A 56,630-nucleotide genomic window follows, 5' to 3' on the forward strand; every position below is an offset into this window, starting at 1 on the left:
TCGGCAACCCATACCCTGATTTCAAGGGTCTGCGCGATGACATCACGAGCGGAAGCATCGACACCGCTTTCCGTTCCGGTTGGCAGGCCGACTACCCATCTTTGGGTAACTTCCTGGAACCGAATTTTGCCACCGGTGGTAGCTCAAACGACGGTAAATACTCGAGTGAAGAATTCGATGCCAAGTTGGCTGAAGCACAGCAGGCAGAAAGCGCCGAAGAAGCTACCAAGCTCTACTCGGAAGCACAGAAGATCCTCTTTAAGGACCTGCCAGCAATCCCAATGTGGTACTCCAACGCTGCGGCCGGATATTCCGAAGCTGTCGAGAACGTAGAATTCGCATGGAACCGAGTTCCAGTGTTCTACGCCATCACCAAGTCTTAAGAAAAAGCTAATGAGTGTTACAAAACACTCAGATAGGTTACACTAAGGCGACGTCAATCCGGTCAGTCCGAATGCGACTGACCGGATTTCGCCCGTTATAAGTTAAGGAAAAACCTATGTTGCATTACATAGGGCGCCGAGTCTTGCAAATGGTTCCAGTCTTTTTCGGAGCCACGTTCTTGATTTTTGCCCTCGTGTTCTTGATGCCAGGTGATCCCGTCGAAGCCCTCGGCGGCGACCGTGGTCTCAGTGATATTGCCCGGCAGCGTATCCAGGAAGAATACAACCTGGATAAGCCCTTCCTCGTGCAGTACCTGCTCTACCTCAAAGGCATTTTCACCCTTGATTTTGGCATGACTTTTTCTGGCCAGTCAGTCTCATCGCTTATGGCCAATGCCTTTCCGGTGACGATCAAACTGACAGTAATGGCTGTCGTGTTCGAAACCATTTTTGGTGTGCTGTTCGGTTTCATTGCCGGAATTCGCCGCGGCGGAATCTTCGACTCCACCGTTTTGGTGCTGTCTCTGCTGGTAATTGCGATTCCATCCTTCGTGATCGGTTTCGTGATGCAATTTTTCGTCGGTGTGAAATGGGGCTTGTTACCCGTCACGGTCGGTCGTAACGAAACCTTCCTCGAGCTGCTCATGCCCGCCATCGTGCTGGGTGCAGTATCGCTGGCCTATGTCATCCGCTTGACCCGGCAATCCGTATCGGAAAATCTCCGGGCAGATTACGTGCGCACCGCTCGCGCCAAAGGCATGTCGGGCGGCTCAGTAATGACCCGCCACGTGCTGCGGAATTCCATGATTCCCGTGGTTACCTTTATCGGCGCCGACCTCGGAATTCTGATGGGCGGTGCAATCATTACCGAAGGAATCTTCGGCATTAACGGTATTGGTGGCACTTTGTACCAGGCGATTATCCGTGGTGAACCCGCCACCGTCGTATCCATCACCACCGTGCTGGTCATCGTCTACATCATCGCCAACTTGCTGGTCGACTTGATGTACGCCGTGCTCGATCCAAGGATTCGCTATGACAAATAAGAACTACTTCCAACGCCCGCGCCTGGAACGCTACGTCGCAGACACCGATGAACAAGGCCTGGGCGCAGTCGACGCCGTGAACGACGACCGCCCGCCACGTTCCCAATGGGGCGAAGCCTGGGCTAGCCTGCGCAAACGCCCCCTATTTTGGGTCTCGGCAGTTTTGATTCTGTGCACCATCGCCTTGGCACTGTTCCCGCAGGTCTTTACCTCGACTGATCCACGCTTTTGTGAATTATCAAATTCCCTGGGTAAACCAACTTCCGGTCACCCATTTGGCTTTGACCGTCAAGGCTGCGATATTTATGCCCGCACCGTTTATGGCGCACGCGCTTCGGTGGCCGTAGGAATTCTTGCAACCGCCATGGTCATGATTATCGGTACCATCATTGGCGCAACCGCCGGCTTCTTCGGCGGCTGGGTGGACTCGGTCCTTTCTCGCTTTACCGACGTTTTCTTCGCCGTGCCACTGCTGTTGGCCGCCATCGTCGTCATGCAGATGTTCCGCGAATCACGCTCGCTATGGTCTGTGGTCCTGGTGCTGTCATTATTCGGTTGGACGAATATCGCACGTATTGCCCGTGGAAGTGTGATGAGCGTGAAAAATGAAGACTTCGTTACCGCCTCCCGCTCACTTGGTGCCTCACGCTGGACCATGCTGACCAAACACATCCTGCCAAATGCCGCGGCTCCAATCATCGTCTACGGCACCGTCGCACTCGGTGTGTTCATCGTCGCCGAAGCTACCTTGTCCTTCCTGGGTATCGGGTTACCACCAGAAGTCGTGAGCTGGGGTGGCGATATTTCTTCGGCACAAAGCTCGTTGCGTACCCGACCTGAAATTCTGTTCTACCCGGCCGGAGCACTGGTAATTACCGTGCTGAGCTTCATCCTCATGGGCGATGTCGTCCGCGACGCCCTAGACCCGAAAGCGAGGAAACGATGAGTTCTTCCGAGAAACACTCCAGTGGTGCCAAAACCGACGCAGCAAAAACCAGCGAAGCTACCTCAACTGCAGACTCACCACAGCCTTTGCTGCGCATGGACGACGTGAAGATTTCTTTCCAGTCATCGACAGGTGTCGTCGAAGCAGTCCGCGGAGTCAGCTTCGATATTTATCCGGGTGAATCCGTCGCGATCGTTGGTGAATCCGGATCAGGTAAATCCACCACCGCGATGTCGATTCTTGGTTTGCTGCCCGAAAACGGATCCGTTACTGGCGGGTCGATCATCTTCGATGGCCAGACCATCAACGAGATGAGCGAAAAGCAGATCCAGAAAATCCGCGGTTCAAAGATCGGGCTGGTCCCGCAGGATCCAATGTCCAACCTGAACCCAGTATGGAAGATCGGCACGCAAGTCGCGGAATCTCTCAAGGCGAATAACGTCGTCGGCAAATCCGAGGTGAAAAAGCGCGTCAACGAATTGCTGGCGGAAGCCGGTTTGCCTGATCCAGAATCGCGGGCGAACCAATACCCTCACGAGTTTTCTGGTGGTATGCGGCAACGTGCACTGATCGGTATTGGCTTGGCAGCGAACCCACGTTTGCTCATTGCCGACGAGCCGACCTCCGCGTTGGACGTGACCGTGCAGAAAAAGATCCTGGACCACCTGAAAACTCTGACTGATCAGCACGGCACTGCCCTGCTATTTGTTACCCACGACCTGGGGTTGGCGGCAGAGCGCGCCGAGCACCTGATCGTGATGCACCGCGGACGCATTGTAGAAGCCGGTCCTTCGCGGGAAATCCTGGAAGACCCGCACCATCCGTACACCCAGCGATTGGTTAACGCCGCACCGCTGATGGCCTCGCAGCGCACCCACACCACCGCACAGGTAGGCGTCGGCAAACAGGCTGATGAAACCGCCGCGCAGGATCACAAGCCAGCGCACGACAAAGCTGCCCCGCAGGAGATTATCCGAGTAAAAGACCTGACGAAGGAATTCCCGGTTCGCGGCAAACGCGGTGAAATGTTTAAGGCCGTTGATAACGTCTCCTTCACGCTGAACAAGGGCGAGACTTTGGCAGTCGTCGGAGAATCTGGCTCCGGTAAATCCACCGTGGCGAATATGGTGCTGAACCTGCTGGAACCAACCTCGGGCGAAATTCTGTACCAGGGCGAAAACGTGCAAAAGATGACGGCGAAAGAAATTTTCCGCTTACGCCGCAAATTGCAAGTTGTGTTCCAAAACCCGTATGGCTCGCTGGATCCGATGTATTCGGTATACAAGTCCATCGAGGAACCGCTGGTACTGCACAAGGTTGGCAACCGGAAGTCGCGTGAAAAACGAGTCGCCGAATTGCTAGATATGGTGGCCATGCCGGCGTCCGCTATGCGCCGCTACCCCAACGAGCTGTCTGGTGGTCAGCGCCAGCGCATCGCTATTGCGCGCACTCTGGCGTTGGAACCAGAAGTTATTGTGCTCGACGAAGCCGTGTCTGCTTTGGACGTCCTGGTGCAAAACCAGGTCATCGAACTGCTCAATGAGCTACAGCAGAACCTGCGTTTGTCGTACCTGTTCATTACGCACGATCTGGCAGTGGTCCGCCAGACCGCCGATAACGTTGTGGTGATGAAAAATGGGCAGATTGTGGAGCGCGGCCCGACAGAATCGCTGTTCGACGATCCGCAGCAGGACTACACCAAGGAACTCATCAACTCGGTTCCAGGTTTGTCCATCAAACTCGGTTCTGGACTGCACAAGGGCCAGGCATAACCGCGTCGTAGCTAACAGCAAAGTACGACTAAAATGGGCTTATGGCCCGCACACGTACTTCGTACCCAGCAAGCACCCGATTTCTGCAGGTGCTGCGCGTCCAGGATGTCACCGACGGCATGCGTCGGGTCACCCTGGGCGGTCCACAACTAGCAGCGCATACTGCGGACAACGGCTACGTCGTCCCAGAGTTTCGCTCAGATAATTTCGATGACTCCATCAAACTAATCCTGCCCAATTCTCCTGGAAAACAACCCGTGGGCCCATCGCAGCGCGATGGAAAATTGGATTGGCCTGCAAAATCTTCGTCGTCGCCACGCCGAACTTATACCGTGCGCCGTTTCGACAGCCAACACGGCGAGCTGGACGTAGATTTTGTTTTACACGGCTCCGGCCCCGCAACCTCGTGGGCGTCGCAAGCCCAACCCGGCGATATTCTACAAATCGCAGGCCCGAAGTCGACGTCTTCCGAACCGCAAGGCGCTGACTGGATCCTTGCCGCTGGTGATGCTACCGCGTTGCCCGCGCTGAGCCGTTGGCTAGAAGAATGGCCTGCCGGGCAGCGCGGCAAGTTTTTTATTTTGGTCGACGAGCATTCCCACCGCCAACAACTCCCCTGCCCAGATGGCGTGGAAATCACCTGGTTATTCCACAGCGATGCGCACACGCTTTTCGACGCCATCTCCACCACCGACTGGTGGGACGGCGAAGTTTTCGCCTGGGTAGCTGGCGAGTCTGCCAGTTTGAAACCGATTCGCCGGTGGCTGCAGGAGGCCAAGAGGCTACGTAAACACCAGATGCATTTTTCTGGTTATTGGAAATCCCGCACGAAGCACTACTCGACGCCACCACGCCGAGCGACAGAAACGCTGGCCAGCCCCAGCGCGCATAGCACAACGACGAACGCTGCCGAACCAGCACAATTGACGCCGCACAAGGACGGGCACGCTGGGAACGGTACGTCAACCCGCAACGCTCAGGCAGAATTTGCTGCCCTGAGTGACCTCACCGCGGCTTTCGCCATTCGCACGGCAGTAACCGTGGGACTGGGCACCACCTTGGCCACCGCCCCGCGTGATGTGCACGAGCTTGCTGCAGCCACGAACACCCAAACGGCTGGGCTGGAAAAGCTTTTGGTGTACCTGGAAACCCTGGGCTTGGTTTCCCGTGCCGCGTCTGCGCAGTGGCAGTTGACTGCTTCTGGCCGGATTCTGGCTGAAGACGCCACCGTCGAGCAGCTATCTGATAACAATCAGCGCAACCAAGCAACTTTGGCGGGGCTCGTGCACCTGCGTACCGCGCTTGTCGACGGCTACCACCCGGGAGTTGCGGCTGCGGCCGGGACATCCACGGGATTAGGCACCGCAACAGCACCAACAGACGCAATAGAGGCAACAGAAGCAACAAACACAACTAACTCAGTTATTCCGGTGACTGCGGATCTGGCACAACGCGACGATGCGGCGGCAACCGAGTATCTGCAGGATCTCTACCGCAAGCAACAACAAGCCGGGGCAGATTCGCTACGGCTTGCTTGCCAGTGCCGCCTGCCGGATTCCACTGGTGAAACCGGTTTTTCCGCACCGTCTGCTGCCTCACGTTCTGCCTCAGGTTCTGACACCGCGCAGTCTAGTGTCGCGCAGTCTAGTGCTGAGCGGTCTAGTGCCGAGAGCGCACTGGTCACCTTCGCACTGTACGGCGAGCAGCTGCGCAGCCGGGAAGAGCTGTATTATCTCTTCGGCCGCGCAGGGTTGCCAGCGCCGACCGTCGGCAAGCACGGCTCCGATCTGCCAGATGCAGGCAGCTTAGTCTTCGAGTTTCGGACCTAGAAGAAGTGGCTCACGCCCCGACCGCAATGCCGAGCAACTCGCGGTTGGCTCTCGAGCACTCCAGAATGCTGCCGGGTGCTAGCTCTAGCTAAGCTAGTGCTCGGCGGCTTGCCAGTTGGTGCCGGAACCGGTGGAAACCTCCAGCGGGACGGTCAGCGTGATGGCTTGATCCATTTCGCGTTCCACCAGCTCGCGGACCTGCTCTAGCTCGCCTTGCGCGATTTCCACGACCAACTCGTCGTGCACCTGCAGCAGCACCCGGGACCGCAGCTTCGCTTCCCGCAGTGCGTCGTCGACGCGGATCATCGCCACCTTAATGATGTCTGCGGCTGTGCCCTGAATCGGCGCATTCAACGCGGCCCGTTCGGCGTTCTCCCGGGCAACGCGGTTATCTGAGTTCAGCTCCGGCAAATAACGGCGCCGACCAAACACCGTTGCGGTAAAGCCATCATGCCGGGCCTTTTCGACGACCTCATCCAGGTACTGCTTCACCCCACCGAAGCGGGCGAAGTAGTTTTCCATGATCTTTTTTGCCTCCCCCGGTGGAATATTCAGCTGCTGCGATAGGCCATAGGCAGACAAGCCGTACACCAGGCCGTAGGACATTGCCTTAACCCGGCGGCGCAGTTCCGGGGTGACTTCTTCCACCGGGACGTCGAACACGCGCGAACCGACGTAATTGTGCAGGTCTTCGCCTTCTTGGTAGGCCTGGATTAGCCCCGGATCTCCGGATAAGTGCGCCATCACGCGCATTTCGATCTGCGAGTAGTCCGCACTCAGCAGCGTTTCAAAACCTTCACTGACCTGGAATGCGGAGCGGATTTTCCGTCCGGCCTCGGTACGCACCGGGATATTCTGCAAGTTCGGGTCTGACGAGCTCAACCGGCCAGTCGAGGCCACCGTTTGGTGGAAGCTGGTGTGAATGCGCCCATCGCCTTGCACGGTTTTGGACAAGCCTTCCAGGGTAGTCTTCATTTTCTGGTATTCGCGGTGTGCCAGCAGCCGGTCCAAAAATGGGTGCGGGTGCTTCGCCGCCAAAGCCTCGATCTCACCGGCGGCGGTGGAATAACCAGTTTTGGTTTTCTTCGTCTTCGGCAAATCTAGGGTCTCAAACAGCACGGTTTGCAACTGTTTGGGCGAATTCAAGTTCAGGTTTTCATCACCGGCCAGCTCGCGGGCGGCGTCTTGTTCTTCGCGCACCATCTCGGCGAAGGTCTCGGCTTGCTCGTCCAACACCTCACGGTCGACAGCAATACCGGTGGCTTCCATAGTTCCTAGGATCTGCACCAGCGGCAGCTCCAGGTCGCGGTACAGCTCGAAACTCTCGATCTTCAGCAGCTCGGTGGTCAAAAGCTCCGCCAGCTCGAGGATCGCCCCGGCTTTTTCCAACAGCTGCTGGGTTTCCCCCTCCCCGCCCGGCAGGGTTTTCTGCAGGTGGCGCTGGTAAACATCGGCCAGATCATAACCGCGCTGGCCTGGGCGCAGCAGATATGCGGCGATCGCGGTGTCGTGGCCGATGCCGCGCAGCTGGTAGCCGCGGCCTGCCAGCATGTGGAAGGCAGCTTTGGCCTCGTGCAAATATTTGCTGGCGCTGTCGTCGGCAAGCCACTCTGCCAGGGCTTTGTCTTCGTCGGCGGAAAGATCTTCCAGCACCACCGTGATGCCTTGCCGGTTCGTATCGACGAACGCGATCGCTGTGGCATCACCCTGCCCCGGCGCGCCGTTGCCGTCGACGAAGATGGCGACGCCTTCGGTGTGCTCGGCGAGCCAGTCGGTAAGTGTGGCTTCGTCGTGTGTGATGGCGGGCAATTCTGGGGTGTCGTCAATCTCAGTTTCAGCGCCAAATACGCCGAGTACGCGGTCGCGCAGGTTGGGGCCGAATTCGAGGTCGTCGAAATGGGCGGCCACTTGGTTGGCGTCGACGTCGCCAAAAGAAAGATCATCCGGGCTGTGCGAAAGTTGCATATCGGTGATCATTTGTGTGAGTTCACGGTTGAGGCGCACTTGTTCGATGCGTTCGCGGAAGCTGTTGCCGGCTTTGCCTTTGATGTCGTCGGCGTGTGCGATCAGCTCGTCGAGGCTGCCGTATTGTTTGATCCATTTTTGCGCGGTCTTTTCGCCCACGCCGGGGATATTAGGCAGGTTATCGGATGGGTCGCCGCGCAGGGCTGCGAAGTCCGGGTATTGCTGCGGGCTCAAGCCGTATTTTTCTTCCACGGCATCTGGGGTGAAGCGGTGCAGCTTGGATACTCCGCGCATGGGGTACAACACGGTGGTGGTGTCGTTGACCAACTGGAGGTAGTCGCGGTCGCCGGTGACGATCAGGGTTTCGTATTCGCCGGACTGTGCCCCGGCTGCGGTGGCCAGGGTGGCGAGGATGTCGTCGGCCTCGTAGTTTTCGACTGAGAGCGTGGTGATGCCGAGTGCTTCGATGACTTCGCGGATGAGTTCGACTTGGCCTTTGAATTCTTCTGGCGTGGCTGCGCGCTGGGCTTTGTAATCCGGGAATTTTTCGGTGCGGAAGGTTTTGCGCCCGACGTCGAAGGCCACTGCGATGTGGTCGGGTTTTTCATCGCCGACGATGCCGGTGAGCATGGTGAGGAATCCGTAGACCGCGTTGGTGTGCTGGCCGCCGCCGGTGGAGAAATTTTCTGCCGGGAGTGCGTAAAAAGCACGGAAGGCCATGGAGTGTCCGTCGATGAGCAAGAGGCGTTTCATGCCCTACACTTTAGCCGCCACCGGCAGCACACTACAGCCACAGCGCTAGAGCTACCATGCTCGAGCCCAAGCGCTACACCCACCGTGGCCTGCTGCCCCGTTACGCTTGACGACGTTCGAGTTCCTGCCATTCCACGTTGAGATCGGATTCTGCCACACCGCGCACCTGTTCGGCGAGGAAGCAGTACAGGTTATCGGTGCCGTCTTCAATGCCGTCAGCTACGTCTTCTCCGGCGGACGTGATCGCCAGGATGGCCCGGCGCGAATATTCCCCCGCGTGTACTAGCTGTGCTCCCCATCCGCCTTCGCCACGGTGGCCGTTGTCGTCTACAGAGAGGCTTTCTAGCCAGGCTTGGGCTAATGCGCAGGCGTTAGCGCCTTCGACGACTGCGCGCACGGTAGCTGGGGTGCCGTCGTTCCCGGGTGGTGTGCCCCAGAGCCAGTCCAGGTTCACACGGTAGGGATAAAGCATTGGGGGTTACCTTTCGCCGTATTCTTCCCTGGCATTCTAGCTCTGCGAGAATGGAAGAATGAGCGCTTCAGAATCAAATAAGTCTTTTACCGAACGCGGAATTCCGACCCACCAGCAACTCGTTGTGCCTGTGCTCAAAGCGATGCATGTTTTGGGTGGATCTGCCAGGGCCAACGAAATTACCGAGCACGTATTGGAGCTAGTCCCGGGTTCAGAAAACCTTCAGCAAATTACTTATCCGACTCGCCCAAATCTCTCTGTGCTGATTGACCGCATTGGGTGGGCTCGTACTACGGCTAAACGAATTGGTGTGCTCGAACAACCAGGGCAAGGAATGTATTTGCTCACCGATAAAGGCGAAGAGCTTCTTGAGCTTACGGAAGTGGATGCTTTCGACAAAGTTCAAGACCTTGATCGAGAGATTTCCCGAGCACAACGGCAGCGGAAGAAATTAGAAAAAGAAGCGAAAACTACAGACTCTGAAGTGGAAGACGATATTTCTGACGCAGAGATTCGCGAAGACTCCGACGACGAAGAAATGGATAGAGATTGGAAGAGTCAACTACTGGAACGACTCCACCAATTATCGCCGGACGGCTTCGAAAAGTTTGTTATCTATTTGCTTCGGCGACAAGGCCTGCACCTGCAACAAACCGGCGGTTCTGGTGACGAAGGCGTCGATGCCATCGGTACAGCACCAATCAGTTCAGTGCTTTCTTCTCGTGTGGCAGTACAAGTCAAGCGCTATGCCCCAGATAAGCCTATTGGCCGTGATACGGTGGCGCTTTTCCAACGCGATGCTCATACCAAGGGAGCAGAGCGCGCCATTATCGTCACTCTGAGCCGGTTCACAGAACCCGCCCGTAAAGCTGCTACGGCATCGGTACCCACAGTAGATCTCATTAGCGGTGACCGTCTCGCGGAACTGATTCGCGCGGACGGTGAATCAGGCGTCAAGCTACGCCCAACTGTGGATCTTCGGTGGTTCGACAAGTTTGACTAAGGTGTAACGCAAAACCATTTTCATTCCACTAGGACACGCATGCGTACTAAGCTCGCTCTACTGACTGCTATCGTGGCCGCTACTGCATCTCTTACTGCTGGTGCTGCCGCAGCTCATACGGCACCTCCGGGAAATACCGTATTGGCCGGTGACAGCGTGGTCGCCAACCCCGCACCTTTCGATGTTGTGCGCAATAACATGCCGCTTTCGTCAGGTAGCGCCACTGATACGTCTAGTAGTAGTTCTGCTATGTCAGGCAGTAGCTCCGATGCGCCGGGTAGTAGCAAAGACATCATGGCCACCGGTGTCGGTTGCGTTACCGACGGCGCCATCGCCGACGAGATCCGTCAGGTGTCCGGCGTCGCTCGAGTGGATCAGTATCAGTGTTCTGGTGCTTCGTTAGCTAGTGGTGAGCCTCGTATCGACGATACTCTCCGCACAGCTGCAGAACAGGGCGATCTCACCCGGAGTACGAGAAACGTCGTTATTGTTGCGGGGGCTAACGATACTTACCGTTACGGACTCGATACACAGGCGGTTGATCACGCGGTCCGTAGTGGCTTGCAGAACGCCATCGACGTTATCCACGAGCACGCACCGAATGCCAAGATTGTGGTGGTTGGATATCCCCGTGTCACAAGCGATGGCACAACATGTGCGAACAGTGGGTTGCATTCTTCTGACCCGCTGCCTATCCCTACTCCCCTCATTGCCGCTACGGAAGAGCGTTTGCAGAACAACCTGCGTGAAGTAGCCGAGCACAATGGGGCCACCTTTGTCGACGCCTGGCCTGCCTCTGAAGGCCACGATATGTGTTCGCCGCAGCGTTGGTGGCGCAACCTTTTTGACGTTGCACCACCAGCACCGGGAAACATCCCGCTGCACCTCAACGCTCTCGGAATACACGGATACGGGCGATTGATCTTAACTGCCGAAGCACTCGTTATTTAAAATTTTCCGGTCGGGGAATCACCCCCGTCCATTCTTGACGTCCTTCCTCATCCTGCGCTTCATACGAAATATGCAACTGGTAAGGATTGTTCGAACCGAAAATCGCACCGTAGATAAAGCTGATCTGCTCACCAGGGCCAACCTTTAAACGTCGATCACCTCCGTTGATTCTAGATAAATCTCCAATCTCGATATGAACGTTTTGAAGTATTTTTCCCGATATATTGGTTAGAATGTAACTTTTACCTTTATCTAGTTTGATTTCCCAGGGAGCTCCATTCTTGGGTTCGAGCTTACTCAATGCTTTGGCAATTTCGCTCTGATATTTCGCAGCCGCTTTGGCTGCTAGTGTGGCTTCTTTAGCTTGTTGGGCAGATTTCTCCTCTGATTTGCGAGATTGCATTGCATTCCACGAGGCCAACACGAAGGAAGCTAATGCAATACCGGCTGACAAGACTGATACCCAGTTTTCAATGCTCATATATCAAATACTAGTTGTGGAAGGAGCTAACAGGTTTCCCAATCCAGTGTTCTCATACCCCGGAACGTTTCGAACATTCATAAACATTCTCTCTGTACTCAATAATTCTTTGTGATTGTACAGCTCCCAAGTTCGTCGCTGCCTTTAATTGCTGATTCTCCGATCTGGGGGATAGTCGTGGCACTCGCGGCACTATCTGGCTACAACTTAGCGACGGCCGCTTCCTCCAAAAAGAAAGACAGTGCAGCATAGAATCATTAACGCGGGCACTGGCCAGGAACCATAGGCTGGGCAAAGTGCACCACGCACCTCGACCCGCAACCTCGTAAGGCATAATCGGTGCATGGCTACGTTTGAAGAAGTTCTGGACCAGCTACGTGAGAATCAACCGCAGGGCAAGTACGGTATTGCCTTCGAAAAACTCATGGTGAACTTCTTCCGCACCACACCATCGCTGGCCGAGCAGTTCGATGAGGTCTGCCGCTGGTCTGATTGGCGCTATAACAATGGCCAGACCGACACGGGCATCGATATGGTGGCCCACCGCGTGGCCGATGACAGCTGGGTCGCCATCCAGGCAAAGTTTTATAAGCCGACCACCAGTATCCAAAAAGGCCACATCGACTCCTTCTTTGAGGCCTCTGGAAAATCCTTCGAAACGGAAAAGGGCCGGGAACATTTCTCGCACCGCTATATCATCTCGACGACGGATAAGTGGTCCTCGAATGCCGAGGCCGCGCTGGCGAACCAAATCATTGAAACCAGCCGTATCGGTATCGGAGATATTGCTTCTGCCCCGGTGAACTGGGATGTGGCATTCCCTGGCTCAGAAATCCAAGTGAAACTGGAGCGTAAGCAAGCTTTCCAGCCACGTAAGCACCAATCTGAGGCTATCGAAAAGGCCTTAGCTGGTTTTGCTACCCATGATCGCGGCAAGCTGATCATGGCCTGCGGTACGGGCAAGACGTTTACGTCGCTGCGCCTGGCGGAACAGTTCGCCCAGCAGCGTGGCGGCCGTGCCCGGGTTTTGTTCCTGGTTCCGTCCATCGCGCTGCTCTCGCAAACCCTGCGTGAGTGGACTGCGCAGGCCACCGTCGATATGCGCAGCTTCGCGGTGTGCTCGGACACCAAGGTGGGCAAGGGCGCGGAGGATATTGCGCCTTATGATCTCGAGGTGCCGGTCTCGACCGACGGCACACGCCTGGCGCAGATCTTTAATACCGGCAAACACGGTGCGGGGCTGCACGTGGTGTTTTCCACCTACCAGTCGCTGCCCACCGTCCACGACGCGCAGCAGCACGGCCTCGACGATTTCGACCTGGTCATTTGCGACGAGGCTCACCGCACCACTGGTGTGACCTTGGCTGGTGAGGATGCCTCCAACTTCGTGCGCATCCACGAAGGCGACTACATCAAAGCCGACAAACGCCTGTACATGACGGCAACACCGAAGCTTTTCGACGACGACGTGAAAGACAAAGCCGCAGACCACTCGGCCGAATTGGCCTCGATGGATGATGAAGGCGTCTACGGCCCGGAGTTTCACCGGTTAGGCTTCGGCGAGGCCGTCGAGCGCGGGTTGCTTACCGACTACAAGGTGTTGGTGATGACGGTCGACGAGGACGTCGCCGCAGAAGCCCTTGCCAACGCCCCAGGACAATTAGTGAACCTCACGACGGCTTCGGCGATCATCGGCGCGTGGAATGCGCTTGCAAAACGCTCCGGCAAGTTGCAGGGCACCAAGGACGGCTTCGAGGTTAATGCCAAGCCGATGCAGCGCACAGTGGTTTTCGCGAAAGACATCAAACATTCCAAACAGATCGCAGATTCTTTCCCCGCTCTAGTTACCGCGCACCAGGAATCGCTGCACGAGCACGCCGCGTTGGAAGACATCAGCCTGCACAACACGGATGTGGCTGTGGCAGCCCAGCATGTCGACGGCACCATGAACGCGATGCAGCGCTCTTCGCGGATCAACTGGCTGGAAGCTGATATTGCCCCGACGGAATCCCGGGTTCTGACCAACGCGCGTTGCCTGTCGGAAGGCGTGGATGTGCCGGGGCTGGATTCGGTGATCTTCTTCCAACCGCGAAACTCCATGGTGGACGTGGTGCAATCTGTAGGCCGCGTGATGCGTAAAGCAGAGGGCAAAGACTATGGCTATATTATCTTGCCCGTCGCGGTGCCTCCTGGGGTGAGCCCATCGCAGGCGCTCAACGACAACACGCGTTTCAAGGTGGTCTGGCAGATCCTCAACGCCCTGCGTGCCCACGATGATCGCTTCAATGCCAAGATCAACTCCATCGCGTTGAACGAAGGCAACCCAGACGAGCTTCCGGTTGTCGTGGACCCAGTAGTTAACCCGATAAAGCCGAGCGACGATCCTGCTCCCTCCCCGACCGATAATCCCACTGACGAAGACACAGCGAAGCAGATCGCGCTGTTTTCCTTGGAGCAATGGCAAGAAGCCATCTACACCAAGTTGGTGGATAAGGTTGGTTCCCGCACGTATTGGGAAGACTGGGCCGATGACGTCGCCAAGATTGCCGAGAACCAGGTCACCCGCATTACTAAACTTGTCGACGGCGCGGATAAGCACTTGCGCGCTGAATTCGATGACTTCGTCGATGGCCTGCGTAATAACCTGAACGACGGGATTGGTGAAGCCGATGCCATCTCCATGCTTTCGCAGCACTTGATCACTGCCCCGGTGTTCAACGCGTTGTTCGATAACCACGACTTCATTGAGAACAACCCGGTGGCCCAGGTAATGCAGCGTATGACGGATGCCCTGCAGGATTCCTACCTGGAAAGCGAAACCGAGCCGCTGGAGAAGTTCTACGAGTCCGTGCGCGTGCGTGCTTCTGAGGTGACCTCGGCCTCTGGTAAGCAGCAGGTGATTAAGGAGCTGTACGAGCGTTTCTTCCGCAAGGCCTTCAAGAAGCAAGCAGAAGCTCTGGGCATTGTCTACACCCCTGTGGAAATCGTGGATTTCATCCTGCGTGCAGCCGATGAGGTCTCCCAAAAGCACTTTGGCAAGGGGCTCAGTGATGAAGGCGTGAGCATCCTCGATCCTTTTGCTGGCACTTCGACGTTCATGGTCCGTTTGTTGCAATCGGGCCTTATCAAGCCAGAAGATTTGGCACGTAAATATGCCAAAGAGCTATTCGCCACCGAGATCATGCTGCTGGCCTACTATGTCTCTGCGGTGAATATCGAGACCACCTACAACGCCTTGTGTGAGGAAGCCGCGCAGCGCAACGGTGAAGACGCACCAGCCTACGTGCCATTCACCAACATTGCACTAGCGGATACCTTCCAAATCCACGAAGACGGAGATATCCCAGACCTCAACATCTTCCGGGAAAACAACGCCACCATCGAGCGGCAGAAGAATGCCTCCATCAACGTGGTCATCGGCAATCCGCCATACTCCGCCGGCCAAAAGTCCGCGAATGACCTCAACGCCAACCAGAAGTATCCCAGCCTGGATAAGCGCATCGCGGATACCTACGCGGCCAAGTCCACGGCTACCAATAAAAACTCTCTGTACGACTCTTACCTGCGCGCTTTCCGCTGGGCCACGGATCGCATCGGCGACCAGGGCGTCGTTGCATTCGTATCCAATGGCGGTTGGATCGACGGCAATACGGGTGACGGCGTGCGCTTGTCGATGGCCGAGGATTTCACCGACCTTTATATTTTTAACTTGCGCGGCAACCAACGTACCGCTGGCGAGCAATCACGCAAAGAAGGCGGAAAAGTCTTCGGTTCTGGTTCCCGCAGTACTGTAGCTGTCACGGTCGGTGTCAAAGATCCTGCTAAGCCTGGTTTCCAGCTTCACTACCGAGACATCGGTGACTATCTGACAGCTGAAGAAAAGCTTGAAATCGTCGACTCCTCTGCGATTGAAACCATTGACTGGCAATCCATCACACCTAACAAAGAAGGTGACTGGCTGAATCAGCGCTCTGAAGAGTTCGAAACGTGGCCGGTTATTGGCGAAAAGAAGGGCAAATCGACAAAATTTTTCACGACATTTTCTGCGGGATTAAAAACCGGTCGTGATTCCTGGGCATATGCGCAGACTGAAAAACAATTGACTGAGCAACTGGGACTGCTAACAGATACGTATACAAAAGCAATCGAGGAGCTTCAAAGCTGGCTAGTAAATAGAGGTGTAACCAAGCCTAAAGAAGAAGATGTGACAGATTTCTTGAAAGAAAATCCGAAATTCGCAGACACAACAAAAATTTCTTGGAATCGCACTCTTAAGAATTTCGCAGCAAAGAATACCAAAGTTGTTGCTTCCCCAAGCCGAATCTATCCGGCGCTATACCGGCCTTTCACCAAGCAAAAGGGTTATTTTGAGCAAAAGCTCAATGACATGACCTACCAACTTCCTTCGTTATTCCCCATGCCCGAACACCAGAACATTGGCTTGTCGATCGCAGGTCCTTATCCCAATGTTGCCGGTAGCTTAGTGGCCACGAACCATCTACCGGACCTAAATGTATTTACGGCTAGCCAATTCTTCCCCCGCTTCACCTGGTCCCCAGTCAATGCTGAGGACGGTGGTCTGTTCGGTGAGGGGAACGTTGTCAAGCAGGGCGAAGCCAGTGTTTACGGCCAGGTCGGTGAAGTCGTTGACGGGTATGTGCGGGTCGACAATATCACCGACGACATCAAGGCGTTGTACCGGGATGCGTTGGGCGGCGACGTCTCGGGTGATGAGATCTTCCACTTTGTCTACGGCAAGCTGCATGATCCGGGTTATCGCACGAAGTATGCGGCGGATTTGAAGAAGATGCTGCCGCATATTGAAACACCGACTTCACGTGCGGAATTCGATAAGTTTGCTGTTGCTGGCAAGGAACTCATGGCGCTGCACGTGAATTATGAGTCCGTGGAACCGTGGCCGCTGGATATTCAGGTCAAGGGTGATGAGTCCAACCGCGAGACCTGGCGCGTGCAGAAAATGAAGTGGGCCAAGCGCAAGGCCCCGGAAACGGGCAAAAACGTCAATGACGTTACGAAGTTGATCTACAACAAGCAGGTGACCATCTCCGGTATTCCGGCAGAAGCAGACGAATACATGCTGGGCTCGCGCTCTGCGGTGGCATGGTTGATTGACCGGTACCAGGTGAAGAAGGACAAGGCCTCCGGCATTGTGAATGATCCGAATGATTGGGCCGATGAGGTGGGCAACCCGCGCTACATCGTGGATCTGATTGGCAAGGTCACGCGCGTGGCGATGGAGACCGTGCGGATCGTCGATGGGTTGGAAAACTAGTCTCCTCCGAGATCCTTCTCACCCACCAATCAGCATCTGCTGCCCGAAACTCTTAGTCCAACAAGGAATCGAAAAGAGGACCTGAACCCCGGAAAGTGGACACGTCGGGGGTCAGGCCCCGGTTAAAACTCGCGGAATAACGAGGAAACGTCAACACCACCCCAATAACTGAAATAGCGCATACAGCCCATTCACTCAGTTTACCTTTAGTTTAATCAGCCTCCAACAAATCCAATAGAGTATATTTTTTCGAGTTCCCTGCCCGGTCAAGGTGAAGAGATTTGAAGGCAACGGACGCAGCTAAATTCTTTGGATCCATCTCATGCTGGATGCTCGCGATAAGCAGTTGATCGATCCCATTTATTAAAAGTGGGATAACTTTATCCGTGATCGATTCAATGCCGTTACCTACAGCGCGTCCGCTGTGCACAATCAAGTTTCGCTTTCGATATAGACGCTGAAATTCTCTTTGAAGAATCTCGGACGTGCGGTCAAAGATTCTATTCGGATTATTAAAGGCTTCTTGCATCTTTTCGATAGCTAGCCGATCGACGTGGTCAAGAAGGTCGAAATCTTTTCGCTCCAGGATTACCCCCTCCATTAGCTTTGATCGTATTATGCTAGCCCCTTCATTTTTGATCTGTGCCGCTATCGAGCATTTTTCTTTGTACCGATCTGCATAATTCTTAGCTAACCACGTCATCTCGGTACGAAAATAGCTTGCCGCGACTACGCGCGCCATCCTTTCGGCGCCAATTCGGTCGTCCTCGCCCGAATCCACCAAGAGAGATTCAATGGCAACCCATCCATTGACTAGCGCCACATGAGGGTTGTTCGTCTGAAGAGGCTCTATAATTGCCAGAATATTTCTGGGTTTAGTTCCGATTTCCAAGTCATGGAGAGCATCCGCTCTTTGGAATGCACGGAGTTTCAAGGGTTGGATTCCACGCCGGGTAGGAAAGGAGTTTCTTTTTTCTTTAGACCACATGATAGGAAGGATGGAGAACCGGTTTTCTGATCCAGATTCAAACTTAAAAGACAGCTGCGAAAGTAATTGTTGTGCTTGACTGGCCGCCTCATTTACGTCTCGCGCTTGCACAGTAAGTATAAAACCACCTTGATGGCGCGCAGTTTTTGCTTGAGGAGCATGCTTGTGTTTCCACTGTTTCAGTTGTTTTGCACTAAGCCACTCACATGGTGGCGTAGGTGAATGAAGGAAGTCAGGAGCACGGTCGACTGGAATTGCAAAGCTAAAATTCTTAGCATCAGATTTTATCTTTTTGTCCAGTTCACGCAGGAGGGTAGAAAATTCGTATCGTCCGTCTTCAGTTTTGTAATCGTGTATAACACTATAGATACTAGGGGCGGGCACACCACAATAAAGCAAGTGCGAAATGATACGCTTTGCAGTTCCCTCTATATCGAGACCTCCAGCTTTACTTGGACAATCGAATATATCTGCCCAGTTTTGTAGATAAGTCTCCTTCAAATCTTGTGCGTGCTTTTCAACTAGTTGTACATCGTGACTATTCTTATTGCTAGCAGAATCTATATTCTGCATGATCTTATTAAGGTTCTTTTGAATAGGGGGCACTCCCATATCGCTTCCAAGAGCTTTACTCATATGGCCGCGCAGCTCCTTTAATGCTACTTCGCTGGTCCCCGGGATTCGCGATTCATTTAAAGCCTCTTCGACTAGTTCGAGTGTTCCAGCGCGCCAATCTCGCCGATGCCAAGGGGTGGTGCGCGAGGTCAATTCAAGCATGCGAGGCACTATGCCCTCTAGTTTTTCTGGTTTGACGATGATCATCGGTGTGCTATCCTTAAACTTGCAAATGGGAATCACGTAAGAGCTATGTCATTACCTTTGTGTATTGATCTACTCTTGCCTGTACTCCCATTCTAGCTTCAGAGACGCTCCCCTTCCCATGGGTTGAGCGTTTCTTTTTAGGTTAATGGCTTAGGCCTGGCTTGGGATATGCGACAAAAAGTGTGTCTGGGGTTGTTACCCCCGTGTCGGGGTTAGGTTCCTATCCATCCTTTCTGTACGCCTAGGTTGTGGTTGTAGTCGGTTGGGATAGCGTTGTCGTAGAGGGCTGGTCGTCCTGTTTGCTGGTCGGCTTCGTTCTCGTTGTCGGGCGTGGTGTTGACTTTGGCGAGTGCATCGCGCCCCCAGTTTTGTTGTTTGGCTATTTCGATAGGCGGTCTGGGGTTTTCGGTGTGCAGGTAGAGCCACCATTCGAGCATTCGTCGTTGTCGCTCGCCCGATCTGCCGTGGTGAAGTCTGGTCAGCAATTTCAGTTGCGCGTTGACTCCGCCTTCTAGGCTGTTGGTAGTCGATGCCCACTGGTAGTCGTTGGTTGTTGGTATTTGTGGCGGCTGGAGAAAGCTAAATAGCCATTGTTGCTTGAGGTTACCCTCGTTTAGTGGACACCTTATTAGTGCGGATCTTGTGTCCGTAAGAGAGGATGTTCATTGTGAGTCAACAGCGAAAGAAATACACACCTGAGTATCGACGTGAAGCCGCGAACCTAGTAATCGAGTCGCAGCCCCCAATCGCTCATGTAGCTCAAGGAGATTGACGTCGGACCAGGCCTTTAGGACGGTAGGTAAAAAAATGAGCGCGAACGCCAAGGAGCCTCCAATGGGCTAAGCCAGCCCGATCTTCGTACTGAGAATGCTCGTCTGCGCCGTGAGCTGGCACAAGCCAAGATGGATAATGAGTTTTGTCAAACCCGACAGCCTTCTTCGCTTTAAGGCAACGCGAGAAGAAAAGTTCGAACTAATGCAGCCAGAGCAAGGCGAATTGCAGTATCACACGCATGGCGCGCTTGTTGAAGGTATCTCGGTCCGGATACTACAAATGGGCCTGCACCCAGCAGCAACGGCTTTCCGGCAACGATGATCGCGCAGCATTCTACGCCGATGTTGACCATAAGATTCACCAGATTTGGAAAAACTCCGATCAGGTCTGCGGTGCCCCGCGGATCACCGCAGACCTTACCGAGCGCTACCGTATTTCGCTTAACCGTAAGACTGCGGCCAAGCGGATGCGCATGATGGGCATTGAAGGGATCTCCCCCGCGGGCCTTTGTCCCAGTGACAACGATTCAATCTAAGGTAAGTCCAGGCTTCCTGACCTGGTCAAGCGCATGCTTGATACAGGTGAGCTTAACCGGGTCTGGATGTCGAATATTACCTACCTGCGCACCAACGAGGGCTGGTTATATTTGTGCGCGGTCCGCGATGGCCATTCCCGCAGGGTACTGGGCTGGGCTATGGATAGCGCGCAAGATACTTCCCTGGTCGAACGGGCCCTGCGGATGACGCATACGCTTCCGCGGCGACGTTGCTGAAGGGCTGGTATTTCACGCTGACCACAGAACGCAATTTACCAGCGAGAAGCTGTGGGAAGTATACCGCGACCTTGGCGTTGCCCAGTTGGTGGGGCGTAGCGGTGTGTGCTTCGATAACGCGATGGCCGAGTCATTCTGGTCAACACTTAAAACCGAGTTCTACGACCGCAAGCGCTGGTCAGCCCGTGACGCTGCACGTGCGGGTGTCGCTCGCTGGATTGAAGTTGTCTACAACCGCCGACGCCGGCACTGAAGCGCTCGGGATGCTCAGCCCCGTCGACTTCGAGAACTATATTGGTCTAACCACCAGCAGAAAAGAAATAGCTGCCTAACTATTAGGTAGCTCTATTATGTGTCCACGATTTGCGGGCAACCCCACTGGCCGAGCAGTTCGATGAGGTGTGCTGCTAGTCTGATTAGCGCTATAACAACGGCCAGACTGACACTGGCATCGATATGGTGGCCCACCGCGTAGCTGATGATAACTGGGTGGCTATCCAGGTGAAGTTCTATAAGCCGACCATCAGCATTCAAAACGGCCTTATTGATTCATTCTTTGAGGCTTCCAGCAGGTCTTTTGTGACGGAGAAGGGTCGGGAGCATTTCTCGCACCGCTATATCATCTCGACGACAGATCGGTGATCATCTAATGCCGAAGCCACGCTAGCGAACCAGATCATTGAAACGATCCGCATTGGTATTGCGGATATTAGGTCTCCAACGATCGAAGAGAATGGGCCTACAGTACTATTCCGAATAGCCTTATGGGAGTGTTAGCAGTTCCCCCAGAGTAAATACGATTCAATGACATTATTCTCTAGTATTCGACGCGCCTGATCGCGGTTGTTTAAGGTAACAATGACCCGCGAGTTGCACTCATTTAAAAACATAAGCCACAAATCTGAATGCCATGCTGCGGTGGCCATAACGACACCTTCAGAATCATTGTGCGTCTCCTCGATTAGAGAGCCAGCTACGTAATGCCATCCGTTTAATTCTCGTTCTTCACAGTCGCCTATCTCATAGCCTTCCGGGAGGTACCAGCAATATTCAGGCCTTCCAAGTTCGGCGCGAAGCGGATACCATAAGAGGCTTAGGTTCGTATCGAACGGCCATGACACCTTGTTTGCTATCTCAGACTTGAATTGAGTTTCGCTCATTTTTCCGAAAGCATTTCGGAAAGAGCGAGCAGGGAGAACTGGTCGATTAAGGGCCATACCCACTTCCCGCCATGTACAGGCTCTATTGTCACCTAACGGTGGAAAAATGGAGGACTCCATCCGCACTTCTACTGCATACGAGTAGTTCCGACTAAGCGTAGCGAGGCAACCACCGTCATTAATATCGTAAGGGAATATATCTGGGAATGGGACCTCTACAGAGCTTTGAAAATCCCATTTTGGTTCCCCAAATGAATCGTATCTTTTGTATGTCTGCATCTAACTAGTATCGTTCTGTAGTTGGCCACTTATAGAAGCCACGTCGACTTATATAAACCGAAGTTTTCTTTACTGCTGAAACCTTCAGAAAACTGTACTCTAGCTAGACTTGGCTCGTCTCCCCTATAGGTCACCAAATATCTTCCGCCACCGTTGTCTTCGAAGGAACATTTTGACGGTTACCGCTACCGCTCTTGACGCAGGTTATCGTATACTTCTCGATGGGCTGAAAGTTGCGGTCTAACTGAAAAGTAGAAACCTCTCTCCTCGCCCGTACCCGTGTTCGCTTCAACGGTCTGCTGTACCGCAGGATGGGTGACTGAAGGGGGTACTTTCCCGTAACTCGGACCACTGGGACGGGAAATTCGGCATGTTTCGACGTCTCAACTCGACGGAGCCCCGCGAAACCTCGCGCCCCACTTTCTGCGCTGCGAGTCCTCGGTTATGGAGACCGACCATGTAATCGGCGAGTTGGTCGAGGGGCATTGCCCTGCCTTTATACACAAATCGGCACTCTTACGAGAGCTAGCTTTAACGGTAACCTAATGACCACTAGTCGCGAAACCCACTTTTAGGGCTAATGGGCATGCGGACGAAATCTTGGAGAGATTTTCCGCATGACCTGTCGTGGAATTTAAGAGCTTTCAACGACAGCAAAACTGCCTCGGCACTTTCACGCGGGGCGGCTCAGAAGTTGATTCAGACTACTTCGTGGCGTCTGCCAATGGCTGCTCGATCTTGTCCAGCAGGTAGTTCAGGCTCAGCACGGTCTGCCACCCGAAGGCCTTTTCCAAGTCGCCCTCCAGATAAACACTGCGTCCGTCCTTTACGGCAGGCAGCTCGCCCACGATCGGATCCTCGATCACAGAAGCCTTGCTCTGCTTCGGAGAGTAGGACAGCTGGTCCCACACCAGTACGTCGGAATTGATCTTGGCTGCGTTTTCCTTGGAGACCTCGCCGTAGAACTTATCCTTGGTGATGCCCGCGTAGGCCGGGTTGATCTTGAATCCCAGCTCGGTGAAGAAGCGGCTGCGTGGATCACCCTCGGCAAAGACCGCCAGATTCTCGTCGGAGACAGTGGCCACGCCGAGTTCCTTCTCGGCCCACTCTGGGTGGCGGGCCTTGAGCTCTGCGAACTTCTCCTTGACCTGCTCCACCTGGCGCTTTGCCTCTTCAGGCTTGCCCACGGCCTGCCCGATCTCTTCCGTGGTCACGTCCCATGGTTGCTGTAGTTCTTCGTATTCGCCCTTTTGTACGACAACAGGGGCGATCTCAGACAGCTTCTTGTACGTGGCTTCATCGATATCCGAGTAAACGGCCACGATGAGGTCTGGCTTGTCCTTAGCGATAGCTTCCGCATTAACCTCTGCGTGTTTGTCGATCCGAGGAGTCTCGCCCTCGATCTTGTCATTGGACCAGTTGCCCGCAGCCTGACCATCCGGAGTCATTCCGTCCCAGTAGTTCACGGAGACAGGAGTAACTCCCAGTGCCAGCAGTGCGTCCTGATCCGTGTAGCCCAAGGAGACCACACGCTGTGGGGCTTCCTTGATTTCGGTCGCCCCGTAGCGGTGCTCGATGGTGGTGGGGAATGCGCCCTGCTCGGCGTTGACTGCCTGGGAATCCCCGGAGTTTCCGGACTGGTCATCAGTCGAGCACGCGGTCAGTGCTGCGCCCAAGGTCAGCACAGCAGCGGTGCTAACGAGAATCTTCTTGAGTGTCATTGTTCTCCGTTGTTATTGGTGACGGATTTCCGCGCTAGGCGTGGCCCGTATATAAAATGGAAAGGTCAAACCTTTGGTTAGATATATCCAGCCCTATGTCCACAGAATTCGGTCGCGGGCAGTTCCGAGTTGTCGTCGAGACGAACACGATTCAGAACAATCGCCGACGCCGGCACGTTGGCACGGGGCGACCCACAGACCACCGCAATTTCTCCCTCGTAAGGGATGGTGACTCGGCCGGGGTTTCCGCCGAAGCGGCCGTGCGAGACGTACGCGGAAAGCACGCGGACGCGCTGACCTCGGAATTCGAAGTAATTCTGGTCCAGCGTCGCGCAACGCGTCAATGACGTCTTGCCCCACGCGCTCAGTGCCACACACCTGGAGCACATGTTCGCTGGCTAGCTCCTCAACGGAGTCTGCCCACATTTGCTGATAAAGGTGATCGCAGGCGGAGTGCGCAACCACCAAAACTGCTTGATGACCAGCACTGATAACCGCGGACAACGCCCGGCGTCCCCACGACTGATAGCCGAAAACAGCAACTCGCATGCAGCGAACGTTAGCTTATGTTTACCTATATAGTCAATGGTGAAAGTGGCGCAATTTTCATGCCAGACTCCCCGGGCGTGACCACCTTTCACCGAATCTCGGTGCGCTCGGACGCGGCTACCCTCGTCTTCATGGTCCCCTACCGTTCGGACGTCGAGCTCACCGCATCGGTTCCCACCGTCGATGTCCGCATCCTGGGGCATGCCTATCCATCGACTGGAAGGAATTCGGCATACGCTGCACCGTACGCCACAATGACCGCAGCGAGGAGTACACCCCTCAGGCATTCGCCAGCGCACTGACCACCGAGCTTCCGGCGATCATTAACAGCAGCCAGATAGTCCTGGTTCGATTCGTTCGAACGCCCCTGGGGTACGGCCCACCAGAATGAGACGTCGATAAGAATGAAGTATCTAACCTAATAAATCACATGCTCGCTCGAAAACCATTTACACTGTCAAGACTAGAGCGATACCGCAATACCAATGGGAGGAAGTGACAATGCAATTCAGATATTGGACTGTGCGCATAGTCCCCTCACCATTAGCGATTACATCCCTCGGATATGGGGTGATCGTACAATGCGCATCCACTGGCGAATCAGAATGGCAATTTCTCGATGACCACAGCGGAATGGGCACAATACAAGGTGCGGTCAAAACCGCACGGAAAAACCTGGAAACACAGCTCAAACGACTACAAGATGCAAACCACGCATTAGACATCGAGGGCACCGAGACGCTTAACGATTACCTTGGTTGGTGTGTCGATCACTGGAACAATCTATTGCGCGTTGATGCTGCAAAGTTCATGCACGCGGCCTCCTTGGCAGAGGCGTGCGCTCTTTTGTTCAGCCAGCTGATAGAACCCCCTGCAAGAAACCAACCAGCAAACGATGTGCGCAATCTGCGGGCTAAAATCAAAAAGGCTTATCAAAATCAGCCACTTGTTCGCACTGCAATAAAAACTGACTCGACTCTTATCATTGCGAAATATCAATTGAACCCAAACTGTGCAGTCGTAAAAGAAGACACAGTGCTCGAACTCAACGAAGCATTCAACTTCGCGACTGCGAATCCGAATGCTGGTTTCACAAACGTGGAAGCCTGGTCACTAAAAATTGAGAAAATACGAAACACGAATTCACAGCTAGAATTTGCAAATTCGCGAGTCGAAATCGACGACGATACAGATATCGTAGCCTTCTACCATGAACCTCAGAGTAACTGGCAATTTGATACCTTGAAGCGCGCACAAGAAATTTGGGATGCTTCGCGAGTGAAATATCTGCCGATTAACGCTGCGGAATCGCGCGCAAACGAGTTAAACAAGCGGCTATCCGCATGACGTTGCGGAATGGGATACACCGTTATTCATTTGACTAGGCCTGGCCACTCTCACACGCCAGGCGGCGTTCAATCAGATAATTGAGCGGGTCGTTGAATTAGGGATATGCGACAAGGGGGATACGGATTTTTTGCAGTAGCCAGATTTTAACAGGTAGTACCTGGTAATAATCCTTCATTTTCGCCTGCCTTTTGGAATAAAATCAACTCCCGACCTGATAGCAGCCAGGGGTTGTTTTGAATGTGTTTTGAGTGCTGGAAAATGACATATATTTAACTTAATTCCAATTTACTAATGCCGTACCAGTACGGTAGGATGATTAATACAAGGCCGAAAGGCATTACAACAACTAAATAAAAGAGCTGAGAATGTCAGCTACACAGACATCATTGCGACAATCACACTGATCGTAATGATTTTAATCTGGCTCGACACTCGCAAGTAGTGCCGAATAGCCACTAACAAAAGTCCCGGCCATGAATAGGATGGCCGGGCACCCCCTCACTATACAACACGAAAGGAAAACCATGCGGTTTACACTCATCTCCACCGCTGCATCCACCATCATGGCCTTGGCGGGCGCAAGCGCGTTCTTCATTCCTGCATTCATTGCCGTCGGCATTGCCATCGACAAGAATGAAAGGAAAAACTATGCAGCCTAAGATCATTGACGCGGACACGGGGAAGGAACTTTGGCGCGCCGTAGAGTGCGCCAAACACTGCGACATCACCACGCGCACGTGGGCGAATTACTACGCGAATGGACGCACGCCCACCCCTGTCGCCATGCTCGATGGCCGTAGCGCATTGTGGTTTGCCGAGGATATTAAGCATTGGCACGCAAACCGGCCCGGCTCCCCGGCCCAGCTACGCCGGTAGCGTTATCCTCCAACCGTTTTCCAGTTGTCAGCGATGCTTGGTTCGGAGCGACCCCCTGGCGACTATCGATAGAGACAGCTTTTTCATCTCAAATCATAGGATTGAGATGAAAAAGCTGGAGCTAGATAGCTAAGCACCTCGGGAGCTGAATAGAGAAAGTACTCAGCTCCCGGGGTGCCCACCCTCTCTCAAAATACCACAACCCAGAAAGGACACATCATGGACATCATGTCTAAAATTTCCAACGCACTAATCGTGCTCGCGATACTTATCGCACTCACCATAGGAGATACCCCAATATTCTGGATGGTCATGGGCGCCACTGCGGTTACGCTCACAATTGAGACCGTCCAGATCGTGCAAAAATGGCGGAAACATGCAGCCTAAGATCATTGACGCAGACACAGGGAAAGAACTCTGGACCGGCGCGGATTGCGCCGACCACATTGGAGTGAGTTACGCAGCGTGGCGTAACTACTCAGCCAATCACCGCACCCCAGAGCACGTCGCCATGATTTTAGGCCGTACACGGCTGTGGCTTGCGGACGAGGTGCGCGAGTGGCACGCGAACCGGCCCGGGTCTCCCCATCAACTACGCAAATAGTGCTAGTCCGTAATTTCGCTAGATCTCGCATGGGATCCTCATTAAGCAGTCCCCATCCCTAATGCTGCACGAATCGCAGGGCCAGCGGTATTGACATCATCGACCTTAAGCTCAATATCGGGTTGGCCCCATTTTTCGCGGACAACAGCCAGCGCTTGGGCAACCGTAAGATCATTATCCGCACAATCAATGATTAAACGTTGCAGGTCATTGCCTAGACGCCAGTCATAATAAGAAGCATCTACGGGCGAATCATCACAGGTAAAAAATCCGCTTTTCATCGCAAATAAGCGGGATAACCTTATCCCGGGTGCGGTACACCATAGCAAGACCAGGCCGCGGCTCATCCGACCATGCTGCGTAATGCTTATTCGGCAGCATTTCTAAGCCCATTTCCTTATACCGATCAGACATCTTGGCCGATCACCTCCGCATATTCGTCGTAGTCAAAAAATCATTCATTCCCCCACTACTTCCTTACCAACTTACGCGCTAGGAAGTAGATCCGCCCTGCAAAACCAGATTGAACGGGTGCGTTCTGCGTTAGCCTCCGGTCCCGGAAACTCCACAAACTATCTCAGACAGCTAGACCTGCTCACGCTATTTTCCATGCGTTCCCAAAACGTCGCCGTGCGATCATCTGCGCAACAAAGCCTTTCAATGGTGCAGGCGTTGCGCCACACGCAGGCGGCATTCCAGGTGCAATCTTTTGACTCCTGATGTTTTGACGCTCGCTTGTTAGCTACACTGGTTAAATCAACATGGCTACCCCGATGTGTCCATTTTCAGGAGGCAGCCCCAATGCCGGATGAATGGCACGTAAGCAAAGATTAAGTCGATGCTCTCGTTCGCGATCTTCTCACCCGAAAACCATTCATGGTATCGATATTAGAAGACTACCGGGCCACGCTAGGAAGGGAGTAGCTATGCGATTCAGATACTGGACTGTTCGCGTGGTCCCATCCCCACTCGCGATTACGTCGATTGGGTTCGGCGTGATCGTACAGAATCCTGACAACGGCGAAGCCCTGTGGAAATTCCACGATGATTACCGTGGAATGTACGGGATAGGGAATGCTGTAAAGAGCGCAAAGAGGCAGCTCAGTAACCGGCTCAAAGGCTTACGAGAATCAGGATTGATGCTTGATATTCGTGGATCGGAAACACTCCCTGACTACCTCAGCTGGTGTTCAAATCACTGGAATAACTTGTTGCGAGTCGACCATGAAAAGTCAGTGCTATCGGATTCTTTAGCAAACGCGTGTGATCTTCTATTCCAAGAATTCATCACCCCGAAACGGCAAAAGCAGCATAGAATAACCGCTTCTAGCTTACATGCCCAAGTCAAAGAAGCTTACCAACGACTTCCAACGCTCAAAAAAGCGGTAAGAACGGGTTCTAGCGTGCAATTCTCAGGCTACAAGCTGCAACCTAATTGTGCGGTAGTGCTAGACGACGTCGTCTTCGAATTCAATGATGCATTCAACTTTGAGACCGAAAAGTCCGAGGCCGCGTTCACGCGTGCAGAAAATTGGGCATTAAGAATTGATAAGCTCAGGCACAGTAATGCATTTTTGGTTTCTGACGATGCGAAGCTCACGATTGACGATGACACGGAAATTCTCGCTTTCTATCAGTCCCCACCCCGTGAAGAACAATTCAAAGCACTAGAACGCGCGCAGAAAATTTGGCGCCAGTTAGGAGTCCTCGACATCCCAATTGAACAGGCACCTGAACGAGCAGCCGAATTACAGTTAAAACTCGTGGCTTAACAGGGAAAAGTTAGCGCCCTCTCAAACCATGAATTCGACTGAATTTCCCATCAAAAGCGGTCGATTGTCACTTTCCTTCACCGTGAACAACTGAGGGTGTTCAGCAAGCGGAACAACACCCGGAAAGCCTCAGATCCACTAAAGTGGAATAAATAAACCGTCAGTGGGATTAGAAAGCCTCCACGGCTGGATACAGCAATTACCCAGCCGTGGAGGCCACCCCCTCACAATACAGAAAGGACTTGCGCTATGACAATCATCACCGCGCTTATCAGTGCATCATTCATCATCACCAAAGCACCAGCTTGGGCTACCGCCACAGCACTTGCATCCACGACCGTGTGCTTAGCCCTGGATACCCGCGAGCAATGGCTAGAAAGGCAACACCACGCGGCCTAAAATCATTGACGTGGATACAGGGAAGGAACTTTAGCGTGCTGCAGAGTGCGCCGAACACTGTGGCATCACATGGTCCCGCCCCGTTTGGTGGGTACGCCCATTACCCTTCACCGGCAAATCATCTCCTCATACGAATTTCACGATCCCTCTTACAGGACAGCCCATAAAGATCTAGGCAGAACACCCCGCCACCAAGCACCCATAAACGGGCACCCAGAAACAGGGGTTTCTAGTACACCAGTAAGGAATCAAACCTTACTCAAACACCCACCAAGGTGGCGCCATTTCAATTACGCAATTGATTAAGTTGACGCATTGTCACCAGCAATGCCAAACCTATCAACCGCTTCATAATAAAAACGCACCCACAATTCACCCCGAATTTGATCAGTGATGAAGCGGTCGACAACATCTACCACTTCGCGAGCGAGAGGAGCATTTATCGTATCGAATAACGTAGCTAGCGCAATATCCGGATAACTAAACTCGTTATCAACTTTCGCGTCCTCAACAGCATCTTGGGGAGCTGAAACTTTATCCACTAGCCACTCAAACAAGTCACGTTCTTTAACTAAACCGTACGGCCCATTCATTACGGGTAACCCACTTTCCTGAAACGAAATAGGCTGTCATATCATACGGCTCATTGTCCCTAATCTGGTACACAACCCGGATCTTTACACCATCAACCTGACCAAGAATTGTACGCTTATCTCCATTCTTCCTTGGTTTGACCTCCTCAAACTCTAAAAGATCACGCACGGCATCAACAATCTTTTGATCTGACCCTCCGAGGAAACTTCGACGCACCAGAATACCGAGAATCCCACCCATGGCCCGCGCGAGTCGAGGCCAAATGCAACAGCATATCGCCATTATTCGAAGGCCGATCCCGCCCCGTACAACACAGGGCCTGCCCCCGGAAAGCGGACATTACAAAAATCCCTCTTTAAGGAACCTTGTTAGTTATACGAATTTGCCGTGCACCGGCCACGCATCAGGAAATGAATAATCCGGGGCATCTTCCTTCGAGGCAGCACCTGGCTTCATCTCGTCCACTGGGTAATCTGACGGAGGTGCGGCACGCTTAGCAGCCTGCGCCTGTAGCTCCCCAAGACGCTTCGTGTTGTCATCGAACTTCCGCGGGTCCGAGCCAAGCAGATCTGCGTTGTCCTCCGAGATTCCGTACTTTGACAGTGCCTTCGACCGGGCAAGCTCCACCTGAGACGGTGTAGCTTTATTACGCTCTGCTTCCAGTGCCTCCTGGGCGCGCTGCAGCTCGGTCTTCTCGGCGTCCTGCATTTCACGGAACCTTTCAGCATCGGCTCGATATTCATTACGCTCGGTACGATATTTTGCGTTTTCCTTGCGTAATTTTTCAGGCTCTTGCTGGTAGGACTCGGTGGTGCGCTCCGGTTTTGAGTTCCGCTCCTCCTGGGCGGGGCCCTGCTTGGCCACCTCGGCGGCTTCGTTTTGTCCGTCGTTGGTGGCGGTGGTTTCTTCTGCCATTGCGTAACCTCCTGGGTTATCTAATTTTGGGCATGAAAAAGCCCCGCCACCAACCACGTGGTGTAGGGGTTGCGCGATAAAGAGGAATCGAACCTCAACGAACTATCACCGGATAGCACAAAAGCCACCCCATAAAAACAGGGTGGCCAAAGATTCAGATTAGATTAGCGAATGCTTTTCGTTAGTAACCGTTTGACTCCGCAACCACTTCATCAGAATCAGGTGCGAACATGGTTACCCGAAAGTCCAACAAGCTAGAAAGAACATCAAACAAAAAACGCTGTGCACTTAGATCCTCTGACTCATAAATGGCGAAACAAGTCTCGATTTCATCGTCGAAGATTTTTAGTTCTTCGGACAACGTAGCCGAAGCCCCGCCATCCATAACGAATCGGTAACAGTCACGATCATTGTCATAAGCGAGTTCACGCACCCTATCAACATCAGACAAAATCGTCAGCACGCGACCAACGGGAGCGTCGGTAGTGATTCCTGCACTAGTCGACACGACGCCTCACCACCTCTTGTTTATCCTGGCTTATCACTGTAACTTGTTCTAATTCATCATAACTTTTAAAGCCTGATCAACCTGATCTAAAGCTTTGTCCATTGCCATTTCGGTCCTGTATGAAGTGTCCTACCTCGCCCCACCACCAGCAACGCTTCAACCTGAAAGACTCAAGTCCACCACCAACACCCTAGAAGGCGGAATCAACGCCGAGGTCAAACGCTTAGCCAACACCCACCAAGGACTAACCCTAGAACACCAACGCCGCATGATCGATTGGTGGCTTTATCTCAAAACACAACTGCCTGACGACCCGCTAGAGATCGCCAGGCAGTGCAACTGGGGCCAAGACCAACTCGCCAAAGTCAATGCCTTGATCCACAAAGAAAACCACACCAACCAGCTACTTGGTCAGCCAGCCCTATACGACCCGGGTATCGATGTTGAATACACGCACTCAATCGGTATCTGGAAAGGCCAGATCTAGGGAATTGGCGACACGCCGTAAAACACACTTTTGTCGTTGAGCCCCATTTTTGACCCAGTTTTGACCCACTTTGACCCAGAACCGGCCTAAATCAGACCAAACCAAACTGAACCGAAAACCAAAAAATACCCAAACTACCTGGCATTTTGCCTGGCAGCTCGGGTTAAAGATGGTGCCCCAGGTGAGACTCGAACTCACACTGGACGGGTTTTGAATCCGTTGCCTCTGCCAATTGGGCTACTGGGGCGTGCGCTAAATAGCCTATAACACCATCCCCTTAATTAACTAATCAGCTGCTCATAAGCTATTTTCGTGACCTTTATCGAATGGCAACAGCTACCAATTACCGACACTTCCCGGTCGGGCCATTACTGGCGCCACACGATGCATATAATAGCGCGCATGGTTACTCATCTCCTCAACATTCTGCGCGGTGCGCTAATCGGTTCCGCAGAACTGGTTCCCGGCGTATCCGGCGGAACCGTCGCGTTGATCGTGGGCATCTATGAACGCGCCCTCCACAACGCCAACCTGCTGCTGAAAGCAAAATTCCGCGAAGTCGAATGGATCTTCCTGCTCACCATCGGCGTCGGCATGTTCGCCGCCGTATTCGGCCTATCCGGCATCCTGAGCTCCTTCGTGGAAGGCACCCCAGATGTTGCCCGCGCCCTATTCTTCGGCATGGTGGCGGTCTCCATCATCGTGCCACTGATGATGATTGACGAGGACCTGAGCAAAAAGAAAGGCCCGGCCATCATCACGTTCCTGATCGCCGCCGGGCTCGTCGCATTCGTTACCGGGTTCACCTCCGAACCGAACCGGGATCCTTCACTGATCACGGTCTTCTTCGCCGCAGCTATTGCGGTCTGCGCCCTGGTGCTGCCGGGTGTATCCGGCTCGCTGATCTTGCTGACCCTGGGCCTGTACAACTTCGTCATCGGCTCGGTCTCCGACCGCGACCTCACCGTGCTGGCTGTCTTCGCCGCTGGCGCACTGACCGGACTGGTGGCCTTCGTGAAGGTCATCAACTACTTGCTGGACCAGCACCGCACCCTGACCCTAGTGGCCATGGCTGGCCTGATGGTCGGCTCATTGCGCGCGATTTGGCCCTGGCAAGGCGACGGTGACGCGAACTTCCTGACGCTCATCCTGATGATGCTGCTTGGCGCGGCCATTGTCGCCGCCTTCGTTATCGCCGACCGCACACAAACGAAGAAGAAGGTACAGGTTTAACCAAACTTTTCGGCGATGGCTTTGGAAACTGGCTCCGGTAACAGGTCCGAAACATCGCCGCCAAAGCGGACGACCTCTTTGACCAACGACGAAGAGGTATAACCGTATTTTTCATCGGTGAGCAAGAAATAGGTATCAATGCCAGATAGCCGCTTGTTCATCTGCGCCATCGGCAGCTCGTATTCATAATCCAACGAGCTGCGCAGGCCTTTGACCAAACAATCAATGTTGTGCTCATCGGTGTATTTCACCAATAGATCACTCCAGGCATCGACACTGACGTTGTCACAATCAACAGAACGCCGGATCAACTCCATACGCTCTTCGACGCTAAACAACCCCTTCTTATTCGGGTTAGCTGTCACCAGCACCGTGACGTGATCAAAAGACTGCGCAGCACGGGTGATGATATCCACGTGCCCCATGGTCACCGGATCAAACGATCCCGGGCACACTGCCGTGGTGCGTTTATTCTGCTGGGTGTTATCGCTCATTGCTTCTCCTTGTGTTGCTGGGTATTCGGAAAGCCAAGGCCCCGGAATTTTCAGTCTGAAATTTCAATTTCGGGGTGTTAGTAGCAGGCTTATAATTATCAGCCGTCGTTCTCAGTTCCACGGTAGTTGGCCATATCCATCCGCGCTTTGCCGTAGGTGCGGCGTTTCAATTTCTGCGTGGTCGGAACAAAGCCTTCTGGCCACGGAGCTTCCGCTGAGCGCACTTCCCGCTCGATCACCACCATCGCATCTGGGTTGAGCACCCGTGGTAGCTGATCCAACAGCTCTGCCAGCTCGTCGTTGCCTACCGCATACGGCGGATCCGCCAGCACCAGATCAAAGCGCTCACCAGTGCGTGCAACATAATCCAGCGCGGGTGCGGCAACCACATCAATCTGGGCGCCGACATCAGCCAACACGGCAGCATTGCCATGGATGATTTCGCAGGCCTCCTGGCTGGCGTCGACAAGCACCACCCGGTCTGCTCCCCTGCTGGCAGCCTCCAGGCCCAGTGCGCCGGAACCAGCAAACAAATCCAACACCCGCGCGCCGGGAAACTCCAAACGCGCATTCAGCGCAGAAAACAGCCCCTCCCGGGCGCGGTCACTAGTCGGGCGAGTACCTTCTGCGGGCACCGCAATCTTTCTGCCACGGGCACTGCCTGCAATAATCCGAGTCATGCCCACCAGTGTAACCGGCGAAAACCTGGCAAACCGCGCTAGCCTAGCTAGGTCTTAGCTAAATACTCATAGCCATCATCGTCAATGCCTGCAACCATCGCGCGCGCCATCGCCACATCGTGTTCGATGATGCTTGCGGCTTGCACCTTCGCTTGCTCAATCAGCGCGGAATCATTCTGCACATCCAGCAACTTCAACTGCGAATGCACACCAGACTGTTCAGTACCCAAAACGTTGCCTTCCCTGCGGTGCGCAAGATCAATCTGGGCGACGGCGAAACCATCGTTAGTACCTGCCACCTGCTGCAAGCGCGCATTCGCCGGGTGGCCCTCCGGAGCCAAAGTGTGGAACAAACACACCGAAGGCTGGGTGCCACGGCCAATACGGCCACGCAATTGGTGCAACTGCGAAAGACCAAAACGCTCCGATTCGCGCACGATCATCATCGTGGCATTCGGCACATCCACCCCCACCTCAATGACGGTGGTGGAAATCAACACGTTGATCTCACCAGCAGCAAACTTCTGCATAACCTCTTCTTTATCCGACCCGCTCATCCGGCCGAACAACACACCAATGCGCGCGCCTGCAATCTCCGTGGGCACATCATCCAGCACCTCGCGCTTCGGCGGCTCAAAAGCAGCAAACAACGCATCCTGCGGTAGTGGGCGCTCATCCTCGCCATAACGGGCGAACGGGTCCTCTTCTGCCAGATCCTCCGGGGTGGAATTCGGCATAGCCACCGGCGGGATCTCCGCACCCAGCTTCAGGGCGAGCTCAATCACCCCACCCGCACCATCGATGCGTGGGGTGACCACATACGCCTGGCGCCCGGCAGCGAGTTCTTCTTCCAGCCGGTGCCACATGCGATCGGTCCACCCCTGATGCTCATGCTGCACCACCGAAGAACTAATCGGCTGACGCCCACGCGGGAGCTGCTTGATCGTCGATTCCGCCAGATCACCAAACACCGTCATCGCAATCGTGCGCGGAATTGGCGTCGCCGTCATCACCAACAGGTGCGCCACCGGGTAGGTCTTCGCGCGCAGCTTATCGCGTTGCTCCACACCAAACCGGTGCTGCTCGTCAACAATCACCAAACTGAGCTCGCAAAACTCCACCGTATCTTCCAACAAAGCATGCGTGCCGATGACAATATCCGCCTGGCCAGAAACAATCTGCAGCAGCGCCTCGCGCTTGGCTTTCACCGGCATGGAACCAGTCAGCAACACGACGTTTGCCTCTACCCTGGCCGCACGCAAAGTAGCGGTGATGCTGCGGGCGTGCTGCGTCGCCAAGACCTCCGTCGGAGCCAACAACGCAGCCTGCTTATCGTTATCCGCCGCCTGCAACATCGCCGCGAGAGCAACCACCGTTTTGCCGGAGCCCACCTCGCCCTGCAGCATGCGCGACATCGGGAAATTACGCTGCATTTCCCCGCTGATCTCAGATAACGCCGATTCCTGGTCTTCGGTGAGCCGGTAGGGCAAACCGTCGACAAGCTGGCGATATTTGTCCCCCGGCGGCAAGGGGTTGGCACTAGCTTTTTGCGCATCCAACCGGCGCAGAGCCATCACCAACGCGAGGGTGAGCGCTTCTTTGTCCTTCAGTGTTTCCACAGCCGGGCCATTGCCAAGAAAAGGTGGAAAATGCAGATCCCACAAAGCCTCATTCAGCGTCATACCGCCATTGGCAGGATCTGGCAACAGCGGCATCGTACGCAAAGATTCATAAATCGCGCCTAAAATCCGCGCAGATTCCAGCCCACCTTTTTGCCGGTAAATCGGAATAAAAGGCTGGGCCGCAAGATAGCCGGTCAGCCCCTCATAGCGCTCCAGCTTTTTCATCGCCCCACTGCTGAAAGCTTTCTTCGGCTTAGCATCAGGGCCGGTGGAAGAACTGCTAAACACCAAGCATTGCGGGTGCGTAACAGTCAGATGCTTCTGAAAAACCCGCGCCTTACCGGTGACCATGATCGTCGCACCTTTCCACACCCCAAAAACCTGGTGGTGGAAAAACACCAAGGTCACACCGTTGCTGAGAGAAATCTCGGTGCGTTTTTTACCCGTATCAATCTTGTCTGCTTTCACCACCGTCGAGATAAAAGTAATCGGATCGGCAGAATTAAGATCCTCATCCGTGATGATGTCATCGCGGCGCGAGAAAGCGCGGGGGAAATACGTGATTAACTCGCCGCACGTGTTGATCTCCAGGGCCTTGGCAATTGCCTTGGCTTCTTTCTCACCGACGACGTCGGCAAGGTCCCGGTCATCACGCCAGCCCAACACGTCATTCCACCCCTAGTTCAATTGGCCCTGTTTCCGTGGCAAATACGATGACTTCTACGCCCAACTTAGCCAGTGCCTCGGCGTCAATAGCGGTCGGAATCGGGGTGAGCACGGTGATTTGTTCGGTGTCGTCGCCGACCAGGTTGGATGCCACGCGTAGTACTTCGGGGCCGAGCTGATCACCGAACTCGGTTGGGTTTTCGATTATTGCTGTGCGCATGGCATTAGCGGCCTCACACATGGTTTCGGTGGCTTCGGCTGGGGGCAGGGTTTTGTCGTACACCGAAATCGCGGCAATGCCCGCGCACAGTGAGGCGGTCTCGATGACCTCTGCGCCCTGAGAACGCCAGCGTTGATGCTGCTGGGCGTTGGTGTAGCCGTTGCTGAGCACGGTCAATTGCGACAGGTTTGCGGGCGCGGTTGCGGTAGCTGCGCCCGTGAGCGAAGTGTTGGTGGTAGTTGCCTTAGCAGAGCCCAGTACACCACGGTATTGTTCTACGAATTCCTGCGGCGCTGCCACTTGCGCACCGGCTTGTGCGAATAGTTCCGCGATTTTGGAATCGTCCACCAAGGCCACTAACTGCCGGTGCTCAGTACGAGGTTTAGTGCGAGGTTTAGCATGAGCTTTAGTGCGAGCAGCCGTGCCATTGTCATTGTCACTGTCACTGCCATTGCCATTGTCGATGGCATTACCTGTGGCCCCGGTTTGGTCTTCTCGGTGAGCGCCGTCGTCGTGTGCTGATGCTACCGACAGGTTATCTGCCTGGGCATCTGGCAACACCTCCAGGCGAATATCGCTCGGGCGGCCATGCGCCAGGCTTTCTTCAATCACTGCCCCGGCGCGGTGACTGTGAATGTGCACGGTGGCCTCGGTGTCGTTGACGCGGGCGATGATCAGGCTGTCGCCCAGTGGTGCGATGCCGGCTTCGAGCTGGTCGACGTCGCCGGTGAAAAAGAACATCACCTCCAGGTGGTGGCTGCGGTTCTGGTCGGCGTGCGAGACGAAGGTATCGGTGGCCAGTGCGCTGGCGTGTGGTTCTGTGCGGCCTTCCAGTTCGTCGACCAGCGTTTGTAGCAGCACCAAAAGGCCGACTCCTCCGGCATCGACGACGCCGGCTTCGCGGAGTTCTGGAAGTTGCGACGGGGTGGCTGCGAGTGCTTGTTCTCCGGCATGGAGGGCACTGCGGGCGGTGGTGAGTAGGTCTGTCTCTGCGGCTTCGGTCGCTGCCGCGGGATCCGTGGCCTGCGCGCACGCACGCAGCACGCTGATGATGGTGCCTTCTACCGGCGCTGCGATGGCTTTTTCTGATAATTCCACCGCGCTGTGCAACGCTAAGCGCAACTGTGGGGTTTGCAGGCAGCTATCCGGGCAGGAATCGGCAATGCCGCGTAGTACCTGCGACAGGATCACCCCGGAGTTGCCGCGTGCTCCGCGCGCAGCGCCCATGGCTAGTGCAGTAGCAACGTGGTTATCTGGGGTTTCGCTGGCTTGGGCCAGAGCCGAATCCATGGTGAACGACATATTCGAGCCGGTATCGGAATCCGGTACCGGGTACACATTCAGCCCGTTGATTTCACTGCGCCGACGCTGCAGCTCTGTAGCTGCGCGCTGCGCCCAACGACGCAGACCTGCCCCGTCGAGGCGGGCGGCAGGTGCGGTGGCGTCGGCAAGAGTATCTGGGCGCAAAGACATGATGTTCTAGCTTACAATCTTATAATTGCCAATCAATTGGCTGGCAACCCTGATCTGTCAGGTACTGGTTGGCGCGGCTAAACGGGCGGGAGCCGAAAAAGCCCCGGCGTGCCGAAAGTGGTGACGGGTGTGGGCTGGTAATGGCGGGGCAGTCGAGGAATTTCTCGCATTCCTGAGCTTGTTTGCCCCACAGAATGGCCACCAAGTTTTCTGCCGGTAGGGCGCGCAGGATGGCTTCAGTCACCGACTCCCAGCCTTGCTTGCGGTGTGAGCCTGCTTGACCCGGCGCGACAGTAAGCACCCGGTTGAGTAGCAGCACGCCTTGCTCGTGCCAAGGGCGTAGGTCGCCGTCGGCGGTAACAGCATGCCCGGTATCGGCGGCGAGTTCTTGGTAGATATTCGCCAGTGAGCGTGGCGGGGCTCCGGTGGCTGCCGGGTGGGTGGAAAACGACAGTCCCATCGCGTGACCTGGTGTTGGGTAGGGGTCTTGGCCGACGATGAGCACGCGGACCTTGTCCAACGGTAGGGATAGCGCGCGGAAGACGTCGTCTTCTGCTGGCAGGTAATCTCCTTGGCTGGCGTAGCTCATGGCCGCGATGATCTCGTCGCTCACAGTGGACAGTGCTGGGTACCAGGACTTGTCGACGCGATTGAGCAGGCCGGGCCAGGCGGAGAGTTTCTGGGCAAGTTCGGCGCCTGCTTGGTTACCTGTGCTGTCGTGGTTAGCTGCAAGCTCAGTATCGGTCATTGGAAAGACTCCCATCCTTGGTTGGCTGCGCTGTGTTGGATTGGTGTGGCATCCATGCAGACATTGTGCTGCGCGGATTTCGTCCCGGCGGTGATATCACCGATGCGCCGGAAGCCGGACGGCGCGGATTTGGCAGTGGTTGCAAGCAGAGTATGATCTTCTCCCCCACCGAGTACCCAATCCCAGGGGTCCATGCCTAGCACCTGACCAGCGTGGGCGAGCAAGTCATCCGGGGCAAGCGCAGCAGAGTCCAGATCGATGCCTACCCCAGAACGTTGACACAACAACTGCAGTTCGCGCAGCAACCCATCCGAGTTATCCGTCATCGCCGAAGCCCCTGCGGCACGGGCGATCATCCCACGGTTGGGGCTGAGCCACGGAGCGCAGTGGGCGTCAACAAGCGAGGTGAGCTCCCGGGGAATATCCGCCCGGCCAAACCGCTCCAGCAACGCCAGCCCAGCCGCCGACCACCCCAGACGGCCATGGGCAACCAGCTGCTGCCCGGCGCGCGCCCGGTCCAAAGTCAGCGGGCTACGGGAACCGCCCAACGAACCCACAGCGGTAATCGTGACAATGAGCTGGTTCGACTTTGTGACATCACCGCCGACCAACTCAGCAGTGTACCGGCGAGCCCGGGTGCCAATGCCTGCAGCAATACCGCGCACGACCTCCAGCAGTGTCTCCGGCGGAGCAGACAGTGACAACAACGCCGCAGTCGGGCGCGCACCCATGGCCTCAATATCGGCGAAATTTTGCAGTATGGCTTTCTGCCCTACCTCTTCCGGGCTGGACCAATCCAGACGGAAATGCCGGCCTTCCACCAAGGTGTCGGTGGCGACTACCGTGCGCGAGTTGGGTTGGCCCGGAAATAGCACCGCGGCATCGTCGCCGTTAATCACTGACGGCGCAGCATCGGTAATAGCCTGGATGACCTCGCGCTCACTGACTTCGCCGAGGGTACGGCGAGTTGACTGGGTTGGCTGGACTGTCTGGGCTGGCTGGGTCGGCTTATCGCTCACTCATAGCCTTTCATTCGATGCTGTTCGTTAGACTTTCGATTATGACTGCAGATCCCACCAACAATGCAGATAGCGCAGATGGCGCTTCACCAGACAACGAGCTGGCAGCTACCGACCCGGTGGAAGGCATCGGCCGCGCCCCCATTTACACCTCGCTGGGCTTATCACTAGGCCTGGTCGCGGTGGTTCTAGCGGGAGCGCGCATCATTGGTGGTGGTGCCCCGACGGTGACACTATCGGATTTGCCCGCCGAACACGCAGATTCTGCCGAATGCCAACAGCTTATCGACTCGCTTCCCGACGAAGTCGCTGACCTCCCACGCGCAGAAATCGCCGAGCCCGCCCCCGCCGGTGTGGCCGCCTGGGCCGCCGGAAGCTCTGGTGCTGGCGGAAACTACCGCGACCAAATAAGCCTGCGGTGTGGCGTGGACACTCCGTTCCAATACAGCGAATATTCACACACGCAGGTGGTTGAAGCCGACGGCGCTAGCTCTAGTGAGAACTCTAGCGGCAGCCCAAGTGACGGTAATACAGCAACCGAATGGCTCGAGGTACAAGACCAAACCCCAGGTTCAACGCTAACCACCTGGTATTCCACCAACCGCTTTCCGACGGTCGCGGTCACCGTTGACCGCGCGGGTAATGGCACTGCCGGAAATGACAGTTCAGGTGACGACGGCGCAGACGATGGCGCTGGCGGAAATGCTACGGCGCCGGATAGCGCTGCCGCTACTTCCCGCGAGGCCCACAAAGCCATCGCGCAATTGACTGGAGCCACAGAGGCCTTAGAACTTCGCAAGCACCAACCGCACCCGGCCCCGTTGTCTGAACTCGCCTCCGGCAGCTCCGATGACCTCGCTGCCTGCCAGTCACTGATCAGCGCCGCCAAAGATGGTTTCACCCCAGCGGAAGGCTACGAACTGTACGACGACACCGCCAAAGACACCATCGCCTGGACGCACCCGGGCTACGAGCCGATCGTGCTGCGCTGCGGCATCGCGGACCCCGACGTTCCCCTGGGTGAGCGTTTGCAACAAATCAACGAAGTGCCGTGGTTTGAAGACACCGTGCTTGCCGACGGCACTACTGCCTCCACCTGGTACCCGTTGGGCCGGGAAGTTGCGGTAGCAGTATCGACGCCGCAGGCGGCTGCGCAAGAATCACTCTCACGCATCACGGAGCTGCTGAAACAACACACTGCGTCCGCCCCCAATGCCGGTTAGCGCGCCGGGCTTGCCTAGCTGGCTGCTAGCGCGCCAGCGCGGTTTGGGTCGCTAGCGCGCCAGCGCCGTCTGGATCATGGTATCCAGCAACTCCGGGTAGGCAACACCGCTGGCCTGGAATACCTGCGGGTACATCGAAATCGGCGTAAAACCTGGCATGGTGTTGATCTCGTTGATCACCGGGCCGGATGCGGTAACGAAGAAATCCACCCGAGCCAGTCCCTGGCAATCAAGTGCCCGGAATGCGGCCTGCGCCATGTCCTGCAGCTGGCCGGTAACCTCATCGTCATACGGGGCCGGAATGGTCGGGGTGACAACGTCGGCAAGATACTTAGTTTCAAAACCGTAGAAGCCCTCTTCGCTGGCAGCAATATTGTTCAGCTTCGCTGGCACGGAAGCCACGATGCTGCCATCCGGATACTGCAAAACGCCGACCTCAACCTCGTCACCAACGATCTCGGTTTCCACGATCGCTTTGCCCGCCACATCCGCATCGCGCGCGGCATCCAGAGCCGCCGGGAAATCTTTCCAATCAGTGACCTTGGAAACCCCAATCGAGGAGCCACCGCGGGCCGGTTTCACAAACACCGGCAGTCCCAAGCGCTGCTTGTCGTCGTCGGCAAGCTCCTCGCCTGCCCCGACAACTGCCTCGGGGGTGACCGGCAGCTGCTCGGCAACCAGCAGCTTTTTCGTGTACTCCTTGTCCATGCTCGCTGCCGAAGACAACACACCGGTGCCCACGTACGGAATATCGGCTAATTCCAGCATGCCCTGGATGGTGCCGTCCTCGCCGAACGGGCCATGTAGGACAGGAAAAACCACATCGAACTCTGCGTGAACTTTACCGGTGGTGAGATTGTGCAGCACCCGACGCTGCGGGTTCAGCGATAATGCAAGCTCGTCGCGCAGCGTAACTTCCGGCAACTGGCCATCGACAATTTTTAAGCCCTGCTCGCCTACCGTGAACACACCGTCTTTAGTGATGCCGACAGGAATGACCTCATAACGGTCCCGGTCCAAATGAGCCATGACCGCCGAAGCGGATACGCAAGAAACCGAATGCTCGGTGCTCCGGCCACCATAAAATACTGCCACGCGCGTCTTGTTTGTCATGCGCGTCATGCTACCACCGGCCAGTAGCGTTTCTGCGGCTTATCCGGGCTACTCGGACTTCTTCGACCGTCCCATCAGCGAAACCATCATGTCGGCCACCGCGAGATCTTCATGGCACACGGAATACACCGCCTGGGTCAGCGGCATATCGACGTTATGGTCCTGAGCAAGCTGAAAGATCGAATTCGACGAGATCACACCTTCCGCTACCTGGCCTTTCGTTGCGGCTTTCGCTTGCGCCAAGCTATCTCCCAAGCCTAGACGCTTACCGAAGGTGCGATTGCGAGACAGCTCCGAGTTACACGTAGCCACCAAATCGCCCAAACCGGCCAGGCCCGCGAAGGTGCGCTCGTCGGCCCCCAGGGCGTTGCCCAAACGAGTGATCTCCGCCAGGCCGCGGGTGATCAGCGTGGCTTGGGTATTTTCCCCCAGACTCAACCCGGTGGCCATGCCACAAGCCAGAGCGATAACGTTTTTACAGGCCCCACCGAGCTCACAGCCGATGACGTCGGTATTGGTATACGGGCGGATATAGTGGTTCGCCACCGCGGCCTGCACCAGCTTCGCGCGGTTTTCATCTACGCAAGCAATGACTGTGGCCGCGGGCTGTTCCAAAGCAACCTCGCGCGCCAGGTTGGGCCCCGATAGAACAGCGACGCGGTCTTCTTCAATGCCGGCTTCCACTATGACTTCCGTCATGCGCTTCAACGTGCCGCGCTCAATGCCCTTCGAAATCGACAGTACCGTGGCATCGTTGGGAATCAGCGGCGCCCAGGCACTGACATTATCGCGGAGAGTCTGCGAAGGCACGCCACACACCACGATTTCCGCACCGCCCAATGCAGCCGCGATATCAGGGGTGACTTCCAGGGCGTCGGGAAGCGTAATGCCTGGCAAATAATCCGGGTTTTCCCGGGTGTTGCTGATGGTTTCCGCGAGTTCTTGCCGCCGCGCCCACAAGCAGACGTGGTTTCCGGCATCGGCGAAAACTTTTGCCAGCGTGGTACCCCACGAACCAGCTCCCATGACCGCGACCCTCATTGCGCCTCCTTGAAATACATCCCCACCAGCCTACCGTTTGGGCACACGCTGGTTATGCAAAATGCGGTGATTTTGGGGAAAATAGACAGCATGGTGAAAAAATCCCAGATGAGCGAAGCCGATAAAGATAACCAAAGCGGATTTAACCTCTCCGCCCGTTATCACCAAATCGGGAAAAATCCAGGTGCCGAATATCGTAAACCAACGCTGGCAGCTGGTGCCGTGCTGTGGCGCCGCGGTGACAACGGTACTGCAGAGGTCGCGGTGATTCACCGCCCGCGATACGACGACTGGTCACTGGCCAAAGGCAAAGTTGACCCTGGCGAATCACTGGCCAGCTGCTGCGTGCGCGAAATCGCCGAGGAAACCGGTTATCAAGTCCAGCTTGGCTCACTACTGGGATCGGTCAACTACCCCGTGCAAGGACGCACCAAGGTGGTTTTTTACTGGAACGCGAATATCACCGGCGGAAAATTCCAGAAAAATGAGGAAGTCAACAAACTGCGCTGGCTCAGCGTAAACGAGGCACACGAGAAACTCACCTACGACACCGACCGGCGGGTCTTGGAACAAGCAGCCATCCGGCATGACGACGCCGTCGACACGCGCGTACTGTATGTGCGCCACGCCAAAGCACATGACCGCAAAACCTGGAGCGGTGACGACAACTTGCGACCACTGCATAAAAAAGGGCGTCGGCAAGCAGAATTTCTGGTGCCCATGCTGAGTGCGTACAAGCCGACCGCACTGTATTCCGCAGAACCTGCGCGCTGTCAATCCACCATTGCCCCATTGTCCGACGCACTAAGCCTGCCAGTCACCACCGAGCAGATTGTGGGTGACGCCGGACTGGATAATCTTGCCGAAGCCACCGCGCGATTCCGAGAAATTGCTACCGGCGGTGGGGTCCCGGTCATCGTCTCACAAGGCGGGATGATGCCGGAGATCATCGAGTCTTTAGCGGCTGAGGCCGACTTTGACATCGAGCCGCGGGAATTTAAAAAAGCCGGCACCTGGGTGCTCGCGCTGCGCGAAGGCAAGCTTGTCGGTGCCGACTATCTGGCCTCGCCACTGCCAGTACGCTAGCTACGAACCTGTGGCTTGAAGCTTGGACGGCGCGATTCGAAATCACTAATCGCGTCGTCATTTTTTAAAGTCAACCCGATATCATCCAAGCCCTCACGTAGGCGCCAGGCCGTGTAATCGTCGATTTCAAATGGGTAGACATTCCCGCCGACCTTCACGGAACGCGATTCCAAGTCGACCGTCGCCTCAGTGCCTGGTTCTGCTTCCAGCTGCTTCCAGATCAGCTCGATATCGGACTGTTCCATAATACCCGCCAACAGGCCGGCCTTACCGGCATTACCGCGGAAAATATCGGCGAAACGGGGTGAGAAGACCGCGCGGAAGCCGTAATCACCCAGCGCCCAGACTGCGTGTTCACGAGAGGATCCGGTGCCGAAATCCGGGCCGACGAACAGCACGGATCCATTACGGAACTCTTCGCGGTTGAGCACGAAGTCATCGTTTTTACGCCAGTTGGCAAACAGACCGTCCTCAAACCCCGTGCGTGAGACGCGCTTGAGGTAGACCGCAGGAATGATCTGATCGGTATCAACGTTGGAATACGGCAGTGGCACACCAACGCCGGTGTGTGTGGTGAACTTTTCCATGGGTTGTGCTCCTCTTTGTCCTAGCTAGCTTTTACAGATCCGCCGGGCTGGCCAGGGTGCCTTTGATCGCAGTAGCAGCGGCTACGGCTGGCGAGACCAAGTGGGTGCGTCCGCCGGGGCCTTGCCGACCTTCGAAGTTGCGGTTTGACGTCGACGCCGAACGCTCGCCTGGGCGCAGTTGATCTGGGTTCATGCCCAGGCACATCGAACAGCCAGCAGTGCGCCATTCCGCACCAAAGTCGATAAAGATTTTGTCCAAACCTTCTTCTTCGGCTTGCTGCTTGACCCACGCCGAGGACGGCACCACCATCATGCGGGTGTCCGCGGCCAACTTGTGTCCGCGGACAACCTCGGCGGCAGCACGGAGATCTTCGATGCGCGCGTTGGTGCAGGAGCCCAAGAAAACGGTGTCGATCTTGATATCACGTAGTGGGGTACCTGGTTGCAGGTCCATGTAGGCCAGGGCTTTTTCTGTAGCAGCGCGGTCGCTATCATCTGTGCAGTCTTCCGGGTTCGGCACCACCGCGTCTAGTGGCAAGCCTTGACCAGGATTGGTTCCCCAGGTGACAAATGGGCGCAGCGCAGAGCCGTCGATCTCCACAACAGTGTCGAACTCGGCACCCTCATCCGTCGGCAAGGTCTTCCAATATGCGACAGCTTCGTCGAAGTTTTCTGGGGCGAATTCGCGCCCACGCACGTATTCAAAGGTCTTTTCATCCGGCGCGACCATGCCTGCACGCGCACCGGCTTCGATAGACATATTGCAGATGGTCATGCGCGCTTCCATCGAAAGCTTCTCGATGGCCTCGCCGCGATATTCAATGATGTGGCCTTGCCCGCCGCCGGTGCCGATCTTCGCAATGATCGCCAGGATTAGGTCCTTAGCCGTTACGTCTGGCTGCAGTTCGCCGCTGACCTCAATGGCCATGGTTTTGAAAGGCTTCAGCGATAAAGTCTGCGTGGCCATGACATGCTCTACCTCAGAGGTACCAATACCCATCGCAATCGAACCGAATGCCCCGTGGGTAGAAGTGTGCGAATCACCACAGACGATAGTCATTCCTGGCTGCGTGATCCCGAGCTGCGGACCGACAGTATGGACAATGCCCTGTTGCTTATCCCCCATGGAATGCAGACGGATACCGAATTCCTCACAGTTTTTGCGCAGTGTGCCCACCTGCGTGCGGGAGGTTTCTTCTTTAATCTCCAGCAGGTTACCTTTAGTAATGCCTTCGGTCGGGACGTTATGATCCTCCGTAGCCAAATGCAGCTCCGGGTGCCGCATGGTTCGGCCATTCATCCGCAGTCCGTCAAAGGCCTGCGGGCTAGTAACCTCGTGTAGCAGCTGGAAGTCGATATAGATCAGGTCTGGTTTGCCGCCTTCTCCTTGAACGACAACGTGATCGCGCCATACTTTTTCAGCCAGAGTGAGTTTTTCTGTCATGGTTTCCACCTCACTTGTTCTCCCACATGTTAGGAAGATAGTATCACGGTATGGGACGGTATAGTGAAATCTCGGGAATCAAGGTGCTCGATCGCGCAATTGCGATTATGAAAGCCACCGCGACAACCCCCATGAACCTCTCCGAACTGTGCACAGACACCGGCATCCCCCGCGCCACCGCACACCGTCTGGCCAGCGCATTGGAGATGCACCGGATTTTGGCACGACGGGCCGACGGCCGCTGGGGTGCGGGCCCAGAACTTCCCGGCTCTCAGGACAAACTGGTGGCCACAGCTACCCCATTTATGGAAAAACTGATGGAATCAACTGGCGAATCCGTGCAGCTCTACCAGCGCCGCGGCGACGAACGCATCTGCATCGCAGCCTGCGAACCAGCTTCTGGCCTGCATAACGTGGTGCCGGTAGGTTCGACACTGACTTTGAATTCAGGTTCAGCCGCCCGGGTCCTGCTTGCCGCCATCACCGACACTGTCGAACGCGATCGGATCCTACACACCGCTTCCTACACACTTGCCGACGTCACCGATGCCGTCGAACGTGGCTGGTCAGAATCCATCGGTGAACGCGAACCAGGCCTAGCCAGCATCTCCGCACCAGTACATGATGCCGCCAATACTGTGGTCGCAGTACTGTCCATCTCCGGCCCAATCGAACGCATGCACCCCAGCCCTAGCGAGTGCTACGCAGGCATTATCCAACAAACCGCACGGGAACTCAGCGCGCAATTATAGATTTGCAATGGTTTAAGATTAGGTGTTGCACGCATGCCAAGTGAAAAAGACGCTCCACAGCCAGCACTGATGTGGTTTCGGGATGACCTCCGGTGGCAAGATAACGCGGCACTCGCTTGGGTTGCGAAGCAAGGCCCAGTAATTGCCGTTGTTATCGATGAAGATGCAACTGTGACAGGAGCCCGGGCACTGGGCGCAGCCACACGTTGGTGGTGGCAACGCAGCGTGCACCAGCTGCAACACAAGCTGCATGCTCACGGTATTCCGCTGCTGTATTACCAGGGCGATCCGCGCGCGATCATTCCTGCCGTCGTCGAGGAGTTCGGGGTATCCGCGGTGGGCTGGTCACGGCGCTATCACAAGCCTTTGCGGGAACTGGATGCACAACTTAAGCGCCTACTGCAAGAAAAAGGCGTAGCTGCGAAAAGTTTTCCTGGACACTTATTAACCGAGCCCTGGGAAGTGCAGACGCAACAAGGCAAGCAATATAAGGTCTACACCCCATTTGCGAAAACCGCCCGCGGAGTTGCCGAGGATAATGTTGCCAGCTACCTCAACAATGGCAATGATCAATCCCCTTCGCCGACAAGTCATGATGAACTGGGCCCAATTGGGTTCGCAGGCCCCGGGGCAGATTTGCCGTCCGCCCACCCGCTACCTGATTGGGACGAAGCCGACTGGACGCTTTCCTTAGCCCAACACTGGAGTCCCGGAGAAAACGCGGCCTGGCAGCTAGCCGAGGAATTCTTATCCCAATTAGCTGCAGCTTCAAAGCAGCGCGCCCCTCATTATGCTGCGGACCGTGACCGTTTGGATAAAAAAGCCACTTCCCGACTCTCACCGTACTTACGCTTTGGCGAAATCAGCATCCACCGCCTGTGGGCATTGATCGCACAAGCCAGCGATAGTGGCCGTATCACCGATGAGGACACGTCTGCATTCCTGAGTGAATTATTGTGGCGTGATTTCGCCTGGCACCGGCTCTATCACTTACCAGATCTGCACCAACGCAACGTACGGGAACAGTTCGACCATTTCGATTGGCACTGGGACGAAAATGAAGCCCGACGCATAGCTAGCACGCGCCGGGATCCGCGTTGGCCAGAAACCGAGAAAGACATTCCAGAGATCGCCACAGCCGACGATTTCCGCAGCGTGTTTTCGGCATGGCGGGCGGGGAAAACGGGTATTGCGGTAGTAGATGCCGGGATGCGCGAATTGTGGGCAACCGGCACCATGCACAATCGGGTGCGCATGGTGGTGGCCAGTTTTTTGACGAAAAACCTCGGCATACACTGGCGCCACGGTGAAGCGTGGTTCTGGGACACCCTGGTCGATGCTGACCCAGCATCGAATCCATTCAACTGGCAGTGGGCTGCTGGTTGTGGCGATGACGCTGCACCATATTTCCGGATTTTCAACCCTGATACTCAGGCCAAGCGCTTCGACCCCGATTACCGTTATATCCAGCACTGGGTTCCGGAGTACGCGACTCCGATATATCCGCAGCCGGTGGTAGAGCTGAAAGCATCTCGTCGCCAAGCCTTAGCCGCCTACGAAGAGATGAAAAACTTCCACCCGCGGCCCGAATAGACAGACCGCGGGTGGAAACAAATGACTTGTTAGTCAGTCACTTGTGCGCTTGTGCCAAGCACTTCTTAGTCGTTCGCTTCCTAGTCGTTGACGTAGAAGGACTGCTTGTTCACGAACTCATCAAGCGCCAGCACGGAAAGCTCACGACCGAAGCCAGAGTTCTTCACGCCACCGAATGGCAGCACTGGCGTCATGGCCTGTGGTAGGTTGACGTGGATCATGCCAGACTCGATCTTGTCGGCAACCTTCTTGGCACGTTCTTTGTCTTCCGAGAAGACTGCGCCGCCCAAGCCGTAGTTCGAGTTGTTAGCCAGCTCGATGGCTTCTTCTTCCGAGCTCACGGAGTAGATCTCAGCAACCGGGCCGAAGAATTCGTCGTAGTAGGACTCGGAACCAACTGGTACATCCGTCAGCACAGCCGGGCTGTAGTAGGCAGCGGACTCGTGCAGTTCGCCACCGGTGTGCAGCGTGGCACCTTCTTGCACCGCACGCTGTACCTGGTCGTTAAGCTTCTCCGCGGCATCGCGGGAAGACAGTGGGTAGAACTCGCCCTCGTTCGGGTTGAGTGGATCGCCAGGCTTGTAAGATTTTGCAATACGCACCATCTCGTCAACGAACTCGTCGTAGATATCGTCCATGACGATGATGCGCTTGTTTGAGGTGCACGCCTGACCAGTGTTGTCGATGCGCTTGTCCCAAGCGACCTTTGCTGCGTTCTTGACATCATTCGTATCCAGCACGATGTATGGGTCAGTACCGCCCAACTCAAGCACACACTTCTTCAGTGCTTTACCTGCCTGTGAAGCAACCGCGGCACCTGCGCGCTCGGAACCAGTCAAGGAAACGCCCTGAATGCGCTTATCAGCGATGATCGTGGAGATCTGGTCGTGATTAGCATAAACGTTATTGAAAACGCCTTCTGGTAGACCAGCCTCGAGGAAGATCTTCTCGAAAGCCGCCGACGACTTCGGGCAGATCTCGGCGTGCTTCAAAATAATGCCATTGCCGTTCATCAAGTTCGGGCCAGCAAAGCGGGCAACCTGGTAGTACGGGTAGTTCCACGGCATGATGCCCAGCAGAACACCGAGTGGCAAACGACGCATCACTGCCTTACCACCAGGTACCTCGATTGGCATATCAGCGGAGTACTCTTCTGCACGATCCGCGTAAAACGCCAGAATATTAGCGGAGAACTCAACCTCGCCTTCCAGCTCTGGGATCTGCTTACCCATTTCTTCTGCAGCGATCTTTGCTAGCTCGGTTTTACGCTCACGCAGCAAATCCGCGGCCTTGTTCACAATCTTGGCACGCTCTGCGAAACTGGTGTTGCGCCAAGTCTGGAATGCCTCATGAGCCTTGCTCAAAACATCCTGGATTTCCTGGTCTGTCGCCGTATCAAATGATTCGATGACCTCGTTCGTGGCCGGGTTTTGTACGCGATATGGAATGGACATTTTTCTACTTCCTCCGATTACTCGGGTACGCATAGACGAATCATCTGTCGTTAATCAAACTATAAGGATCGATTGTGCCAACCGAGGATACACAAAAACCGGATTACCGTCAGAGCACGAAAAATCCAGTACGTTCTCAGCGAAGACAACTCGCCAGACCTACCAGCGTCCCACAACTGTGAAACCCACTAGCTTCTAATGAGAAACTTCTAATAAGAAAGGAGCCTTCAATGGCTACCCCACACCGCGCTGACCAGTCCCTTCCCACCATTGTCATCTGCCACCCTAAACGCACACCAGTGGGTCGTTACGGCGGCGCTCTCAAAAACGTACCTGCAGAAGATCTCGCCAGCACCGTCATAACGGCAGTCATGAAAGATTCTGGGCTGGACCCCACAGCAATAGATGACCTGATTTTCGGCCAAGCCTCCCCCAGCAGCGCGGCACCAGCGTTAGGCCGCATTGTCGCCTTTAATTCTGGATTAGGCGAACGCGTGCCCGGCATGCAATTGGATCGGCGATGTGGTTCCGGACTGCAAGCAGTCACCACCGCCGCTGCACATATCGCTGCTGGCGCGGCTGATCTCATCATCGCCGGCGGCGCAGAATCCATGTCCCAGACAGAATACGCAGTAGACGGATCAATCCGCTGGGGAGTAAAAGGCGGGGCGATGGAGCTGCACGATCGACTCACACAGGGCCGCGAGCAAGCTGGCGGTAAAAACCACCCGATTCCGGGCGGAATGATTGAAACCGCAGAAAATCTGCGCCGGGAGTACTCCATTCCACGAGACAAGCAAGACGAGCTTGCTGTCAGCTCCCACCAGCGTGCCGCGAATGCACAACAACAAGGATTCTTCGACGCAGAAATCGTGCCAGTACGTATCCCACAACGGAAAGGCGACGACATCATCGTCGATAGGGATGAACACATCCGTCCAGAAACCAGCATGGACTCCATGCAAAAGCTGCGTGCGGTCCGTTCCAAACTGGACGACGACGCCACGGTGACCGCGGGTAATGCCTCCGGCCAAAACGATGGCGCCGCCGCGATGATCGTCACCACCGAGAAAAACGCCGAAAAGCTAGGCCTAGCCCCCGCCGTCAAACTCGTCGGCTGGGCCGTGGCCGGGGTAGCCCCAGAAACGATGGGTATTGGCCCGGTGGCCGCCGTCGACAAGCTGTTTCAACGCCTGCAGCTCAGCTTTGACGATATCGACCTCATTGAACTCAACGAAGCTTTTGCCGCACAAGCACTGGCATGTCTACATGAATGGGGCATCGACGCCGACGATCCGCGTTTAAACCCTTCTGGTTCCGGTATCTCTCTAGGCCACCCAGTTGGCGCCACGGGAGCTCGCATGATGGTCACTGCTGCCCACTATATGCACCGCACCAACGCACAGCGCGGGTTGATAACCATGTGTATCGGAGGCGGCCAAGGCCTGGCAGCGGTGATCGAAAAGGTCTAAACTTCCCTACCCCAGCTACACCATCCGCACCAGTACAACACCAAGGAAAATCCCCACCAGCCCACTGACCCGACGAACGGTCAGCGGGCGCTTTGTTGCCCCAATCCAACCGCGTGATTCCAAAAGCTGGCCTGCTGTGATAGTTCCTGACAACGCCGCGATCACCATCAACCCGGTACCCAAAATCGGGGCAAACAACGCTCCCCCGACGACGAAAAACGCGCCCAGAACACCGCCGAGCCATTTCCACCACGGCCCTACCGGGATCGGGCAGAAAACCCGAGAACGGCCAGGCAACACAAGGCTGAGAATGAACAACACCGCGACACCAACCGCAAGTGACAACAAACCGGCATGAATTGGTGACCCGATAACCGCCCCCAAACGCCCATTAACGGCAGTTTGCGTGGCAGAACCCATGCCGATCGCGATACCAAACCCGCGCCAGGCCCAAGCAGCCACGCCTTGCGCGTTCCCCTCCCACAGGCGACCGCGGCCGATATCAAGCACCACCGCAGTAGCAACCAGAACGATGAGCGCTCCGAACAGGCGCAACGGGGAAATCGGCAACACCTCATAGCCAAACAGGCCAAAGTGATCGACGAGCAAGCCCATCAACATCTGACCAACGATTGGCATGATGACGGTATGCACACTGCCGATCTGCGGGAACAACAAAATATTGCCGACGATAAACGCCACCCCTAGCGGACCGCCTAAAAACAACCACAGTGGGGAGTCGGCAAGCAAAGCAAAATCCGGTAATGGCTGGCCAGTCAGCAACCACGCGACTGGCAACAGGGAGGTGGTGCCGATAAGAAAAGAGTAGAGCGCCGTAACGACGGGGTCTCGCACGTCGGCACGCAAGCGCGTATTAATAGCAGTTTGTACTGGGACGATTGCGCCTACGCCAATGGCTCCGGGAAGTAACACCCGCCTTCGCTTTACCAGGTACCAGCGATAATATCGGCGATGTGGCGGTTGCCTTCATGCGTGTAGTGGAAGGTCATGTTGTACGGGTCCGACTGGTTGTCCAAGAATCCAGAAACCCAACGCTGCGCCTTCGGAGCGCACTGTCCATGGCCGTGCGTGGCACGCGCCAAATCGAAGTATTCGACGTTCTTATCTGCCGCTACCGTCCTCTGCCAGTCCGCCACTGCGCGCAGCGAGTTACCCAATGGGGCGAACGGGAAGTTGAGATCCACCTGGTTGAAATGAACCGGACACACAAAATCATGCGCGCCAATCATCTCCGGGTATCCCAGAATCTGGATGCGCGCATTCGGTGCGGCATGGCGGATACGGTCAATCTGGTGCCCGACGTAATCGCGGTACGCCTGCTTCTGGTGGGCGTAGATACCAAAACCCTTGAAGTTGTCGTTCAGCCCGATTTGCATGTGCACGTTGGTGGTGTGGGGGTTGAGTTGCTGAGAGTGCAACGCCTGATCAACCTGCATCGCCAACGGACTGTGATTATTCAAAGTGCCATAGGTAGCAGCGCCAGAACACGAGAAATCCGAGACCCGTGCACCATGCCGACGTTCCAGCTCCACCCCGACACGGTCAACGCCCTTCGGGCAGCTGCTATGTTCTGCAAGCGTAACGCCCGTGGTAAAACCAGGGTTCACGAAATCCACAAATTTATGTGGTGGATTAGCCAGCAGAGAATCACCGAACAGAACGACATTACGCTGCTGTGCTTCCGCCACCGGCGCATGCGCCATTGCGCCGGTTACTCCCACTACTGCTGCAGCTGCAGCAGCGAGTACTTTACGGATCTTCATAGAACCCCTTAACGATCTTCCTGCATTATCACGCGATTCGGCCATCTGCCACCAGAACCACTCTAGTCACATATATGCATCGTAAATTTAGCATCGATCGTTTCATTGCATGGCTTCAGTACCCGAGTACGCTGCTTCAGTACCCGGACTGCACGGCCTCGCTCCGCTACGCTAACTCCCCCATGCTTAACGCCTATCTTTTGTTCTTGCCTTTCCGGCCAAACAAGAAGAAAGCGACAGGGCCCAGCACATCAACTAAACCTGTGACCGCAAACCAAGCTTTTCTGTTCCCACGCAGGCGTTTTTCCGGTGTGTGATACACGTGATGCCACGTAAAGGCTTTTTCTACGACGATATAACTGATTGTCCCTAGAACCAGCTTTTTCGCTTGGGAGCTCAGATCATTCCATCCCTTGGCTTCTGCAATCTCATCAAGGAGTCCTTGCACTTTGAACCATGGCTTTTCCAACTGTTGTTTTGTACCCATAAACCCCCACCGTACGTGGGATGCAGAAAACGCGCAGGAGATCTTTTTCAGATCAACCTGCGCGCTGATTGTACCCCGTACGGGATTCGAACCCGTGTTACCGGCGTGAGAGGCCGGCGTCCTAGGCCTCTAGACGAACGGGGCTAGAACAAGTGAAACTACACAGCAGTCTCACTGCTGGCCTACCAGGACTCGAACCTAGAACGACGGTACCAGAAACCGCTGTGTTGCCAATTACACCATAGGCCATTGCCGCAAAAACTTACGGAAGATATCAATTAACGCTGCTCGCGTTGTATCGATTGTATTTTATTGTCTTCCGCGTCGCTCTGTGCAACGGTTATATACTATAACCACCCATCTAATATTCCACCAAATCAGCAGTATATAGGCACTTTTTACAACATCTTAGGGTGTGTATACCGGTAGATTCATCAGACAATCTACCGGCTACCGGAAAATCCACCAGGCTTATCCCCCCAGGCTTATTCCACCAGGCTTATCCCCCCAGTCTTATTCGGCCTTCTGCTCCCACGGGGTTTGCGCACGAGCAGCACGCAGCCGGGTCAACGTAGATTCCTTGCCCAAAAGTTCCATGGATTCAAAGAGCGGAGGCGATACCGCTGCTCCAGAAACGGCCACGCGCAGCGCCCCATAAGCCTTCCGCGGTTTCAGCCCAAGATCCTCAATCAAAGCCTTAGACAATACCGCTTCCAGCTTCTCCGTCTTCCACTCCTCATCGGCCACTACCGCAAGAGCAGCAATTGCCTCATCCAAAGGCTGGATGGCGTCTTCCTTCAGGTTCTTGCGGGCGGATTTCTCATCCAGTTCCAGATCAGCATCGGCGGTAACCAAAAACTTCAACAGGCCGTAAGCGTCGGAAAGTACTTTGATGCGAGTCTGCACCAGATCAGCGGCGACTGCGAATTTCTCCTCTGGGTAATCCGCAGGGAAATCCGTGTATTCGCTCAGGAACTCCCGGAGACGCCGGGTGAACTCGGCGGTGTCCAACAAGCGGATCTGATCCGCGTTGATTGCTTCGAGCTTTTTCTGATCAAAACGCGCCGGATTACCCAGCACATCCTTCACATCGAAAGCCGCGATCAGCTCGTCAACACTGAAGATGTCTTGATCGCTGGATAGGGACCAACCAAGCAGAGCCAGGTAATTGAGCATGCCTTCCGGGATGATTCCGTTGCTGCGGTGGTTAAACAAATCCGATTGTGGATCCCGCTTCGACAGCTTCTTGTTTCCCTCGCCCATCACGAATGGCAGGTGGCCAAATTCCGGAGTGGCTTCGGCGACGCCAATGCGTTGCAAGGCGCCGTAAAGCGCCAACTGACGCGGGGTGGATGAGAGGAGGTCTTCGCCACGCAGTACGTGAGTAATTCCCATCAGCGCATCGTCGACAGGATTAACCAGGGTATACAACGGCTCGCCGTTGGAACGGGCGACGACGAAATCCGGCTGCGTCGCAGCTTTGAATTCCACCTCGCCGCGCACCAGGTCGGTCCAGGCCCAATCCTGGTCCGGCATACGCAAGCGCCACACCGGTTTACGACCCTCGGCCTCAAACTCGGCGATCTGGTCCTCACTCAAGTCGCGATCATAGTTGTCGTATCCCAGCTTCGGGTCACGGCCTGCTGCGCGATGGCGCTCTTCTACCTCGTCCGCAGTCGAATAAGCCGGATAGACCTCGCCGGCATCAATCAGCTTGTTCAACACCTTGGCATAGATGTCTTTGCGCTGCGATTGCCGGTACGGCTCGTGCGGACCACCAACATTAACGCCTTCATCCCAGGCCAGCCCCAGCCAGTCCAGGCCGTCGATAATCGCCTGGTAGGACTCTTCCGAATCACGCTTAGCATCGGTATCTTCAATGCGGAAAATCAGTTTGCCACCGGTATGCCGGGCGTAGGCCCAGTTAAACAGGGCTGTGCGCACCAATCCGACATGCGGGGTTCCGGTGGGCGAAGGGCAAAATCGTACACGTACATCACTCATAGCAGCCATGGTAGCCCAGTTATCGCACCACTTCGTAGGGGCGGTATTATCGACAGTTATGCAATCGTCCCGTCCTGCCACCGCACCGGATTTTTTGCTCTCTCGAGCACACGTATCTGTGCGCACCCAAGGCTGCGTGGACACCTACACCGACATCGATCAAGCCATCCAAGCGCTTGCCGACGGCCAGCACGAAATGATCGTCGGTGCACTTCCGTTTAACCCGAATGACCGCGCCGCCCTCACGGTGCCTGAATCCATCATTCGGGGAGACGGCCCACTAGAACCACCAGCGTTTTATCGACAGGGCGAGCTACGAGCACGAATCAGCTCGGTGGATCCGGAACCGCAAGAGCATTTACGGCGGGTGGAAGCCGCCATCGACACCATTGTCTCGTCCCGTTTGGAAAAGGTGGTGCTAGCCCGGGCGGTAGACTTCGAATTTCTTGCCGACGTCGACCCACGGCTGGTTGCTGCCCGTTTGATTGATAACTCCGCGCATCGCGACGGCTTCATCGCCGACCTGTCGCCTGCTGGACGCGAAGGCCACATGCTGGTTGGTTCTTCGCCGGAGGTGCTGGTAAAACGCCAGGGCTCTACCGTCAGCGCCATCCCCATGGCTGGTTCTGCTGCACGGTCTGCCGATCCCGTAGAAGATGAAAACGCACGTTTTCACCTGCAAAATTCTACGAAAGATCTGCACGAGCACGGTTTCGTGGTCGAGCATTTGCGTGCTGCGTTGTCTCCACTGTGCGAGCAGCTGAGCATTCCGGCGAAGCCACAGTTAATCAAAACAAACGAGATGTGGCACTTGGCAACCCCAATCAGTGGGCAATTAAAACAACCGCAATTGAGTGCACTGGACTTGGCAGCGCGCATTCACCCCACCCCCGCTATTTGTGGCACACCGACGGCCGCGGCTGATCACTTAATCCACACCGCGGAATCCGCCCGCGGGTTTTACGCTGGCG

At 55.3% G+C, this 56,630-nt stretch carries 52 protein-coding genes, 3 tRNA genes and 3 pseudogenes (2 of these 58 cut by a window edge); 28 read left to right on the forward strand and 30 right to left on the reverse strand.

Features of this window, described 5'->3' with window-relative positions; translation table 11 throughout:
* The 5 genes from HMPREF1292_RS08600 to HMPREF1292_RS08620 form a co-directional block, all read left to right on the forward strand.
* On the forward strand, positions 1-383 hold the final stretch of the coding sequence (locus tag HMPREF1292_RS08600) for an ABC transporter substrate-binding protein (protein ID WP_023019549.1). It extends 1,213 nt beyond the left edge of the window; 383 of the gene's 1,596 nt are visible here — the last part of the coding sequence; the start codon falls outside the window, past its left edge; the stop codon is at positions 381-383.
* Positions 384-499: 116 nt separating this feature from the next.
* Positions 500-1,429: an ABC transporter permease gene (locus HMPREF1292_RS08605; protein WP_023019550.1), complete on the forward strand. Its 930-nt coding sequence runs from the start codon at positions 500-502 to the stop codon at positions 1,427-1,429.
* Positions 1,419-2,375, forward strand: coding sequence for an ABC transporter permease (locus HMPREF1292_RS08610; RefSeq protein WP_023019551.1), 957 nt, complete (start codon positions 1,419-1,421; stop codon positions 2,373-2,375). Before HMPREF1292_RS08605 ends, HMPREF1292_RS08610 begins: the two co-directional genes overlap by 11 nt.
* A 95-nt stretch (positions 2,376-2,470) precedes the next feature.
* Positions 2,471-4,147: an ABC transporter ATP-binding protein gene (locus HMPREF1292_RS08615; protein ID WP_034646113.1), complete on the forward strand. Its 1,677-nt coding sequence runs from the start codon at positions 2,471-2,473 to the stop codon at positions 4,145-4,147.
* 41 nt (positions 4,148-4,188) lie between these two features.
* Positions 4,189-5,976 carry a siderophore-interacting protein gene (locus tag HMPREF1292_RS08620; RefSeq protein ID WP_023019553.1) on the forward strand — a complete coding sequence of 596 codons (1,788 nt, stop codon included), beginning with the start codon at positions 4,189-4,191 and terminating at the stop codon, positions 5,974-5,976.
* A gap of 93 nt (positions 5,977-6,069) precedes the next feature.
* Here HMPREF1292_RS08620 and polA read toward each other — a convergent pair whose 3' ends face one another.
* Both polA and HMPREF1292_RS08630 read right to left on the reverse strand, forming a co-directional pair.
* Positions 6,070-8,694, reverse strand: a complete 2,625-nt coding sequence (gene polA / locus HMPREF1292_RS08625; RefSeq protein WP_023019554.1) for a DNA polymerase I — start codon at positions 8,692-8,694, stop codon at positions 6,070-6,072.
* A 100-nt stretch (positions 8,695-8,794) separates the two neighbouring features.
* Positions 8,795-9,166, reverse strand: a complete 372-nt coding sequence (locus tag HMPREF1292_RS08630; protein ID WP_023019555.1) for a hypothetical protein — start codon at positions 9,164-9,166, stop codon at positions 8,795-8,797.
* 58 nt (positions 9,167-9,224) lie between these two features.
* On the opposite strand from HMPREF1292_RS08630, the gene HMPREF1292_RS08635 reads away from it, so the two are divergent.
* Together HMPREF1292_RS08635 and HMPREF1292_RS08640 are read left to right on the forward strand one after the other, a co-directional pair.
* Positions 9,225-10,169 (forward strand): restriction endonuclease, encoded by a 945-nt coding sequence (locus HMPREF1292_RS08635; RefSeq protein WP_023019556.1) that lies wholly within the window; start codon positions 9,225-9,227, stop codon positions 10,167-10,169.
* A gap of 39 nt (positions 10,170-10,208) precedes the next feature.
* Positions 10,209-11,120, forward strand: a complete 912-nt coding sequence (locus tag HMPREF1292_RS08640) for a GDSL-type esterase/lipase family protein (RefSeq protein ID WP_023019557.1) — start codon at positions 10,209-10,211, stop codon at positions 11,118-11,120.
* On the opposite strand, the gene HMPREF1292_RS08645 is transcribed toward HMPREF1292_RS08640, so the two are convergent.
* A complete protein-coding gene (locus tag HMPREF1292_RS08645) occupies positions 11,113-11,601 on the reverse strand; it encodes a hypothetical protein (RefSeq protein WP_023019558.1) in 489 nt (162 codons plus the stop codon). The two genes, HMPREF1292_RS08640 and HMPREF1292_RS08645, sit on opposite strands and share 8 nt — an antisense overlap.
* 343 nt (positions 11,602-11,944) lie before the next feature.
* Between HMPREF1292_RS08645 and HMPREF1292_RS08650 the strand changes: the two genes are divergently transcribed.
* Positions 11,945-16,894, forward strand: a complete 4,950-nt coding sequence (locus HMPREF1292_RS08650; protein WP_023019559.1) for a DEAD/DEAH box helicase — start codon at positions 11,945-11,947, stop codon at positions 16,892-16,894.
* A gap of 211 nt (positions 16,895-17,105) precedes the next feature.
* On the opposite strand, the gene HMPREF1292_RS08655 is transcribed toward HMPREF1292_RS08650, so the two are convergent.
* Both HMPREF1292_RS08655 and HMPREF1292_RS10515 read right to left on the reverse strand, forming a co-directional pair.
* A complete protein-coding gene (locus tag HMPREF1292_RS08655; RefSeq protein ID WP_023019560.1) occupies positions 17,106-18,704 on the reverse strand; it encodes a hypothetical protein in 1,599 nt (532 codons plus the stop codon).
* 212 nt (positions 18,705-18,916) lie between these two features.
* Positions 18,917-19,294: pseudogene (locus HMPREF1292_RS10515) on the reverse strand (IS256 family transposase); the annotation flags it as partial.
* A gap of 422 nt (positions 19,295-19,716) precedes the next feature.
* Here HMPREF1292_RS10515 and HMPREF1292_RS10885 point away from each other — a divergent pair.
* The 4 genes and pseudogenes from HMPREF1292_RS10885 to HMPREF1292_RS11620 form a co-directional block, all read left to right on the forward strand.
* Positions 19,717-20,013, forward strand: coding sequence for an IS3 family transposase (locus HMPREF1292_RS10885; RefSeq protein ID WP_023019562.1), 297 nt, complete (start codon positions 19,717-19,719; stop codon positions 20,011-20,013).
* A gap of 33 nt (positions 20,014-20,046) precedes the next feature.
* Positions 20,047-20,250, forward strand: coding sequence for an IS3 family transposase (locus tag HMPREF1292_RS10890; protein ID WP_023019563.1), 204 nt, complete (start codon positions 20,047-20,049; stop codon positions 20,248-20,250).
* 85 nt (positions 20,251-20,335) lie between these two features.
* Positions 20,336-20,503: an integrase core domain-containing protein gene (locus HMPREF1292_RS11615; protein WP_369707196.1), complete on the forward strand. Its 168-nt coding sequence runs from the start codon at positions 20,336-20,338 to the stop codon at positions 20,501-20,503.
* Positions 20,504-20,685: 182 nt separating this feature from the next.
* Positions 20,686-20,892, forward strand: a pseudogene (locus HMPREF1292_RS11620) (hypothetical protein); the annotation flags it as partial.
* 1,501 nt (positions 20,893-22,393) lie between these two features.
* On the opposite strand, the gene HMPREF1292_RS08685 reads toward HMPREF1292_RS11620, so the two are convergent.
* Together HMPREF1292_RS08685 and HMPREF1292_RS11415 are read right to left on the reverse strand one after the other, a co-directional pair.
* Entirely contained in the window at positions 22,394-23,410 is a 1,017-nt protein-coding gene (locus tag HMPREF1292_RS08685; RefSeq protein ID WP_023019566.1) for an iron-siderophore ABC transporter substrate-binding protein, read from the reverse strand.
* Positions 23,411-23,487: 77 nt separating this feature from the next.
* Complete coding sequence (locus HMPREF1292_RS11415) at positions 23,488-23,784, reverse strand: hypothetical protein (protein ID WP_232218020.1); 297 nt, start codon at positions 23,782-23,784, stop codon at positions 23,488-23,490.
* Positions 23,785-24,036: 252 nt separating this feature from the next.
* Between HMPREF1292_RS11415 and HMPREF1292_RS10905 the strand changes: the two genes are divergently transcribed.
* From HMPREF1292_RS10905 to HMPREF1292_RS08710, 6 genes are all read left to right on the forward strand, one after another.
* A complete protein-coding gene (locus tag HMPREF1292_RS10905) occupies positions 24,037-24,261 on the forward strand; it encodes a hypothetical protein (protein ID WP_232218021.1) in 225 nt (74 codons plus the stop codon).
* A 193-nt stretch (positions 24,262-24,454) separates the two neighbouring features.
* Positions 24,455-25,306 (forward strand): hypothetical protein, encoded by an 852-nt coding sequence (locus HMPREF1292_RS08700; protein ID WP_232218022.1) that lies wholly within the window; start codon positions 24,455-24,457, stop codon positions 25,304-25,306.
* 527 nt (positions 25,307-25,833) lie between these two features.
* On the forward strand, positions 25,834-25,968 hold the full coding sequence (locus HMPREF1292_RS11480) for a hypothetical protein (protein WP_021352243.1): 135 nt from the start codon (positions 25,834-25,836) through the stop codon (positions 25,966-25,968).
* Entirely contained in the window at positions 25,958-26,185 is a 228-nt protein-coding gene (locus HMPREF1292_RS08705) for a hypothetical protein (RefSeq protein WP_023019570.1), read from the forward strand. The genes HMPREF1292_RS11480 and HMPREF1292_RS08705 overlap by 11 nt, the downstream gene beginning before the upstream one ends.
* 228 nt (positions 26,186-26,413) lie before the next feature.
* The gene (locus HMPREF1292_RS11290) at positions 26,414-26,572 is read left to right on the forward strand and encodes a hypothetical protein (RefSeq protein ID WP_198010710.1); all 159 of its coding nucleotides are present in this window, start codon (positions 26,414-26,416) and stop codon (positions 26,570-26,572) included.
* A complete protein-coding gene (locus HMPREF1292_RS08710) occupies positions 26,562-26,789 on the forward strand; it encodes a hypothetical protein (RefSeq protein ID WP_018120097.1) in 228 nt (75 codons plus the stop codon). The genes HMPREF1292_RS11290 and HMPREF1292_RS08710 overlap by 11 nt, the downstream gene beginning before the upstream one ends.
* A 41-nt stretch (positions 26,790-26,830) precedes the next feature.
* Here the strand turns inward: HMPREF1292_RS08710 and HMPREF1292_RS11420 are convergent, their stop codons facing one another.
* Together HMPREF1292_RS11420 and HMPREF1292_RS11425 are read right to left on the reverse strand one after the other, a co-directional pair.
* Positions 26,831-27,070: a hypothetical protein gene (locus tag HMPREF1292_RS11420; RefSeq protein WP_023019572.1), complete on the reverse strand. Its 240-nt coding sequence runs from the start codon at positions 27,068-27,070 to the stop codon at positions 26,831-26,833.
* Positions 27,045-27,203 carry a hypothetical protein gene (locus HMPREF1292_RS11425; protein WP_023019573.1) on the reverse strand — a complete coding sequence of 53 codons (159 nt, stop codon included), beginning with the start codon at positions 27,201-27,203 and terminating at the stop codon, positions 27,045-27,047. The genes HMPREF1292_RS11420 and HMPREF1292_RS11425 overlap by 26 nt, the downstream gene beginning before the upstream one ends.
* 581 nt (positions 27,204-27,784) lie before the next feature.
* Here HMPREF1292_RS11425 and HMPREF1292_RS08725 point away from each other — a divergent pair.
* Positions 27,785-28,561: a hypothetical protein gene (locus tag HMPREF1292_RS08725; protein ID WP_156912287.1), complete on the forward strand. Its 777-nt coding sequence runs from the start codon at positions 27,785-27,787 to the stop codon at positions 28,559-28,561.
* A 249-nt stretch (positions 28,562-28,810) separates the two neighbouring features.
* On the forward strand, positions 28,811-28,960 hold the full coding sequence (locus HMPREF1292_RS11150; RefSeq protein WP_023019575.1) for a hypothetical protein: 150 nt from the start codon (positions 28,811-28,813) through the stop codon (positions 28,958-28,960).
* A gap of 302 nt (positions 28,961-29,262) precedes the next feature.
* Here HMPREF1292_RS11150 and HMPREF1292_RS08730 read toward each other — a convergent pair whose 3' ends face one another.
* The 3 genes from HMPREF1292_RS08730 to HMPREF1292_RS08745 all read right to left on the reverse strand — a co-directional run bounded on the left by HMPREF1292_RS08730 (position 29,263) and on the right by HMPREF1292_RS08745 (position 30,977).
* Positions 29,263-29,553: a hypothetical protein gene (locus HMPREF1292_RS08730; protein WP_018120092.1), complete on the reverse strand. Its 291-nt coding sequence runs from the start codon at positions 29,551-29,553 to the stop codon at positions 29,263-29,265.
* 373 nt (positions 29,554-29,926) lie between these two features.
* Entirely contained in the window at positions 29,927-30,469 is a 543-nt protein-coding gene (locus HMPREF1292_RS08740; RefSeq protein WP_023019577.1) for a hypothetical protein, read from the reverse strand.
* 181 nt (positions 30,470-30,650) lie between these two features.
* Positions 30,651-30,977, reverse strand: coding sequence for a hypothetical protein (locus tag HMPREF1292_RS08745; protein WP_023019578.1), 327 nt, complete (start codon positions 30,975-30,977; stop codon positions 30,651-30,653).
* A gap of 130 nt (positions 30,978-31,107) precedes the next feature.
* On the opposite strand from HMPREF1292_RS08745, the pseudogene HMPREF1292_RS08750 reads away from it, so the two are divergent.
* Positions 31,108-31,464, forward strand: a pseudogene (locus tag HMPREF1292_RS08750) (IS256 family transposase); the annotation flags it as partial.
* 170 nt (positions 31,465-31,634) lie between these two features.
* Here the strand turns inward: HMPREF1292_RS08750 and HMPREF1292_RS08755 are convergent.
* A tRNA-Leu gene (locus HMPREF1292_RS08755) sits at positions 31,635-31,711 on the reverse strand.
* Positions 31,712-31,866: 155 nt separating this feature from the next.
* On the opposite strand from HMPREF1292_RS08755, the gene HMPREF1292_RS08760 reads away from it, so the two are divergent.
* The gene (locus tag HMPREF1292_RS08760; protein WP_023019580.1) at positions 31,867-32,697 is read left to right on the forward strand and encodes a DUF368 domain-containing protein; all 831 of its coding nucleotides are present in this window, start codon (positions 31,867-31,869) and stop codon (positions 32,695-32,697) included.
* Here HMPREF1292_RS08760 and coaD read toward each other — a convergent pair.
* The 6 genes from coaD to HMPREF1292_RS08790 form a co-directional block, all read right to left on the reverse strand.
* A complete protein-coding gene (gene coaD, locus HMPREF1292_RS08765; protein ID WP_023019581.1) occupies positions 32,694-33,191 on the reverse strand; it encodes a pantetheine-phosphate adenylyltransferase in 498 nt (165 codons plus the stop codon). The two genes, HMPREF1292_RS08760 and coaD, sit on opposite strands and share 4 nt — an antisense overlap.
* Positions 33,192-33,289: 98 nt before the next feature.
* On the reverse strand, positions 33,290-33,871 hold the full coding sequence (rsmD, locus tag HMPREF1292_RS08770) for a 16S rRNA (guanine(966)-N(2))-methyltransferase RsmD (RefSeq protein ID WP_023019582.1): 582 nt from the start codon (positions 33,869-33,871) through the stop codon (positions 33,290-33,292).
* A gap of 47 nt (positions 33,872-33,918) precedes the next feature.
* On the reverse strand, positions 33,919-36,159 hold the full coding sequence (locus tag HMPREF1292_RS08775; protein ID WP_023019583.1) for an ATP-dependent DNA helicase RecG: 2,241 nt from the start codon (positions 36,157-36,159) through the stop codon (positions 33,919-33,921).
* A 1-nt stretch (position 36,160) separates the two neighbouring features.
* Positions 36,161-37,852: a DAK2 domain-containing protein gene (locus HMPREF1292_RS08780; protein ID WP_023019584.1), complete on the reverse strand. Its 1,692-nt coding sequence runs from the start codon at positions 37,850-37,852 to the stop codon at positions 36,161-36,163.
* Between the two features lie 19 nt (positions 37,853-37,871).
* A complete protein-coding gene (locus HMPREF1292_RS08785; RefSeq protein WP_023019585.1) occupies positions 37,872-38,600 on the reverse strand; it encodes a uracil-DNA glycosylase in 729 nt (242 codons plus the stop codon).
* The gene (locus HMPREF1292_RS08790) at positions 38,597-39,619 is read right to left on the reverse strand and encodes a thiamine-phosphate kinase (RefSeq protein ID WP_023019586.1); all 1,023 of its coding nucleotides are present in this window, start codon (positions 39,617-39,619) and stop codon (positions 38,597-38,599) included. Before HMPREF1292_RS08790 ends, HMPREF1292_RS08785 begins: the two co-directional genes overlap by 4 nt.
* Before the next feature lie 41 nt (positions 39,620-39,660).
* Between HMPREF1292_RS08790 and HMPREF1292_RS08795 the strand changes: the two genes are divergently transcribed.
* On the forward strand, positions 39,661-40,842 hold the full coding sequence (locus HMPREF1292_RS08795; protein ID WP_023019587.1) for a DUF3515 family protein: 1,182 nt from the start codon (positions 39,661-39,663) through the stop codon (positions 40,840-40,842).
* 51 nt (positions 40,843-40,893) lie between these two features.
* On the opposite strand, the gene HMPREF1292_RS08800 is transcribed toward HMPREF1292_RS08795, so the two are convergent.
* On the reverse strand, positions 40,894-41,955 hold the full coding sequence (locus HMPREF1292_RS08800) for a D-alanine--D-alanine ligase family protein (protein ID WP_034645250.1): 1,062 nt from the start codon (positions 41,953-41,955) through the stop codon (positions 40,894-40,896).
* A gap of 48 nt (positions 41,956-42,003) precedes the next feature.
* Positions 42,004-42,996 carry an NAD(P)H-dependent glycerol-3-phosphate dehydrogenase gene (locus tag HMPREF1292_RS08805; RefSeq protein WP_023019589.1) on the reverse strand — a complete coding sequence of 331 codons (993 nt, stop codon included), beginning with the start codon at positions 42,994-42,996 and terminating at the stop codon, positions 42,004-42,006.
* A gap of 90 nt (positions 42,997-43,086) precedes the next feature.
* Here HMPREF1292_RS08805 and HMPREF1292_RS08810 point away from each other — a divergent pair, with 90 nt between their 5' ends.
* On the forward strand, positions 43,087-44,082 hold the full coding sequence (locus tag HMPREF1292_RS08810; protein ID WP_034646130.1) for a bifunctional NUDIX hydrolase/histidine phosphatase family protein: 996 nt from the start codon (positions 43,087-43,089) through the stop codon (positions 44,080-44,082).
* Here the strand turns inward: HMPREF1292_RS08810 and leuD are convergent.
* Positions 44,079-44,669 carry a 3-isopropylmalate dehydratase small subunit gene (gene leuD / locus HMPREF1292_RS08815; RefSeq protein WP_021352331.1) on the reverse strand — a complete coding sequence of 197 codons (591 nt, stop codon included), beginning with the start codon at positions 44,667-44,669 and terminating at the stop codon, positions 44,079-44,081. The genes HMPREF1292_RS08810 and leuD overlap by 4 nt on opposite strands.
* Before the next feature lie 31 nt (positions 44,670-44,700).
* Positions 44,701-46,113, reverse strand: a complete 1,413-nt coding sequence (leuC, locus tag HMPREF1292_RS08820) for a 3-isopropylmalate dehydratase large subunit (RefSeq protein ID WP_023019591.1) — start codon at positions 46,111-46,113, stop codon at positions 44,701-44,703.
* A gap of 50 nt (positions 46,114-46,163) precedes the next feature.
* On the opposite strand from leuC, the gene HMPREF1292_RS08825 reads away from it, so the two are divergent.
* Both HMPREF1292_RS08825 and HMPREF1292_RS08830 read left to right on the forward strand, forming a co-directional pair.
* Positions 46,164-46,865 (forward strand): IclR family transcriptional regulator, encoded by a 702-nt coding sequence (locus HMPREF1292_RS08825; RefSeq protein WP_023019592.1) that lies wholly within the window; start codon positions 46,164-46,166, stop codon positions 46,863-46,865.
* 33 nt (positions 46,866-46,898) lie between these two features.
* Positions 46,899-48,458 (forward strand): deoxyribodipyrimidine photo-lyase, encoded by a 1,560-nt coding sequence (locus tag HMPREF1292_RS08830; RefSeq protein ID WP_023019593.1) that lies wholly within the window; start codon positions 46,899-46,901, stop codon positions 48,456-48,458.
* A gap of 80 nt (positions 48,459-48,538) precedes the next feature.
* Here the strand turns inward: HMPREF1292_RS08830 and HMPREF1292_RS08835 are convergent, their stop codons facing one another.
* Positions 48,539-49,912, reverse strand: coding sequence for an NAD-dependent succinate-semialdehyde dehydrogenase (locus tag HMPREF1292_RS08835; RefSeq protein WP_023019594.1), 1,374 nt, complete (start codon positions 49,910-49,912; stop codon positions 48,539-48,541).
* Between the two features lie 230 nt (positions 49,913-50,142).
* Here HMPREF1292_RS08835 and HMPREF1292_RS08840 point away from each other — a divergent pair, with 230 nt between their 5' ends.
* Positions 50,143-51,384 (forward strand): acetyl-CoA C-acetyltransferase, encoded by a 1,242-nt coding sequence (locus HMPREF1292_RS08840; RefSeq protein ID WP_023019595.1) that lies wholly within the window; start codon positions 50,143-50,145, stop codon positions 51,382-51,384.
* A gap of 15 nt (positions 51,385-51,399) precedes the next feature.
* Here HMPREF1292_RS08840 and HMPREF1292_RS08845 read toward each other — a convergent pair whose 3' ends face one another.
* From HMPREF1292_RS08845 to gltX, 6 genes are all read right to left on the reverse strand, one after another.
* Positions 51,400-52,317, reverse strand: a complete 918-nt coding sequence (locus tag HMPREF1292_RS08845; RefSeq protein WP_023019596.1) for a DMT family transporter — start codon at positions 52,315-52,317, stop codon at positions 51,400-51,402.
* Positions 52,318-52,328: 11 nt separating this feature from the next.
* Positions 52,329-53,168, reverse strand: coding sequence for a GDSL-type esterase/lipase family protein (locus tag HMPREF1292_RS08850; protein WP_021352339.1), 840 nt, complete (start codon positions 53,166-53,168; stop codon positions 52,329-52,331).
* A gap of 193 nt (positions 53,169-53,361) precedes the next feature.
* Positions 53,362-53,655: a hypothetical protein gene (locus HMPREF1292_RS10915; protein WP_023019597.1), complete on the reverse strand. Its 294-nt coding sequence runs from the start codon at positions 53,653-53,655 to the stop codon at positions 53,362-53,364.
* A gap of 71 nt (positions 53,656-53,726) precedes the next feature.
* A tRNA-Glu gene (locus tag HMPREF1292_RS08860) sits at positions 53,727-53,799 on the reverse strand.
* Between the two features lie 33 nt (positions 53,800-53,832).
* Positions 53,833-53,904, reverse strand: a tRNA-Gln gene (locus HMPREF1292_RS08865).
* Between the two features lie 264 nt (positions 53,905-54,168).
* Entirely contained in the window at positions 54,169-55,668 is a 1,500-nt protein-coding gene (gltX, locus tag HMPREF1292_RS08870; protein ID WP_023019598.1) for a glutamate--tRNA ligase, read from the reverse strand.
* 49 nt (positions 55,669-55,717) lie between these two features.
* Here gltX and HMPREF1292_RS08875 point away from each other — a divergent pair, with 49 nt between their 5' ends.
* Positions 55,718-56,630: the 5' portion of an isochorismate synthase MenF gene (locus tag HMPREF1292_RS08875; RefSeq protein WP_023019599.1), read on the forward strand. The gene runs 185 nt beyond the window's last position; the window shows 913 of its 1,098 coding nt (coding positions 1-913); its start codon is at positions 55,718-55,720; the stop codon falls past the right edge of the window.

It is taken from the genome of Corynebacterium sp. KPL1995 (genome assembly GCF_000477935.1).
GTDB classification, from domain to species: Bacteria; Actinomycetota; Actinomycetes; order Mycobacteriales; family Mycobacteriaceae; genus Corynebacterium; species Corynebacterium pseudodiphtheriticum.

What these genes read in the sequence shown, in the direction of transcription:
- HMPREF1292_RS08835 (WP_023019594.1), bottom strand. Translation starts at nt 49,912, where the DNA reads ATGTCCATTCCATATCGCGTACAAAACCCGGCCACGAACGAGGTCATC.
- HMPREF1292_RS08605 (WP_023019550.1), top strand. Translation starts at nt 500, where the DNA reads ATGTTGCATTACATAGGGCGCCGAGTCTTGCAAATGGTTCCAGTCTTT.
- HMPREF1292_RS08760 (WP_023019580.1), top strand. Translation starts at nt 31,867, where the DNA reads ATGGTTACTCATCTCCTCAACATTCTGCGCGGTGCGCTAATCGGTTCC.
- HMPREF1292_RS11290 (WP_198010710.1), top strand. Translation starts at nt 26,414, where the DNA reads ATGTCTAAAATTTCCAACGCACTAATCGTGCTCGCGATACTTATCGCA.
- HMPREF1292_RS08780 (WP_023019584.1), bottom strand. Translation starts at nt 37,852, where the DNA reads ATGTCTTTGCGCCCAGATACTCTTGCCGACGCCACCGCACCTGCCGCC.
- HMPREF1292_RS10885 (WP_023019562.1), top strand. Translation starts at nt 19,717, where the DNA reads ATGGCGCGCTTGTTGAAGGTATCTCGGTCCGGATACTACAAATGGGCC.
- HMPREF1292_RS08795 (WP_023019587.1), top strand. Translation starts at nt 39,661, where the DNA reads ATGACTGCAGATCCCACCAACAATGCAGATAGCGCAGATGGCGCTTCA.
- leuD (WP_021352331.1), bottom strand. Translation starts at nt 44,669, where the DNA reads ATGGAAAAGTTCACCACACACACCGGCGTTGGTGTGCCACTGCCGTAT.
- HMPREF1292_RS08740 (WP_023019577.1), bottom strand. Translation starts at nt 30,469, where the DNA reads ATGGCAGAAGAAACCACCGCCACCAACGACGGACAAAACGAAGCCGCC.
- HMPREF1292_RS11425 (WP_023019573.1), bottom strand. Translation starts at nt 27,203, where the DNA reads ATGTCTGATCGGTATAAGGAAATGGGCTTAGAAATGCTGCCGAATAAG.
- HMPREF1292_RS08635 (WP_023019556.1), top strand. Translation starts at nt 9,225, where the DNA reads ATGAGCGCTTCAGAATCAAATAAGTCTTTTACCGAACGCGGAATTCCG.
- HMPREF1292_RS10915 (WP_023019597.1), bottom strand. Translation starts at nt 53,655, where the DNA reads ATGGGTACAAAACAACAGTTGGAAAAGCCATGGTTCAAAGTGCAAGGA.
- HMPREF1292_RS08830 (WP_023019593.1), top strand. Translation starts at nt 46,899, where the DNA reads ATGCCAAGTGAAAAAGACGCTCCACAGCCAGCACTGATGTGGTTTCGG.
- leuC (WP_023019591.1), bottom strand. Translation starts at nt 46,113, where the DNA reads ATGACAGAAAAACTCACTCTGGCTGAAAAAGTATGGCGCGATCACGTT.
- HMPREF1292_RS08805 (WP_023019589.1), bottom strand. Translation starts at nt 42,996, where the DNA reads ATGAGGGTCGCGGTCATGGGAGCTGGTTCGTGGGGTACCACGCTGGCA.
- HMPREF1292_RS08800 (WP_034645250.1), bottom strand. Translation starts at nt 41,955, where the DNA reads ATGACAAACAAGACGCGCGTGGCAGTATTTTATGGTGGCCGGAGCACC.
- coaD (WP_023019581.1), bottom strand. Translation starts at nt 33,191, where the DNA reads ATGAGCGATAACACCCAGCAGAATAAACGCACCACGGCAGTGTGCCCG.
- HMPREF1292_RS08840 (WP_023019595.1), top strand. Translation starts at nt 50,143, where the DNA reads ATGGCTACCCCACACCGCGCTGACCAGTCCCTTCCCACCATTGTCATC.
- HMPREF1292_RS08645 (WP_023019558.1), bottom strand. Translation starts at nt 11,601, where the DNA reads ATGAGCATTGAAAACTGGGTATCAGTCTTGTCAGCCGGTATTGCATTA.
- HMPREF1292_RS08650 (WP_023019559.1), top strand. Translation starts at nt 11,945, where the DNA reads ATGGCTACGTTTGAAGAAGTTCTGGACCAGCTACGTGAGAATCAACCG.
- HMPREF1292_RS10890 (WP_023019563.1), top strand. Translation starts at nt 20,047, where the DNA reads ATGCTTGATACAGGTGAGCTTAACCGGGTCTGGATGTCGAATATTACC.
- HMPREF1292_RS08655 (WP_023019560.1), bottom strand. Translation starts at nt 18,704, where the DNA reads ATGATCATCGTCAAACCAGAAAAACTAGAGGGCATAGTGCCTCGCATG.
- polA (WP_023019554.1), bottom strand. Translation starts at nt 8,694, where the DNA reads ATGAAACGCCTCTTGCTCATCGACGGACACTCCATGGCCTTCCGTGCT.
- HMPREF1292_RS08705 (WP_023019570.1), top strand. Translation starts at nt 25,958, where the DNA reads ATGCAGCCTAAGATCATTGACGCGGACACGGGGAAGGAACTTTGGCGC.
- HMPREF1292_RS08710 (WP_018120097.1), top strand. Translation starts at nt 26,562, where the DNA reads ATGCAGCCTAAGATCATTGACGCAGACACAGGGAAAGAACTCTGGACC.
- HMPREF1292_RS08610 (WP_023019551.1), top strand. Translation starts at nt 1,419, where the DNA reads ATGACAAATAAGAACTACTTCCAACGCCCGCGCCTGGAACGCTACGTC.
- HMPREF1292_RS08685 (WP_023019566.1), bottom strand. Translation starts at nt 23,410, where the DNA reads ATGACACTCAAGAAGATTCTCGTTAGCACCGCTGCTGTGCTGACCTTG.
- rsmD (WP_023019582.1), bottom strand. Translation starts at nt 33,871, where the DNA reads ATGACTCGGATTATTGCAGGCAGTGCCCGTGGCAGAAAGATTGCGGTG.
- HMPREF1292_RS11420 (WP_023019572.1), bottom strand. Translation starts at nt 27,070, where the DNA reads ATGAAAAGCGGATTTTTTACCTGTGATGATTCGCCCGTAGATGCTTCT.
- HMPREF1292_RS08630 (WP_023019555.1), bottom strand. Translation starts at nt 9,166, where the DNA reads ATGCTTTATCCCTACCGTGTGAACCTGGACTGGCTCTGGGGCACACCA.
- HMPREF1292_RS11480 (WP_021352243.1), top strand. Translation starts at nt 25,834, where the DNA reads ATGCGGTTTACACTCATCTCCACCGCTGCATCCACCATCATGGCCTTG.
- HMPREF1292_RS08825 (WP_023019592.1), top strand. Translation starts at nt 46,164, where the DNA reads ATGGGACGGTATAGTGAAATCTCGGGAATCAAGGTGCTCGATCGCGCA.
- HMPREF1292_RS08615 (WP_034646113.1), top strand. Translation starts at nt 2,471, where the DNA reads ATGGACGACGTGAAGATTTCTTTCCAGTCATCGACAGGTGTCGTCGAA.
- HMPREF1292_RS08640 (WP_023019557.1), top strand. Translation starts at nt 10,209, where the DNA reads ATGCGTACTAAGCTCGCTCTACTGACTGCTATCGTGGCCGCTACTGCA.
- HMPREF1292_RS08730 (WP_018120092.1), bottom strand. Translation starts at nt 29,553, where the DNA reads ATGAATGGGCCGTACGGTTTAGTTAAAGAACGTGACTTGTTTGAGTGG.
- HMPREF1292_RS08785 (WP_023019585.1), bottom strand. Translation starts at nt 38,600, where the DNA reads ATGACCGATACTGAGCTTGCAGCTAACCACGACAGCACAGGTAACCAA.
- HMPREF1292_RS11150 (WP_023019575.1), top strand. Translation starts at nt 28,811, where the DNA reads ATGACAATCATCACCGCGCTTATCAGTGCATCATTCATCATCACCAAA.
- HMPREF1292_RS08810 (WP_034646130.1), top strand. Translation starts at nt 43,087, where the DNA reads ATGGTGAAAAAATCCCAGATGAGCGAAGCCGATAAAGATAACCAAAGC.
- HMPREF1292_RS08850 (WP_021352339.1), bottom strand. Translation starts at nt 53,168, where the DNA reads ATGAAGATCCGTAAAGTACTCGCTGCTGCAGCTGCAGCAGTAGTGGGA.
- gltX (WP_023019598.1), bottom strand. Translation starts at nt 55,668, where the DNA reads ATGGCTGCTATGAGTGATGTACGTGTACGATTTTGCCCTTCGCCCACC.
- HMPREF1292_RS08620 (WP_023019553.1), top strand. Translation starts at nt 4,189, where the DNA reads ATGGCCCGCACACGTACTTCGTACCCAGCAAGCACCCGATTTCTGCAG.